Annotated in this window: 38 protein-coding genes; 22 read left to right on the plus strand and 16 right to left on the minus strand. The window is 73.7% G+C overall.

All coding sequences use genetic code 11. The features are described from left to right. Positions 1 to 302: 302 nt before the first annotated feature. Together ACZ6KY_RS24465 and ACZ6KY_RS24470 are read right to left on the minus strand one after the other, a co-directional pair. Positions 303 to 1,091 (minus strand): 4'-phosphopantetheinyl transferase family protein, encoded by a 789-nt coding sequence (locus tag ACZ6KY_RS24465; RefSeq protein ID WP_401336591.1) that lies wholly within the window; start codon positions 1,089 to 1,091, stop codon positions 303 to 305. Next, entirely contained in the window at positions 1,084 to 1,272 is a 189-nt protein-coding gene (locus ACZ6KY_RS24470; RefSeq protein WP_469312472.1) for an MbtH family protein, read from the minus strand. The genes ACZ6KY_RS24465 and ACZ6KY_RS24470 overlap by 8 nt, the downstream gene beginning before the upstream one ends. Before the next feature lie 293 nt (positions 1,273 to 1,565). Here ACZ6KY_RS24470 and ACZ6KY_RS24475 point away from each other — a divergent pair, with 293 nt between their 5' ends. From ACZ6KY_RS24475 to ACZ6KY_RS24495, 5 genes are all read left to right on the plus strand, one after another. Continuing rightward, positions 1,566 to 3,890: a lantibiotic dehydratase gene (locus ACZ6KY_RS24475; RefSeq protein WP_469312411.1), complete on the plus strand. Its 2,325-nt coding sequence runs from the start codon at positions 1,566 to 1,568 to the stop codon at positions 3,888 to 3,890. Next, complete coding sequence (locus ACZ6KY_RS24480) at positions 3,890 to 5,398, plus strand: amino acid adenylation domain-containing protein (RefSeq protein WP_469312412.1); 1,509 nt, start codon at positions 3,890 to 3,892, stop codon at positions 5,396 to 5,398. Before ACZ6KY_RS24475 ends, ACZ6KY_RS24480 begins: the two co-directional genes overlap by 1 nt. A gap of 155 nt (positions 5,399 to 5,553) precedes the next feature. Beyond that, complete coding sequence (locus tag ACZ6KY_RS24485; protein ID WP_469312413.1) at positions 5,554 to 6,630, plus strand: threonine ammonia-lyase; 1,077 nt, start codon at positions 5,554 to 5,556, stop codon at positions 6,628 to 6,630. Beyond that, on the plus strand, positions 6,627 to 6,899 hold the full coding sequence (locus tag ACZ6KY_RS24490; RefSeq protein WP_401336579.1) for an acyl carrier protein: 273 nt from the start codon (positions 6,627 to 6,629) through the stop codon (positions 6,897 to 6,899). The genes ACZ6KY_RS24485 and ACZ6KY_RS24490 overlap by 4 nt, the downstream gene beginning before the upstream one ends. 53 nt (positions 6,900 to 6,952) lie before the next feature. Beyond that, positions 6,953 to 9,241 (plus strand): lantibiotic dehydratase, encoded by a 2,289-nt coding sequence (locus ACZ6KY_RS24495; protein WP_469312414.1) that lies wholly within the window; start codon positions 6,953 to 6,955, stop codon positions 9,239 to 9,241. Positions 9,242 to 9,423: 182 nt separating this feature from the next. Here ACZ6KY_RS24495 and ACZ6KY_RS24500 read toward each other — a convergent pair whose 3' ends face one another. The 9 genes from ACZ6KY_RS24500 to ACZ6KY_RS24540 form a co-directional block, all read right to left on the minus strand. After that, positions 9,424 to 10,200, minus strand: a complete 777-nt coding sequence (locus ACZ6KY_RS24500; protein ID WP_469312415.1) for an ABC transporter permease — start codon at positions 10,198 to 10,200, stop codon at positions 9,424 to 9,426. Continuing rightward, positions 10,197 to 11,147 (minus strand): ABC transporter ATP-binding protein, encoded by a 951-nt coding sequence (locus tag ACZ6KY_RS24505; RefSeq protein ID WP_469312416.1) that lies wholly within the window; start codon positions 11,145 to 11,147, stop codon positions 10,197 to 10,199. Before ACZ6KY_RS24505 ends, ACZ6KY_RS24500 begins: the two co-directional genes overlap by 4 nt. Then, on the minus strand, positions 11,144 to 12,094 hold the full coding sequence (locus ACZ6KY_RS24510) for a thiopeptide-type bacteriocin biosynthesis protein (protein WP_469312417.1): 951 nt from the start codon (positions 12,092 to 12,094) through the stop codon (positions 11,144 to 11,146). The genes ACZ6KY_RS24505 and ACZ6KY_RS24510 overlap by 4 nt, the downstream gene beginning before the upstream one ends. Further along, the gene (locus ACZ6KY_RS24515; protein ID WP_469312418.1) at positions 12,091 to 13,629 is read right to left on the minus strand and encodes a hypothetical protein; all 1,539 of its coding nucleotides are present in this window, start codon (positions 13,627 to 13,629) and stop codon (positions 12,091 to 12,093) included. Before ACZ6KY_RS24515 ends, ACZ6KY_RS24510 begins: the two co-directional genes overlap by 4 nt. Continuing rightward, positions 13,626 to 15,593: a YcaO-like family protein gene (locus ACZ6KY_RS24520; protein ID WP_469312419.1), complete on the minus strand. Its 1,968-nt coding sequence runs from the start codon at positions 15,591 to 15,593 to the stop codon at positions 13,626 to 13,628. Before ACZ6KY_RS24520 ends, ACZ6KY_RS24515 begins: the two co-directional genes overlap by 4 nt. Continuing rightward, positions 15,590 to 17,323 (minus strand): hypothetical protein, encoded by a 1,734-nt coding sequence (locus ACZ6KY_RS24525; RefSeq protein ID WP_469312420.1) that lies wholly within the window; start codon positions 17,321 to 17,323, stop codon positions 15,590 to 15,592. Before ACZ6KY_RS24525 ends, ACZ6KY_RS24520 begins: the two co-directional genes overlap by 4 nt. Next, positions 17,320 to 19,899 (minus strand): lantibiotic dehydratase, encoded by a 2,580-nt coding sequence (locus ACZ6KY_RS24530; RefSeq protein ID WP_469312421.1) that lies wholly within the window; start codon positions 19,897 to 19,899, stop codon positions 17,320 to 17,322. The genes ACZ6KY_RS24525 and ACZ6KY_RS24530 overlap by 4 nt, the downstream gene beginning before the upstream one ends. Beyond that, a complete protein-coding gene (locus tag ACZ6KY_RS24535) occupies positions 19,896 to 20,948 on the minus strand; it encodes a hypothetical protein (RefSeq protein ID WP_469312422.1) in 1,053 nt (350 codons plus the stop codon). Before ACZ6KY_RS24535 ends, ACZ6KY_RS24530 begins: the two co-directional genes overlap by 4 nt. Positions 20,949 to 21,084: 136 nt before the next feature. After that, entirely contained in the window at positions 21,085 to 21,288 is a 204-nt protein-coding gene (locus ACZ6KY_RS24540) for a thiopeptide-type bacteriocin (RefSeq protein WP_469312423.1), read from the minus strand. A 382-nt stretch (positions 21,289 to 21,670) separates the two neighbouring features. Between ACZ6KY_RS24540 and ACZ6KY_RS24545 the strand changes: the two genes are divergently transcribed. The 8 genes from ACZ6KY_RS24545 to ACZ6KY_RS24580 are packed head-to-tail and all read left to right on the plus strand — an operon-like array spanning position 21,671 to position 32,689. Then, positions 21,671 to 22,714, plus strand: a complete 1,044-nt coding sequence (locus tag ACZ6KY_RS24545; protein WP_469312424.1) for an ATP-binding cassette domain-containing protein — start codon at positions 21,671 to 21,673, stop codon at positions 22,712 to 22,714. After that, on the plus strand, positions 22,711 to 23,469 hold the full coding sequence (locus ACZ6KY_RS24550) for an ABC transporter permease (protein WP_469312425.1): 759 nt from the start codon (positions 22,711 to 22,713) through the stop codon (positions 23,467 to 23,469). Before ACZ6KY_RS24545 ends, ACZ6KY_RS24550 begins: the two co-directional genes overlap by 4 nt. Continuing rightward, positions 23,466 to 24,767 (plus strand): M16 family metallopeptidase, encoded by a 1,302-nt coding sequence (locus tag ACZ6KY_RS24555; RefSeq protein WP_469312426.1) that lies wholly within the window; start codon positions 23,466 to 23,468, stop codon positions 24,765 to 24,767. The genes ACZ6KY_RS24550 and ACZ6KY_RS24555 overlap by 4 nt, the downstream gene beginning before the upstream one ends. Next, entirely contained in the window at positions 24,764 to 26,077 is a 1,314-nt protein-coding gene (locus tag ACZ6KY_RS24560) for a M16 family metallopeptidase (protein ID WP_469312427.1), read from the plus strand. Before ACZ6KY_RS24555 ends, ACZ6KY_RS24560 begins: the two co-directional genes overlap by 4 nt. 21 nt (positions 26,078 to 26,098) lie before the next feature. Beyond that, complete coding sequence (locus ACZ6KY_RS24565) at positions 26,099 to 27,178, plus strand: LLM class flavin-dependent oxidoreductase (RefSeq protein WP_469312428.1); 1,080 nt, start codon at positions 26,099 to 26,101, stop codon at positions 27,176 to 27,178. Then, positions 27,175 to 29,484, plus strand: a complete 2,310-nt coding sequence (locus tag ACZ6KY_RS24570) for a hypothetical protein (RefSeq protein ID WP_469312429.1) — start codon at positions 27,175 to 27,177, stop codon at positions 29,482 to 29,484. Before ACZ6KY_RS24565 ends, ACZ6KY_RS24570 begins: the two co-directional genes overlap by 4 nt. After that, the gene (locus ACZ6KY_RS24575) at positions 29,481 to 31,178 is read left to right on the plus strand and encodes a hypothetical protein (protein WP_469312430.1); all 1,698 of its coding nucleotides are present in this window, start codon (positions 29,481 to 29,483) and stop codon (positions 31,176 to 31,178) included. Before ACZ6KY_RS24570 ends, ACZ6KY_RS24575 begins: the two co-directional genes overlap by 4 nt. Then, complete coding sequence (locus ACZ6KY_RS24580; RefSeq protein ID WP_469312431.1) at positions 31,175 to 32,689, plus strand: hypothetical protein; 1,515 nt, start codon at positions 31,175 to 31,177, stop codon at positions 32,687 to 32,689. Before ACZ6KY_RS24575 ends, ACZ6KY_RS24580 begins: the two co-directional genes overlap by 4 nt. 9 nt (positions 32,690 to 32,698) lie before the next feature. Here the strand turns inward: ACZ6KY_RS24580 and ACZ6KY_RS24585 are convergent, their stop codons facing one another. Continuing rightward, positions 32,699 to 35,668, minus strand: coding sequence for a helix-turn-helix transcriptional regulator (locus tag ACZ6KY_RS24585; protein ID WP_469312432.1), 2,970 nt, complete (start codon positions 35,666 to 35,668; stop codon positions 32,699 to 32,701). Between the two features lie 448 nt (positions 35,669 to 36,116). Here ACZ6KY_RS24585 and ACZ6KY_RS24590 point away from each other — a divergent pair, with 448 nt between their 5' ends. Next, positions 36,117 to 36,953: a helix-turn-helix transcriptional regulator gene (locus tag ACZ6KY_RS24590; RefSeq protein ID WP_469312433.1), complete on the plus strand. Its 837-nt coding sequence runs from the start codon at positions 36,117 to 36,119 to the stop codon at positions 36,951 to 36,953. A 134-nt stretch (positions 36,954 to 37,087) separates the two neighbouring features. On the opposite strand, the gene ACZ6KY_RS24595 is transcribed toward ACZ6KY_RS24590, so the two are convergent. Next, a complete protein-coding gene (locus ACZ6KY_RS24595) occupies positions 37,088 to 38,764 on the minus strand; it encodes an FAD-dependent oxidoreductase (protein WP_469312434.1) in 1,677 nt (558 codons plus the stop codon). Between the two features lie 235 nt (positions 38,765 to 38,999). Here ACZ6KY_RS24595 and ACZ6KY_RS24600 point away from each other — a divergent pair, with 235 nt between their 5' ends. The 7 genes from ACZ6KY_RS24600 to ACZ6KY_RS24630 all read left to right on the plus strand — a co-directional run bounded on the left by ACZ6KY_RS24600 (position 39,000) and on the right by ACZ6KY_RS24630 (position 44,315). Then, positions 39,000 to 40,124, plus strand: a complete 1,125-nt coding sequence (locus ACZ6KY_RS24600; protein WP_469312435.1) for a SchA/CurD-like domain-containing protein — start codon at positions 39,000 to 39,002, stop codon at positions 40,122 to 40,124. Positions 40,125 to 40,192: 68 nt separating this feature from the next. Beyond that, positions 40,193 to 40,672: a cupin domain-containing protein gene (locus ACZ6KY_RS24605; protein WP_469312436.1), complete on the plus strand. Its 480-nt coding sequence runs from the start codon at positions 40,193 to 40,195 to the stop codon at positions 40,670 to 40,672. Next, positions 40,669 to 41,937, plus strand: coding sequence for a beta-ketoacyl-[acyl-carrier-protein] synthase family protein (locus ACZ6KY_RS24610; RefSeq protein WP_469312437.1), 1,269 nt, complete (start codon positions 40,669 to 40,671; stop codon positions 41,935 to 41,937). Before ACZ6KY_RS24605 ends, ACZ6KY_RS24610 begins: the two co-directional genes overlap by 4 nt. Then, a complete protein-coding gene (locus tag ACZ6KY_RS24615) occupies positions 41,934 to 43,181 on the plus strand; it encodes a ketosynthase chain-length factor (protein ID WP_469312438.1) in 1,248 nt (415 codons plus the stop codon). The genes ACZ6KY_RS24610 and ACZ6KY_RS24615 overlap by 4 nt, the downstream gene beginning before the upstream one ends. A gap of 29 nt (positions 43,182 to 43,210) precedes the next feature. Further along, positions 43,211 to 43,471, plus strand: a complete 261-nt coding sequence (locus ACZ6KY_RS24620; protein WP_469312439.1) for an acyl carrier protein — start codon at positions 43,211 to 43,213, stop codon at positions 43,469 to 43,471. Between the two features lies 1 nt (position 43,472). Beyond that, positions 43,473 to 43,952, plus strand: a complete 480-nt coding sequence (locus ACZ6KY_RS24625) for an SRPBCC family protein (RefSeq protein WP_469312440.1) — start codon at positions 43,473 to 43,475, stop codon at positions 43,950 to 43,952. Positions 43,953 to 43,982: 30 nt separating this feature from the next. Continuing rightward, entirely contained in the window at positions 43,983 to 44,315 is a 333-nt protein-coding gene (locus ACZ6KY_RS24630; RefSeq protein ID WP_469312441.1) for a TcmI family type II polyketide cyclase, read from the plus strand. Positions 44,316 to 44,409: 94 nt separating this feature from the next. On the opposite strand, the gene ACZ6KY_RS24635 is transcribed toward ACZ6KY_RS24630, so the two are convergent. From ACZ6KY_RS24635 to ACZ6KY_RS24645, 3 genes are all read right to left on the minus strand, one after another. Next, positions 44,410 to 45,438, minus strand: a complete 1,029-nt coding sequence (locus ACZ6KY_RS24635) for a methyltransferase (RefSeq protein ID WP_469312442.1) — start codon at positions 45,436 to 45,438, stop codon at positions 44,410 to 44,412. 133 nt (positions 45,439 to 45,571) lie between these two features. Beyond that, positions 45,572 to 46,630: a right-handed parallel beta-helix repeat-containing protein gene (locus tag ACZ6KY_RS24640; protein ID WP_469312443.1), complete on the minus strand. Its 1,059-nt coding sequence runs from the start codon at positions 46,628 to 46,630 to the stop codon at positions 45,572 to 45,574. Positions 46,631 to 46,807: 177 nt separating this feature from the next. Then, entirely contained in the window at positions 46,808 to 49,027 is a 2,220-nt protein-coding gene (locus tag ACZ6KY_RS24645; protein WP_469312444.1) for an NADP-dependent isocitrate dehydrogenase, read from the minus strand. Positions 49,028 to 49,342: 315 nt separating this feature from the next. On the opposite strand from ACZ6KY_RS24645, the gene ACZ6KY_RS24650 reads away from it, so the two are divergent. Further along, positions 49,343 to 50,896, plus strand: a complete 1,554-nt coding sequence (locus ACZ6KY_RS24650; RefSeq protein ID WP_469312445.1) for a M1 family metallopeptidase — start codon at positions 49,343 to 49,345, stop codon at positions 50,894 to 50,896. Positions 50,897 to 51,060: the final 164 nt, after the last annotated feature.

A 51,060-nucleotide genomic window follows, 5' to 3' on the forward strand; every position in this document is an offset into this window, starting at 1 on the left:
GCACCACCGCAGCGAGCCTGCCCCTACCCCCCCCCCCACCCCCCCCCCCCACCCCCCCCCCCCCCCACCCCCCCCCCCCCCCCACCCCCCCCCCCCCCCCCCCGCCCCCCCCCCCCCCCCCCCCCCCCCCCCCCCCCGCTGGCGCCTTCGCCTCTCTCGCTTGTGCCTCTCTCGTGGGTTTCGCTCTCGTGCGTGCGGTGTTTCCGTGCGGTGTGCTCCCGCGTGCGGTGTTTCCGTGAGGCGTGCCGCTGTGTGGCGTGCTCCCGTGCGCGGTGTTCTGAGCGTGGTGCGGGCGTGCGGCGTCACTCCCTCCGCAGCGCCACCGCCGCCGCGTACCCCGTCGGGACGAGGACGTCCCCCAGGGTCCATTCCGGTGCCGGCGCGGCCGGCCGCGACCCGGTGCCGACGTAGTCGAGGGCCGGATCGCGCACCAGCCCCGTACCGATTCCCTTCAGATACGCCTCCTTTCGCACCCAGGTCCGGGTGAAAGCCGCCTGCCGCTCGTGCACCGGCAGCCGTGCGAGTTCCTCCGCCTCCGCCGCGTGCAGCGCGCGGTGCGCGCTGCGCACCGCCTCCGCGGTGGCCAGCTCCTCCACATCGACACCGACCGGCGCGCCGGCGAGCGCCACCAGCACCAGGTCCCCGCTGTGCGACAGGGAGAAGTGCACCCCCGGCGTGCGCAGCGCGGGCCGGCCGTGCGGACCTCCGCAGCCCGCGCACGGCTCGCGCATCAGCGGCAGCGCCTCGGCCCGGATGCCCAGCAGCCGGCTGAGCACCGTCCGCAGGGCCGCGTGCGCGACCACGTAGGCGTCGCGGTCCCGTGTGCGGCGGAACGCGCCGGCCCGCGCCCGCTCCTCGGCGTCCAGCAACTCCTGGGCCCGTAGCAGCGCGCGGTCGTCCTGCGCCCCCACCTCGGCCAGGTACAGCTCCAACAGCGCCGGCGCCGGCGGCGTGCGCGGGCCCGCCGCGCACGTCCGGTGATGCGGTGCGGACAGATCCAGTACGGCGGGGCACAGCGGTCCGGCGAGCGGAGCCGCCGGCGGGGGGTGGGACGGCCCGACCGCCAGCAGAGCCGGCCCGGCCTCAGGCATCGACCCCGGCCAGTCGGCGGCGCAGGCTGAGCGGGCGCATGTCGGTCCAGATCACGCCGATGTGGTCCAGGCACTCCTGGCTGGTGCCGCTCAGGCCCTCCCGGTACCAGCCGGCGGGCAGCTTGCGGTCCGCCCGCCAGATCGAGTACTGCTCCTCGTCGTTGCGCACGACGAGATACACGTCGTCGGTGCCGGGGCGGGCCTCTGCGCCGCCCGCGCCGGTCGCGGAGTTGGCTTGCGTCACGGTGAACCTCCCGTAGGTGATGGGGCCGGCCACGGTTCGGAGCCGACCCGCCAAGCGTGTCCGCAACCGCCCGGCCGGGTCAGGGAGGAACGCGCCGAACCGGCGGCGCGCGTTGCTGCCGGATCTTCTCTGGTGACGCACGGCCGTGACGCGGGACCGTGCTCTCCGGTCGCGAACCGCCCGGCCGGGCCGAGCGATCACCGAACACCCCCTTCCGGAAGGAGCACGCGATGTCGGACGAGCACGCGACCGTCCTGCTGCCGGGCGGAGGCTGGCGGCTGTGGGAGCAGTTCGCGCTCCGCGGCCCGGGCTTCCCCGCCGACGGCGTGCTGCGGCTCGCCCCGCCCGGACTCGCCCAGGCCGCCGACAAGTTCGGTCCCGGCACCGAGCTGTCCGGACCGCAGTGGCAGGCGTTCGCCGAGGACCTCGCCACGGCCGCCGTGGACACCGCCCGGTACCTCCAGGGCATCGCCGCCCAGCCCCGCTTCCAGGCGGCTCTCGCCTGGCAGAACCCCGCCGTCCTGCGCACCGGCATCGCGCCGTTCCTGCGCTGGACCCCGAGTGCCGACAGCCGCAGCAGCATGCCCCGTCAGCGCGAGGAGCTGGTCGCCCACTACTGGCAGCGGTTCTGCGTGAAGAACGACACGATCGGCTTCTTCGGCCCGGTCGGCTGGGGCCGCTGGGCCCCCTCCGAGCCCGGCGGCATCCTGGTGGACCCCGGCACCGGCCTCCTCGCCGCGCAGGAGGTGTACTTCTCCGGCTGGGCGATCGACGCGCTCGCGAAGGTCCTGGCCGCGGACAGCGCGCTGATGCGCTGGATCCCGCCGCGCCGGGTGTCGTTCGTGCGCTGCGCGGACGGCACGGCACGGGTCCCGGGACGCCCGGCCCAGCAGGTCGCAGCACGGGACCTGGCTGTTCTGGAACGTTGCGACGGCACCAGGCACTTGAACGCCATCGCCGCTGAACTGGCCCTGAGCGAGGACGAAACGGCCGACATCGTCAGGGGCCTGGTCACCCACCGCTGGGTCCAGTGGCGGCTGGAGGTCCCCGCCGACACCCACCCCGACCGCGCCCTGCGCCGTATACTGGAGCGCGTCCCCGATGAGGCCGTGCGCGAACGGGCGCTGGAACGCCTCGCCGTACTGGAACGCGGCCGGGACGCCGTACGCGCCGCCGGCGCCGACGCCACCGCGCTGACCGCCGCGATCGGCGCGCTGGAGGCAGACTTCGCCGCGCTGACCGACAGCGAGGCCCAGCGCGCCAAGGGTGAACGCACCGCGCCCTGCCGGGGGTTGGTGTACTCCGACGCCCGACGTGCCGCCACCGCCACCCTAGGCGCCGGACTGCTGGCCCACCTCGAACCGCTCCAGCTGTGCCTGACGGCCGCCCGCTGGATGACGAACCGCTTCGCCGAGGCCGTCCGCGCCCGCCTGCACACCGTGTACGACCGGCTGCGCGCCACCGGCGAGCCGGTCGACCTGGCCACCCTGTGGCTGCACACGCTGCCCTCCCCGCACCCCGACGCCGGCGACCTCGTCGACGCCGTACAGGCCGAACTCCGCGCCAAGTGGGCTCGGATCCTCGACGTTCCGCCGGGGGGGCGCAGGGTCCGGCTGACCACGGCCGAACTGGCCGAAGGGGTGCGCCGGGAGTTCGACGAGCCCGGCGACGGCTGGTCGCTGGCCCGGTACATCAGCCCCGACGTGCTGGTCGTCGCCGACGACGAGGACGCCCTCGCCCGCGGCGACGTGCGACTCGTCCTCGGCGAGATGCACTGCGCGCTCAACACGATGGGCGCCTCACTGTTCGTGCACCAGCACCCCGACCGGGACGAACTGCTCGCCGAGACCACCCGCGACTTCCCCGGACCGCGCTTGCTTCCCATGCTGCCCAAGGAACTGCCACTGAAGTGGTCCACCCGCAGCCGGCCCTCGCTGGACCGGCCCCAGGACCACTACGTGGCCCTGGTCGACCAGACGGGCGACCCGCACCGCCCGCGCACGGCGGCGAGCGCCGACGTCCGCGTCGAGGACCGGGCCGGCCGGCTCACGGCCGTCCTGCCCGACGGCACCGCGTACGACGTGCTCGACGCCTACGCCAACACCCTCACCCAGCGCGTCATGGACCGCTTCACCCTGCGCCCCGAGGGCGAGCACACCCCGCGCATCACCGTGGACCGCATGACCCTCGCCCGCGAGACTTGGCAACTGCCCGTCTCGGACGTGGACTTCGCCGACGAGAAGACGGAGGCCGCCCGCTTCGTGCGGGCCCGGCACTGGCAGCTTCGGCACGAGCTTCCCCGGTTCGTGTTCGTGGTCTCCCCGACCGAACCCCGGCCGTTCTACGTCGACTTCGACAGCCCGGTGTACGTCACCATCCTCGCCAAGGCGGCGCGCAGGCTCGCCCGCAAGGACCCCGGGGCCCGGCTGAAGGTCAGCGAGATGCTGCCTACCCCCGAACAGGCATGGCTCACCGACGACGAGGGGCGCCGCCACACCTCGGAACTTCGGTTCGTGGCCGTCGACCTGACCGTCACCGAGGCGGGGGAGAAGTGATGCGCACGGTCGCCGACGACATCGCCGCACACGCCGCCCGCCACCCGGAACGCGTCGCGCTCAGCACGCCCTGCGGTGACGTGACGTACGCCCGGCTCGCCACCCGGATCGAGGAGATCGCCCGCCTGCTGCGCGCCCACGCTGTCCGCCCCGAGACCGTCTGCGCCGTGGCCGTCGAACACGGCACCGACGCGGTCGCGGCCATGGCCGCCGTGCTGCACTGCGGTGCCGCCTTCCTCACCCTGGACGTCGGCTTGCCCCACGACCGGCTCACGGCCTTCGTCCGCAGCGCCGGCGCCCGCCTGCTGCTGACCCACTCGGCCCTCGCCCCGGCCCTGGACCTGAGCCTGCCCACGGTCGCCCTCGACCGGCCCGACCGGCCCGGCGCCACGGACGGCCCGCCGCCCACCGGCCCGGTCGACCCCCAGGCTCTCGCCTACGTCAGCCACACCTCCGGCAGCACGGGGGAACCCGGCGCAGTCCTCGTCGAACACGGTTCCCTCGACGCCTATCTCCGCGACACCGCAAGCGAGTTCGGCCTCGGCCCGGACACCGTGGCCCTGCAGACGGCACCCCTCGGATACGACGCCTCGATCCGGGACACCTTCGTACCGCTGCTGGCCGGAGCACGCCTGGTGATCGTGGACCGGGCCCGGCTGCTGCGCCCCGCGGAGTTCGCCCGCACCGTGCGCGAGCACCGGGTGACCGCCCTGCTCAGCGTCACCCCGTCCTTCCTGTCCCACCTGGCCGGCCGGGCCGACGTGCCCGGTCTGCCCGACCCGCTGGCCGGTGTCGCCCTGGTCGCCTCCAGCGGGGAATCGCTGAGGCCCTTCCTCGCCGCGGGAGGCCGCGGCCTCGTACCCGGGCGGCTCGTCAACCAGTACGGTCCGACCGAGTGCACCATGACCACCACCCGGCACAGCGTGCCCGCCCCGCCCGACCCCTCCACCGACCTCGTGGGCCTGCCCCGCGCCGGTACCGTCGTCCGGGTGCTGGACGCGGACCTGACCCCGGTCGCCGACGGCACGGTGGGCGAGGTGTACATCGGGGGAGCCGGCGTGGCCCGCGGCTACGGCGGGCTCCCCGCTCGCACGGCCGCCTGCTTCGTCCCGGACCCCCTCGGTCCGCCGGGCGCCCGCCTCTACCGCACCGGCGACCTCGGCTGGTGGGGACCCGGAGGGCTGCGCTACGCCGGCCGCACCGACCGCCAGGTCAAGATCCGCGGCTACCGTGTCGACCCGGCCGAGGTCGAGGGGGCGCTGCTGGCGTATCCGGGCGTCACGGGGGCGGTGGTGACACCGCACACCGACGAGCAGGGCCGTGCGTACCTGCTCGCCCATGTCACCGGCGACCTGGCCGGCACCAAGGACGCGCGGCTGCGCGCCCACCTCGCCGACTCGCTGCCGCCGCACCTGATGCCGCGCCGCTTCCTGCGCCTGGACACCCTGCCCACCACGCGCGGCGGCAAGGCCGACCGCCGGACGCTGGCCGCTGGGATGACGTCATGACCGCCACCGGTGTGCGCAGGGGAACCACGGCCGCCCCGGTCGGGGCCGGTGACACGGGAGCGGCGGCCGGTCACGTGCGATCCGTAGACGGTGCCGCCCGGGCCGGAGGCGGTGATGTGCGATCCGGAAGGGGTGCCGTCCGAGGAGCCGTTGACGTGGGGACCGTCGGGGGCGATCCCGGGACGGGCCTGCACGAGGCCGGGTTGGACGTGCCCTGCAAGGGGCTCGGTGCCGCGGTCGTAAGTGGGCTCGGCGTCGCCGGGAGTGGGGCGGCCGAGCCGGGACTCGGCGAGGCCGACCTCAGGGCCGCCGCCGCCCGTATCGCACCGTACGTCATCCGCACCCCGCTGATCCCCGGCCCGGGGACCGCGACACACGGCACGGGGCTGCTACTGAAGGCCGAACACCTCCAGCTCGGCGGCTCGTTCAAGATGCGCGGGGCCGCCAACGCCGTCCTCGCCCTGGGCGCCGACCGGGTTGTCACGGGTTCCTCCGGGAACCACGGGATCGCCCTGGCCCGGATCGCTCGCTCGCTCGGCATCCGGCTGACCGTCGTTCTGGCAGCGGGCGCGACGCCGGCGAAGGCCGCCGCCATCCGCGCGCTCGGCGCCGAGACCGTCCAGGTCGGCGGCGGAGTGGCGGAACGGGAGGAGCGCGCCCGGATTCTGGCTGCCGAGCGGGGCGCGGTCCTCGTCCCGTCCTCGGACCATCCCCTGGTCGTCGCCGGACAGGGCACGGTCGGACTCGAACTGCTGGCCGACGCCCCCGACATCGAGACGGTCTACGTCCCCACCGGCGGCGGCGGACTCCTCGCGGGCCTCTGCCTCGCCGCCGGTTCCCGCCCCGTCCGGGTGGTCGGCGTCGAACCCTCCCTCACCCCGCGCTACGCGCGCTCCCTGGCCGCCGGTCGTCCGGTCCGACTGCCCGCCCGCACCACCGTCGCGGACGGGCTGCGCGGCCAGTACCCCGGGCGCGTCCCCTACCCGATCATCCGGGACCGCGTCGACGAACTGATCGCCGTCGGCGACGCCGAGATCCTGGCCGCCACGGCCTTGCTGCACCGCCTCGGCGTCGAAGCCGAACCGAGCGGAGCCGTCGCCCTCGCCGGAGCGCTGCGCGCCGGCCGCCGCGAACGGGCCGTGGCCATCGTCTCGGGCGGCAACACACCCGCCCGTCTGCACGCCTCGTACCTCACCCACACCCGAACGAACGAGAAGGAACACACGTCATGACCTCGAACACCGCCACCCCTGCCGGTCCGGCCACCGCCGTCGACACCGTCGACCTGCTGGTCGGCATCTTCCGGGAGGTGCTCCGCCTGCCCGACCTCACCGCGGAGACCGACTTCTACGAGGCGGGCGGCGACTCGCTCACCGCCTTCCAGATCACCGGCCGCCTCCAGGAGGAACTGGGCGCAGACGTCCCGGTCTCCCTGGTCTTCGCGTACCCGACGCCGCTGGAACTGGCCGAGGTCGTCGAGGCCGACTACGGCGCCGCCTGACCGGCTCTCCCGGCAAGGACCGTCCACCCGTGCTCGCCAAGGAGAGCCGTGCCATGACCGAAGATCTCGTGCCGTCCCTCGGCCGCTGGCGTCTGTGGGAGCAGTTCGCCCTGCGCGGACCGGGCTTCCCCGCCGACGGTGTCCTGCGGCTCGCCCCCGCCGGACTGGCCGAAGCGGCCGACAAGTTCGAGGCCGACGAGCCGCTCGACGGTCCCGCGTGGGCAGGCTTCGCCCGCCTCTTCGCGGAGTCCGCCGTGGAGACCGCGAACAACCTGCAGGACATCGCCCGCATGCCGGCCTTCCGGGAGGCGGTGGCCTGGCAGAACCGGCCGGTGCTCACCTCCGGCATCGCCCCGTTCCTGCGCTGGACCCCGAGTGCCGACAGCCGCAGCAGCATGCCCCGTCAGCGCGAGGAGCTGGTCGCCCACTACTGGCAGCGGTTCTGCGTGAAGAACGACACGATCGGCTTCTTCGGCCCGGTCGGCTGGGGCCGCTGGGACCCCTCCGCGCAGGGCGTCGCCGTCGACCCTGGAGCGGGCATGATCGCCAAATCCACCGTCTACTGGGCAAGTTGGGGCATCGACGCGCTCGCGAAGACCCTGGACGCCGACCCCGACCTGCGGGAGTGGACCGCACCCCGCCGCATGCCGTTCCTGGTGCTGGACGGCGACCGTGTCCGGGTGCCCGGCCGGCGCGCCGTCACCGTGTCCGCGGAGGAAGCGGCCGTCCTCGCCCGCTGCGACGGCGTCCGGCCGGCCCGGCGGATCGCCGCCGAACTGCCGGGCACCGACGTCCCCGCCGTCCTGGCCGACCTTGTCGCCCGCCGCTGGGTGCAGTGGCGGCTGGAGGTTCCCGCCGGCACCCACCCCGACCGGGACCTGCGCGCCTTCCTCGAAACCGTCGGCGCGGCCGGACCACGCCGACGGGGTCTGGAGGCGCTGGACCGGCTGGAGCGAGGGCGCGGCGCGGTAGCGGCGGCCCGTGACGTCGACGCCCTGATCGAGGCGCTGACGGCACTCGAACGCGACTTCACCGAACTCACCGCCACGGCCGCGGTACGGGAGAAGTCCGCGTCGACCGCGCCCTGCCGGTCGCTGGTGTACTCCGACGCGCGCCGGTCCGCCACCGCCCGCCTCGGCCCCGCGGTGCTCGACGCACTTCGCCCGCTGCGGCTGCTGATGGACAGCGCCGCCTGGCTGACCTCTGGGCTGGCGGCGGTGGTGAAGGAGGAGACACGCCGTGTCCACGACCGCCTCGCCGCCGAGGGCCCGGTCGACCTGGCGTCCTTCTGGTTCGCCTCCCTGCCGGTGCTGCACGGCGCCGCCCGCAGCGCCGCCTGCGACGCGCAGCGGGAGTTCGCCGCACGCTGGCAGCGCATCCTGAAGGTTCCCGCGGGCGCTCGGCGCGTGGCCGTGGCGTCGGCCGACGTCGAGGCGGCGGTACGAGAGCGGTTCGCGGCCACCGGCGACGGGTGGACGGCTGCCCGCTATCTGAGCCCGGACGTGCTGATCGCCGCCGACGGCGCCGAGGCCGTCGCGCGCGGCGACTTCACCCTCGTCCTCGGCGAACTCCATCTCGCCGCCAACACCTTGGGAGCCTCCCTCTTCACCCACCAGCACCCGGACGTCACCGAACTGCTCGACCTCACCGACCGCGATCACCCCGGTCCGCGTCTCATGCCCCTGATCCCGAAGGAGCATCGCGCACGCCTGTCAGCCCGGGTCCGCCACACCCTCGTACGCCCCCAGGACCACCTGGTGGCCCTGGCGGACTTCACCGCCGACCCCGCCCGTCCCCGCACGGTCCGCAGCGCCGACGCCACGGTCGAGGACCGCGACGGCGACCTCGTGGTCAGGCTCGCGGACGGCACGGCCTTCCCGGCGGTGGACGTCTTCTCCCACGTTCTGACCACCTTGTCGATGGACCTCTTCCGACTGCTGCCGGAGGCGGACCACACGCCCCGCGTCACCCTCGACCGCCTGGTGGTCGCCCGCGAGACCTGGCGTCTGCCGGCGGCGCACGCCGGGTTCGCCGACGAGAAGGACGAAGCCCGGCGCTTCGTCCGGGCCCGCCGCTGGCGCACCGAACTGGGCCTGCCTCGCTATGCGTTCGCCGTCCTGCCGACCGAGTCGCGCCCCTTCTACGTCGACTTCGACAGCCCCGTCTACGTCACCATTCTCGCCAAGGCCCTGCGCCGCCTGGCCCGCAAGGAACCGGAGGGCACGGTCGCGTTCACCGAGATGCTGCCCACCCCGGAGCAGACCTGGCTCACCGACGACGAAGGCCGTCGTTACACCTCGGAGTTGAGGTTCGTGGCCTTCGACACGGAACCGGACCGGTGATCCCGGCTCGGCAGTGCAGTACACGGATGGGCAATCGGGGACCACGCGGTGTGTACGACAGGCAACGGCCTGGGTGTCGCAGATCAGGGGCACTTCGTCATCACACCGGAAAGGCCGGCGGCCGTGCGGCCGATGGCAGTCGGCGGGCCGGCCCGGCCGCGTCCGACCGTGCCGCCGGTCGGCTACCGGGCCGGGTCGCGACGGTACAGCCAGGCGGCTCCCGCGAGGAAGACCGTCGCCCAGATCGTGAGGTTGGCCAGTGCCACGCCGACCGGGCCGCCGGTGAGGGGGAGGCGGGCGAGTTGGCCGACTCCGTAGCCGGGGGTGAACGGGGCGAAGGAGCGGACCGACTCCGGCAGGAAGGGCAGCGGGACGAACAGGCCGCCGCACAGGGCGAGCAGTGCCAGTGCGGGGCCGACGAACTGCATGACGTTCTCGGAGGGCAGCACGAATCCCGCGAAGAGGCCGAGGGCGGCGAAGACCGAGGAGCCGAGCCAGGCGATCAGGCCGGAGAGCAGCCAGACCCGCAGCGGGGCCCGCACTCCGGAGGCCGCGCCGAGGGTGAACTCCACGGCCACCGACAGCAGTCCGAGCAGCATCGCGGTCAGCACCTTGATCGTGAGGTGGGCGAGCGGGAGCAGCGGCGTGACGCGCAGTTGCCTGGTCCAGCCGAGGCTTCGCTCGATCGCGACGGCGGCGCCGCAGGAGGTGGCGGCGAGCATCGAGCCGTAGACCGCCATGTTGATCATGGTGAGCCGGCGCACCCCCGTCTCTCCCGCGGCCTGGCCGGCCTGCGGCAGGCCGAAGGAGAGGAAGAACAGTGCGGGCATTCCCAGGGCGAAGACCAGGGTGCGCCGGTTGCGCAGCACCCGTCGCGCCTCCAGTCGCAGGGCCACGGTGTTGAATCCGCCGTACGGCGGGCGGGCGGAGGCCTCGGGGTCGGTTGTGGCGGGGGTCATCCGTGCTCCTCGGGGTCGGGCTCGGTGGTGCCGGCGGGCGACCGGGAGGAGCCGCGGCCGGTCAGTGCCACGAAGGCCGACTCCAGGGTGGCGGTGATCTCCAGGTCCCGGGCGGCGGTGTGGTTCAGCAGATGGCGGGCGACCCGGTCGGAGTCGCGGGTGCGCAGCATGACCGAATCGCCGTGCACCTCCGCGGAGTCCACGCCGGGCAGGGCTTGGACGGTCGCCGGCTCGGCTCCGGGCCAGAGCACCCGGATCCGGCGGCCGGTCGCCAGGTTCTTGATCCTCGCTGCCGGGCCGTCGGCCACCACGACGCCTTCCCGTACGACCACGATCCGGTCGGCGTGCGCATCGGCCTCGTCGAGGTAGTGGGTGGCGAACAGCACGGCCCGGCCGCGTTCCGCGTCGCGGCGGACCGCCTTCCAGAAGTCCTGCCGGGCCTCGACGTCCATGCCGGTGGTCGGCTCGTCGAGAACCAGCAACCGCGGTTCCGGCAGCAGGGCCAGCGCGAAGCGGAGCCGTTGCTGCTCGCCGCCGGAGCACTTGCCGACCCGTCGTCCGGCGATCGACGTCAGCCCGGCCACTTCCAGCACCTGGTCGACCGGTCTGGCCTTCGGGTACACGGAGGAGACGTACCGGACGGTCTCGGCGACCGTGAAGTCGCGCAGCAGGCCGCCGCTCTGCAGCGCGGCGGCCACCAGGCCGTGCCGGACCGCGTCCACGGGGAGGCGGCCGCAGACCCGGACGGTGCCCGAGTCGGGCCTGGCCAGGCCCAGCAGCAGGTCGATGGTGGTGGACTTGCCTGCGCCGTTCGGCCCGAGGAAGGCGACCACCTCGCCGGCTTCGACCCGCAGGTTCAGGCCGTCGACCGCCGTGACCTCGCCGAAGTGCTTGTGTACGTCGACGAGTTCGATCACCGCACGCCCACTCGGTCGACGTTGCGTCACGACGCACCGCCGTGCTGTTGGAGGAGGTCCAGCAGGATCGCGGCCATCATGCCCTCGCGGCCCGCGCCGACACCCAGCCGGTTCTGGGTCATGTGGAGTTGGGAGCCGAGGATCCGGCCGGCGCCGGGGGTGCCGTGGGACTCGGTCCACAGTTCGGCGGCCGGCCGGAGCCTGGTCGTCCAGGCACTCCAGCGGGACGGGGCGCCGTCGGCCAGGGCGGCCAGCGCCCCCGCGCTCGCTCGCAGCCGGTCGGCCTGCTCGGCGACGCCGCGGGCGAAGCGTTCGGCGGCTTCTCCCCGGCCCGGCCCGCCGGACCACTCGGCCCAGCCGTCGCGCACCGCGCGCAGCAGTGCCTGCTGGTCGCCGGGCCAGGCCGACAGGGTCGCGGCCATCGCCTCCAACCCGTCCGCGACGCTGCGGCCGTGTCCCGGGCGGGCCCGGCAGGCGCGCAGCGCCACCACGCTGGAGGCATGGAACAACTCCTCGTTGAGCGCCATCTGTCCGGGCCCGCCGTAGCGCCGGATCTCCGGCTCGTACACCGCCGGGTGGACACCCGGCGGCAGCAACTCGCCGAGGCCGAGTGCGTGACCGCCTTCGCCGAGGTCGGCGAGCGGCCGTGCGGCCTGCCGGTACGAGGCGGCGGTGATCCGGTCCTCGGGCGGCAGCTCGGCGGTGACGGCGTCCGTCCGGGCGGTCAGCTCCGCGGTGATCCGGGTGGCCGCCGGATCGCCCAGGTCGGCGATCCGCAGTCGCAGATGCGGACCGCCCTGCCAGTAGCGGAGGAAGAACCAGGGCCGGGGCGGGTCGCCCGGCCCCTGACCGGCCACGTGCTCCTCGACCACCGGAACCACGGCTCGGAGCAGCAGGTTCTCCAGCGCTGCGGGTCGCAGCGAGCCCGCGTGCAGGTGCCAACTACGCCATCGGCCCTGGGCGTCGGGTGTCCTCATGTGCGCAGGTCCAGCATCGGTTCGGTGAAGCGGGACGTCCCGCAGACGGTCATGAACACCGGGGTCTCCTCGCGGCGTAGGCCGAGCAGGGGCTGCACGTGGTACTCGACGAAGGAGCGCGCCGGACGGGCGACCAGCCCGTGCGCGGCCGCCGCCAGGCAGAGGCCGTGCACGCTCCAGCCCAGGCAGAGCTGGAGCAGGCCGAGGGCCGGCGGACCGAAGTCGTCGAGCAGCGCGTCGACGTCGACGGAGTGGACCCAGACCATCGCCGCGTGGCGCATCCCGGAGTCGGTGTTCGGCGAGGGCTGCTGGGCGAATCCGGGCTGGAGCGCGGCCATGATCCTGGGCCGGACCGGACCGGGCGTCAGTTCCCCGCCCTCGACCCGGTGGATGCCGGTCGGCAGACCGCCGACCCGTTGCAGGGCCACGCTCAGTCGGACCCGGTCGGCGACCTCGGCGAGCAGACGGTCCGGCGGGGGCCGGTCGGCCCACGCCAGCAGATCGGCGAGGCAGTCGGCGGAGACCTCGGAGGGCCGCAGCGCGAAGCCGTACAACCGGTCCGGCATCCGACCGGAGGTGCGGTTCCACAGCACCTCCGCCCAGTCGGTGCCGCCGGCCGGGCCGTCCTCGGGCAGCCCGCGGGCCGGTGGCGGCGGCCCTGGCGGCAGGCCGTGACGCAGGGCACTGACGGCGGCCATGTCCCGGACCGACGGATCGTCCGGCTCCAGCAGGGAGTCGCGGTGGTCCGACCCGCCGCCGGCCGGGCTGGGCAGCACCGTGCTCGGCCCGGCCGGGCCGAGGCCACCGAGCCGGACGGCCAGCGGGGCGGACCAGGTGCCGGGACCGGCCGAGCGGACCACGGCCTCGGCCTCGGCGGTGCTCCCGCCGTCCAGCGCGAGCCGGGCCTCCACCCCGAGCAGGTCCGCGGCCACGCACAACGACCGCAGATTGACCCCGAGTTCGACCTCGGTGACGGCGTACCGCATCCGGCCGTAGGCGGCGGGCAGGTCGCTGTAGCGGGCGGCCAGCAGCACCGATGTCCCGTCCCCCGTCAGCGCGGCCGCTCCCTCGGGCGGCGTCACGTCCACCAGCGCGTGCCGGTACACGTCGAGATAGCGGACCGCCGACCCCTGGGCGAGGAAGGCGTGCACCGGGTACTTCGCCCGCCCGGAGGCGACCGAACGGTGGTCGGCGTAGCGGTGCGAGGGCTCGCGGCGCTGGAGGCCGAAGGCGGTGGCCAGCAGGTGCCCGAGCCGGTCGCGCGGGGCCGGCGCCGCGACGGTCCCGGGCTCGCGGGGTCCGGGGTACGAGGTGGCGGCCAGCAGTTCGTGGGTGCCGAGCGGCAGCGGCACGCCGGTGGACGAGCGGGCCCACCGGGGCGGCAGGGCGCTGGTGGTGGGCGCCCCGTCGTCCACCAGGTGCTGTTCGCCGAGGTGCCCCTTGCCGGGGCCCTGCCGGAAGACGAAGCGGCGGACGTCGGCCAGGGTCGGCGCACCGGGTCGGGTGGCTGCGGACGCGGACGCGGACGCGGTCATGGGAAGGGGTGGGGGTCGAGGGGCAGGTCGGCCGGATCCGCGTCGAGCCGCGAGAGCAACCGGTCGAGGCCGGACAGGCGTTGGTGTGCCTGCCCGAAGCACATCGGCAGGATGCCGGGCACCACGCACTTGACCACCGACATGCCGAGCGCGGAGTGATCGGGGGTGGACTGCTCGACAGCCAGCACGGTGCCGAGCCCGGCCGCCCGGTAGAGGTCGAGCACGTATTCCAGCGCGCCGGTCACGTCACCGCGCGCCGCGCGGATCAACGGCCGCGGCCAGCCACCGAAGGCGTCCGCCAGCGGCAGCACCGGGCCGCCGAGGACCCGTTCGACCCGAGGCAGCAGTTCGGGGAACGTGTAGCGGCGCCAGTGCTGCGCCAACTCCTCCACCTGCCAGGGGTCGTCGATCAGCGGCTCCAGCGGCTTCGGATCCCAGTTCAGCCCGCCCGTCACCAACTGGGCCAGCTCCCACAGCGCCGAGCGCACCGCCCGCTCGGGATCCGGGTGGCAGCCGGCCGTGCTGAAGCTGGCCGGCAGACCCCCGTCGCGCCGCACCGCCAGCGCCCAGACCGCGGGCACCGGGATGTCGGCGGTGGCGACCAGCAGGTGGACGTCGTAGCCGTGCTTCTCGGCCGTCCTGAGCAGCAGCCGCGACTGGCGGTCGCGGACGGTGGCCGGATCGACGGCGGGCAGCGGGCGGGCGAGGTGCCAGGCCTGGAGGAAGGCGTCCCGCTCGGCGAGTTCGAGGAGCGAGTGCAAGGCCGCCTCCTCGAAGCCGCCGCCGAGGGCACAGCCGCTGGAGGATTCCAGGAAGGAGCCGCGCCGGCTCTCCCCCTCCGCCGCCCTGATCCGGTAGCCGTACCGGTAGAAGCCGATCTCGGCCGGGACCAGGCGGGGTTCGCCGCCGGTCAGTGGCCGGGCCCACACCCAGTCCAGCGGGGTGTCCTCGGTGTACCGCCGCACCTTGCTCGACGGGGAGGCGAGTTGGCGGTCGGTGTAGCCGCCGAGGGTCGCCGGGTCGAGCGCGAGAGCACCGAGCTCCCGGTGGGGCACGTCGGGGACGACGGTCGCCGCGTGCGGGTAGCCGGCCTGGCGCTCCATCGCCTCGTACATGCCGACGGCCTCGGCCTCGCGGAACCGCATCCCCCGGCCGAGACCGGACGGTGTCCCCGCCAGTACGTCGACCTCGCTCACCGGGAAGCTGCCCGACGCGTAGCGGGTGATCCGCACCACCGGGCCGAAGCGGGGATCCGCGAACGCGGCCCGCATCCGGTCCGGGTCCATACCGAAGGGCGCCGGACTCTGCCGGGTCGGTACCTCGGCCGTGGTCGGACGCCGCACCGGCCGTGGCAGCGCCGGCGGCCCGTCGGCGGCCGAGGCCAGCAGCGGCGGGCCACCCCCGCACAGGCGGCACCGGAAGGTCCGCATCACCCGGTGCCGGGCGACCACGCCGGTCCGCGAGACGGCCACCAGCTCACCGGGCCCGGGCGCGGCCTGGGCCGTGAGCACCGCACCGACCACCGCCTCCAGCCACGGCGACACGGGGACCGCCCGACCGGGGGCGGGGGTGCGCGCGTCGGGTTCGCTCCGGTGGGCGCCCGCCCGCTCGCGTTCGCGCCGGTCGCTCTCGGGGCGCTTCTCGGGGTCCCAGCGGCGGTAGGTGTCGGCGGCGGCGGCGCAGCCCGGGCAGGCCAGGGCGCCGTCCGGGGTCCAGCGTGGTCCGATCTGGATCTCGGTGGCGCCGATCCGGACGGACAGCAGATCCTTGCCCGAGGCACGGGCGGCGGCCATCGCCCGGCGTTCCCAGTCCAGATCGAGCTCGCCATGGGCGGTCAGCACGCAGCCGTCCAGTCGCTCGGCCCAGGTCCGCCAGTCCCAGGAGCCCGGCGCACCGGGGCCGATCAGGGGCCCGGTCGCCGACGGCTGTCCGGGGGTTTCCGCCACCGTGGTGTCCTCGGTCATGAGAGCCGCACCGGCCCGCAGTGGAGCGGGAGTTGTCCGGTGACCGGGTCGTGGGTCAGTCGCCGGGCGCGGACGGTACGGCCCCGGACGGCCGGTTCGGTGCCGAGGCGGCTCAGGGCCGGCCGCACCGCGGTCACCGGGCAGGTCTCCAACACGCTGGTGCCGACCGGCTGTTCGGCGAGCAGCCCGCGCACCTCGGGGTCGGCCTGGGCACGGGCGACGGCGGCGGCGAGGGCCGACCGGGTCGCGGTGGCCGGGGTATCGCCCCATTCGGTCGCGGCCACCGTCCCGTCCTGCTCCGTGACCGTCACCAACGACCAGCCGGACACCGGACACTGACGATGCGTCAGTTCCACCGTGCGGCCGAACCAGGACTCCAGGAGGCCGAACAGCGTCCGGCCTTCGGTGCTGCCGAGTCCGTCCCATCCGAGCCGGTCGCCCGGACGGCCGAGCAGGAGTTCGGCGCCGAGCTGACGCAGCACGCCGTCGAGCAGCCAGCGTCCCTCGGTCGTCCCGGCGGCGCCATCGGGCCCGGCCAGCCGGCGCGCCGCGGCCAGCAGCGCGCCGACGCCGGCGGCAGCGCGGTCCGGCCCCCACCCGGCGGCCCGGGCGGGGGCCGGACCGGTGAGCAGTTCGACGGTCTCCAGGCAGAACGGCAGCTGGTCCAGGTCCAGGTCTCGCCCGCGCCGCACCAGCCCGGTCCAACGGGTCGTCAGCGGAGTCCAGGCCGTCAGCAACTCCTCGGTCCCCGGCGGATCGGCGTCCTCCGTCGGCAGCACCGGGACGCCGAGTCCTTCGCCGTCCCCGGACGTCCCGGGCGACCCTGCGGGCGCCGACGGGGGCCCTGCCGCGGCTGGGACACCGTCACCGGCCGGCCCGTCCTGCGCGGCAGGGCCGTCCGGGAGGGGAACGCGGGTGGTCCGGAGCTGCCGGCCGTGGATCACCGTGGCCGTTCGGGGGGACCGGTCGAGATCGGTGAGGCCGGCCAGGACGGCGCGGGCCGCCAGCGCTCCGGCGAGGACCGCGCTGAGCGGGCGCGGGGCGCCGGCCTCGGGGTCCCCGGCCACCCAGGCCGCCGCGCGGTGGACGGCCGCTTCGAAGGCGGCCGTCCCGGTGGCGTCGTCCAGCTCGGCCACCAGGGCCACGTGCTCCCCGGCGTGCACGGCGACCACCCGGGTGCCGGGCGGCAGTGTCGCGGGCGGGCCGGACGGGTGCTCGTGATCCGCGACCAGCACCGCCCAGCCCGGATCCACCGGTTCGAAGCCGTCGGACAAGGCGACCGTGTCCGCCACCCCGTGGCGCCGCAGCGACCGCGCCGCCGTCTCGGCGGCGGGTCCGCTCCCCAGCACGCGCACCCGCGCGCCCCGGAGCCGCGCGAAGTCCCCGTAGGGGTCCGGGCTGTGGGCTTCCAGGTAGGCGAGTGTCTCGGCGTAGCGGGCCGCGGTGGCCCCGTCGGGTGCCGCGGTGGTCAGCGCGTCCAGGTCGAGCAGGACGTCCCGGTCCACCAGGGTGCGCAGGATCCGGTCGAGGACCGGGCGGGCGGACTCGCTCCCGAAGGCCGCCACGAGGGCGTCGACGTCGGTGCCGTCGCTGAGTTCCGCCAGCCGGCTGTCCAGGACGGTGTACAGCGTCGGCGGCCCCGCGAGGACGAAGGACTCGCCGTCCCGGGCGACGTGCACGCCCTGCCGGACGGGTGCGAAGTGCGTACCGGGGCGCAGTTTGACCCTCACTCGCCCTCCCCGGCGGACGCGGCCTGCGGCTGCTCGGAGCCCGGGCCGTGCGCCATGTCGTACTCCAGCAGCCACTCGCCGGCCGTGACCCCGCCGCGCACTCCGGGCAGGGCCTCCTCGAAGAACCCGGCGCTGCGGCGCTCCAGGAACTTCGGCAGCACCCGCACCATCAGCGCGCTGCCCAGGTCCAGGTACTGGGGCTTCTCCCGGCTGCGTGTCCTGAGGTAGCGGGTGAGCGCCGCGGCGGCGGCGTCGCCGGACAGCCGCTGGCCGGCCGGCATGCCGAGCGGGGTCTTCATGACGATCTCCTCGGGTATGTCGTGAGCGGCCCGCCAGCGCGTCATGGCGATCAGGTGGGCGGCCTCGTCCTCCGGCTCGCCGGCCGTCATGGACGGGAGGTCGTCCCCCGGGTACCAGCGGCGGCGCTGCATCACCACGTCCCCGGCGACCAGCCGGGGGTAGCGGACGGTGCCGCCGTCGAGGTCGCGTCGCTGGGTGTGCAGCTGCCCGACCGGGTCGAAGGCGACCCGGCCCGTGTCGTACAGCCAGACGGCCAGGGTGAGCGGCGTGGGCTGGAGTTCGACCCACTTCATGCCCAGCGACATCACCCGGACCGGCCGCCCGTCCCGGTCGAGCAGATCGAGCCGGTCGGTGGCCGGGTCGTGGGCCAGCGTGACTCCGAGCCAGTCCTCCGGAGTGAAGGTCTCGTCCAGCAGCCGCATCCGGTGGTTGATGTTGGCCCGGTGCAGTCCGCGGTCCTCGACCAGCCGGACGCCGTCGGAGCCGAACCGGTGCTGGATCCGGCGGGTGATCCGGGACGCGACGTCACTGCCGAGCTCGGCCTGAGCGCCGAGGAAGCGGGTGGCCAGCTGGCCGTGCCCGGTGTAGCAGGCGTTCAGCACCAGCCGGCCGTCGGCGGGCTGGACCAGCAGGCCGTACGACGCGGTGGGGAGCCGGAAGCGGTCGGGCAGGCCGTCCGCGAGCGAGGCGAGCAGGCCGGGGTCCACCGAGACCTCGGCGTCCTCGCCGGCCTCGCGGATCCGGGCGGCGAGGACGCCGAGGGCGGCGGCGCGCCGGCGGCGCAGCTCGGACAGCGAACCGTCGGCGGGGCCCCACTGCTCGGCGTCGGCCCGGGTGAGCGAGAGTTCCCGGCCGCGGACCAGGGTGACCAGTTCGTCGGCGTGGTCGAGCAGGTCGACCCGGGCACCGACGCCGAAGCGGTCGGTGAAGGCCCGGGTGAGCAGGGCGCGGATCTCGTGATGCCGGTCGAAGAGGCTCTGGAAGGCGGTCACCCGGCCGAGGTCGACCAGCGCGGCGCGGTAGCCCTCGGGCGAGACGGCGCCGGGTTCCAGCAGGTAGTCCTCGTTGACCTGGAGTTTGGCGGGGCAGGTGCTGAGCTCGTTGAGCGCGGTCTCGGCGGTACGGATCCTGTTGAGGGCGGCCCGGCGTCCGCCGACCGAGTCCCGGGCCATCAGGTCGAGGTCGGCGGCGATCGCGGCGACCGTCGCGGCTGCCTCCGGGTGGTGCTCGGCGAGCAGCTTCTCGGCGGGCGGCAGCGGGTCGGCGGCCTGCTCGTCGAGGACCGGGGCGGCCACCAGGATCTGCGCGTCGACGACGGCGGTGACCAGCCGGGCGGCATCCGGCTCGGGCACCGCGAACCGGCGGGCGAGTTCGGCGGTCAGCAGCTCGACCGGCAGCGGGCCGAGGACGGTGAGCTTCAGGACGGTGGTCAGCTGCTCGTTGAGCTCGGCCGCCAGGGTGCGCCGTCGGCCGTCCGTGACGTGCTGGAAGCGGATGTGGTTGCCCTCCCGCCGGAGCATCGCGTTGCGCTGGACGACGGCGGGGAGTTCACCCGGGCGGGGCGGGGCCGCGATGCCGTTGACCAGGCTGGAGAAGAGCGCCCGGTCGGGGGTGAGTACGGAGTGGGCGCGTCGGCGGTCGAAGGCGGCCTCGTCGAGGCGGCGGCCGTCCTCGGACCAGTCGGCGAAGCCGACGGCGGTGAGCCGGGACAGCGGACTGACCCGCAGCAGGGCGCGCGCGAGGTGCTGGAGCAGTCCGCGCTCGGACTTGCGCTGACGGGCGGTCGGCGCCCCCGGCGAGGCGCGGTAGCGCTGGGCCGCGTCGAGCACCTGGGGGGAGTTGAGGGCCAGCGACAGCTGGAAGGGCTCGGAGCCGACCGCCTGGGCGAGCCGTTCACGCTCCTCGGCGAGGAAGCCCGGCAGACCCGCCTCCAGTGCGGTACGGGCGAGCTGGCCGCGTTCGCTGGCGGCCAGCCAGGCGGTGACGGCCGGCGGGAGCGGCGTCTGCCAGCCGTCCCGCAGGTCGGCGGCGTCCGGGGAACGGTCGTTGAAGACGGCGCGCTTGAGCCGCAGCAGGCGGTGGCGTTCGCGGCCGACGGCGACCCCGGCGAGTTCGTAGAGCTCCTCGCAGACCTCGCCGGCCAGCGACCGGCAGTCCCGATGCGCGGTGAACAGGGCCCGCAGGACGGTACCGAGCCGGTCGCCGCCCAGGCGCACACCCGGGGTGGGATTCACCCGGTACATGGGTGTGTCGGCCAGGTTCCAGGACGTGGTCACGCCAGCTCCCTGCTGAAGGCTCGCACCCGCTCGATGGACGACACACCGGTCAACTCGTCGGCCCCCTCGCCCAGTCCGTAGCAGAGGTAGTACCGCTGCATCGGGGTGATGCCGAAGCAGGTCAGGCCGGCGTAGAGGACGTTCAGCACGATCCGGTGCGCGATGTGACGGTAGGAGGGCTTGCGCAGCATGCCGCCGTCCAGGACCGCGCCGATGAACTCGCTGCGGACCGGGGTGCCGAGCGGGTGCTCCCAGTCCCCGCCGCCGGCCGCGCCCTGAAGGACACGGTCGTCGACGGCCTGGCCGGCGGTGTGGGCCTCGGCCACTCCCCAGGCGTACTGCATGGCCCGCTCCCATGACCGCAGGGTGTCGCTCTGCACCGGTGCCTGAAGGGCGTCGAGGAAGACCTGACGGTCACTCAAGTAGCGTGCGGCGAAGGCGGATCTGAGGTCGGCGTGCTTCCCGGTCACCGAGGCGACGCCCTCGGCGTGCGAGCGGTACGGCAGCGCGCCGGCGCTGATGCCGCGCGGGTGGGTGCGGGCGAGCAGCGCGAGGACCTGGGCGAGGTGCGGCAGCAGGTCGGCCTCGGGGACGGCCAGCGAGCCGAGCGCCGGTTCGAGGAAGCGTCCCATGATCTGGTCGACGGCCTGGGAGAGCGCCGGGGAATCGGTGCGCGGCCGGTGCGGTTCGGCGATCACGGTGCCCTGCGGATGGCGGGGCAGCAACTCGTCCCGGACGTTCTCCCAGCGGGCGAGTTCCCGCGCGCGGCGCAGGTAGGTCTCCTGGTCCGGGGCGCTCGCGCCGCGGGCGGCGGCCAGTGCGGTCGCGGTGGCGACGAACTCGTCGGCGTCGACGGCCCGTTCGCCGTAAGGGCGGAGGGTCAGGAGGAGGTGTGAGCCGTGCAGCCAGCCTCGGCGCACATGGACCACGGGGAGCTGCTGCGAGCTTTTCAGGTGCAGCAGGGGCTCGCTGATTTCTCGCAGCAGCTCCCGCGGATTATCCGAATAGTCGAAAACCCGTATGGCCAGGCCCGGATCGATAGTTCGCATGACGACTCCAGGAAATGCACGATTCGGTCGGTCGGCGTGAAACCGGCGGCACGATCGCTGACGGCCGTTCGGTACGGTGTCACCGGCTCTGCCGGTACCCGACTACGAGAAGTCGGGGATGGTCAGCCGCGGGAGATCAGCAGCAGGAGGAGGAGGTGCTGAGCGAGCCACTCCCGACGTTGTTGAGCGTGTCCTCGGTGAGGATCTCCTCGCCGTCCTCGGTGTAGCCGATGATGATGATGACCGAGGCGCCCATGTCGGGCAGCGCGACGGCGTCGTTGGCGTCCAGGACGGCCAGCTCGTTGACGTCGAACGCGGCGAAGTCCACAGCAGTGCTCATGGGGTTCCTTTCGGATCGACCGGCGGGCTGCCGGTGGCTGGGCATGAGCTAACTGCCTGCCGGGAGACCCGGGCAAGGAATTCGAACGGCAGCAAAGTGCCGCCGCCTGCCTTTCTTGCCGTAGACATGAAATGCCGGCTCGGTCACCCCGTCGCCGAATCCGGGCAATCCGGCAGATCCACCTCGCCGCCTTTGGCACGTTGCTGTCAGACGACATCTCCGCCCCGGCCGGGAGCTGGACTCCGCGGCGCGGAATTGACCAGAGTGGCGCAGTGCCCGGCCACCGCCGGTGCGGCGACGCCGACGGGCCGCCCAAGACTTGGCCGTTGTCCGCCCATCTCATCCCGCGGCGTCCTGTTCGATTCAGGACCGGAGGAACTCTGTGATCAGCGCGCAAGGCCTCAGCTACTCGTACCGGACCCGCTTCGGCACGGTCGAAGCCGTCCGGAACGGGACCGTGGACGCCGTCCGGGGCATCGACCTGGAGGTGGCCGAGGGCGAGATGGTGGGCTTCCTCGGCCCCAACGGCGCCGGCAAGACCACCACGGTACGTATGCTCACCACCCTCCAGACGCCCACCGGCGGCACCGCCTCGGTGGCCGGCCATGACGTGGTCCGCGAGCGGGCCGCGGTGCGGCGGGCGATCGGCTACGTCGGCCAGTCCTCCGGCGGCTCCGAGCACCTGGTCGCTGACGAACTGCGCACCCAGGCTCGGCTACAGGGCATGACGCCCCATCAGTCGACCGCCCGTACCGCCGAGTTGATCGACCAGTTCGAGCTCGACGGCTTCAGCGGACGGCCGGTCGCCAAGCTCTCCGGCGGCCAGCGCCGCCGGGTGGACGTCGCGCTCGGGCTGGTGCACCGCCCCGCCGTACTCTTCCTGGACGAGCCGAGCGCCGGCCTGGATCCGCAGAGCCGGGCCAACCTCTGGGACCACCTGCGCAGACTTCGCAGCGAGCACGGCACCACGGTCTTCCTCACCACGCACTACCTGGAAGAGGCCGACCTGCTCTGCGACCGGATCGTCGTGATCGACGGCGGCCAGGTGATCGCCTCCGACACCGCCGAGGCGCTGAAGGGCCGGATCGGTGGCGACGTGGTCACCCTGGAGACCAGCCGGATCAGCGACGCCGCGACCGTGGTCGCCCGGCTGGTCCCCGGCTGCGACCTGGACACCACGCCGGACGGCGTGCAGTTCCACGTGGCGCACGCCCAGCGACTGCTCCCCGAGCTGCTGCGGGCCCTCGACCTCGCCGACGTCGCCCTGGAGTCGGTCTCCGTCAAGCGCCCCACCCTGGACGACGTCTTCCTGCGTCTGACCGGCCGTTCCCTGCGCGAGGAGGGCCGCCCGGCCCTGCCCGTGCCCTCCGACGGAGACCAGATCCTGTCGGCCACCGAGACGCCGAACACCGAGGTGACCACGTGACCACCGCCGCGACGAGCTGGATCATCTTCCAGCGCTCGATGCGCTTCACCCTCCGCAAGCCCGCCTGGGTGATCTTCGGCCTGATGCAGCCGTTGCTCTACCTGGTCCTGTTCGGCCCACTGCTGAACCGGATCGGCCAGGCGCCGGGTTTCGAGGGGGGCAACACCTGGCGGGTCTTCGTCCCTGGTCTGCTCGTCCAACAGGGCGTCTTCTCCGCCGTGTTCGTCGGCTTCGGCATCATCTCGGAGGTCCGGTCCGGTGCGCTGGACCGGATGAGGATCTCCTCGGCCGGCGAACTCGGCCTGCTGCTGGGCCGGATGCTCCGGGACGCCGTGGTACTCACCCTCCAGGCCGGGCTGCTCACCCTGGGCGCGCTGGTCGCCGGACTGCGGGCGCCGGTCGGCGGGGTGCTGGCGGCGTTCGCCCTGGTCACCGTGGTCGGCCTGGCGATGTCGGGCCTCGCGTACGGGCTCGCGCTGCTGGTGAGGAACGAAGAGGCGTACGGCCAGGTGCTCAACACCCTGATGCTGCCCACCATGCTGCTCTCCGGGGTACTGCTGCCGCTGGCACTGGCGCCCGGCTGGCTCGCCGGACTGGCCGAAGCCAACCCGATCTCGCACATCGTGACAGCCGAACGCGCCCTGTTCGCAGGCGAGTTCAGCGGTAGCGACACCCTGGTCGGAGTGGCCGTCGCGGCCGGCCTGGCGGCACTCGCCACCTGGTTCGCCGCCCGCACGATCCGCAGCGGCTCATGACGGTGCCCACCGCGGCGGCCCCACCCGCCGTCGCCGAGGTGCACCGGCACCGGTTGGCCAACGGTCTGCGGCTGGTGGTGATCCCGGACCCGGGCAGTCCGGCCGTCGGCCTGGCCGTCGCCTACGGGGTCGGCTATCGCTCCGAGTCCCGGTCCGGCTTCGCCCACCTCTTCGAGCACCTGATGTTCCAGGGCAGCGCCAACCTCGCGGCCCAGGAGCACGCCCGGCACATCCAGGCCAACGGCGGCGTCTTCAACGGCACCACCCACCGCGACCACACCAGCTACTTCCAGGCGATGCCGGCCGAGGCCCTGGAGCTCGGCCTCTTCCTGGAGGCCGACCGGATGCGGGCACCCCGGATCACCCCGGAGGCGATCACCACCCAGGCCTCGGTGATCGCCGAGGAGATCCGCCGCACGGTCACCAACCGGCCGTACGGCGGCTTCCCCACCTTCCGGCTGCCGCGCGTGCTCTTCGACTCCTTCGCCAACACCCATGACGGGTACGGCGATCACGCGTCGCTCGGCGCGGCCACGGTCGAGGAGTGCGTGGACTTCTTCGACCACCACTACGCCCCGGCGAACGCCGTACTCGCCATCTGCGGCGGCATCGACCCCGACGAGGCGGTCAAGCTGGCCGAGCGGCACTTCGGGACGATCCCGCCCCGTGCGGCCGCCGCGCCGCCCGAGCTCGCCGAACCGCCGCTCGCCGGGCCTCGCACGGTCGAACGCGAAGACCGTCTCGCTCCCCTCCCCGCGATCGCCGTCGGCCGACGGATGCCGCCGCCGGACTCGCCCGACCACCTGGCGGCCGTGGTCGCCGCCGCCGTCCTCGGCGACGGCGAGTCGAGCCGGCTGCGCCGCTCGCTGATCCGCGAACGCCGGCTGGCCACCCAGGTGATGGCGATGGCCGGCCTCTGTGGCCCCTTCGACTCCCGGGACCCGGACGCCTTCCTTGTCAACGCCGTCTGCCCGCCCGGCGTCTCCGCCCGGCACACGGCGGAGGCCATCGACGAGGTACTCGCCGAACTGGCCGCCGAGGGCCCCGCCGAGCACGAACTCCTGCGCGCGGTGCGGAGGTTGCAGACCGCCTGGTACTCCGACACCGACCCGGTCGGGGTCCGCGCCCGACGACTGGCCGGCTACGAACTGCTGCACGGCGACGGAGAACTGGTCCTCGACGCACCGCGGCGCTTCGCCACCGTCACCACCGAGGACGTGCGGCGGGTGACGGCCGACCTGGCCGAACGCCACCCGGCCGTGCTCCGGCTGGTACCCGAGCGGAAGGCCGACCGATGAACCCCGGCAGTATCGGGGCCACGCTGCCCCCGCTCGCCCCACCGCGGTCCGCGCCACCGCTGGAGGTGGTGGACACCGTCCTGCCCACCGGACTGCGCGTGGTGGCGGCCCGCCGGGCCACCGCCCCGGTGGTCCAACTCCGCCTGGGCGTGCCCTTCGGCGGCTCCACCGCCCGGCACACGGCCGCCGCCGAACTGCTCGCCTGCACCCTGCTGACCGGCGGCTCGGGGGGCGGCCGGACCGCCGTCGACGACGAACTCGCCGCCGTGGGCGGCACTCTGAAAGCCGTGGTCGGGCCCGAGGAACTCCGGATCACCGGTCAGGTACTGACCGAGGGCCTGCCCCGGCTGCTGGCCGTACTCGCGGACCGCCTCACCGGCGCCGGGTACGAGCCGGCCACGCTGGAGGCCGAGCGAGAGCGGCTGCTGCACCGGATCCGGCTCACCGAGTCGGTGCCGGCCCGGACCGCGCGAGCGGCGCTGCTCCGCCGCTGCTTCGGCGATCACCCGGCCACCCGGGAGACCCCCACCACGGACCGGGTCGCAGCCGTCGACCGGGACGAGGTGGCCGAACTGCACCGGACCCGACTGGTGCCACGCGGCTCGGCACTGATCCTGGTCGGAGACGTCCACCCCACCCGGGTCGTCGAGGAGTCGGCGATCACACTGGGCGGCTGGTCGGCCCGGCTCCAGGCGGTGGGGATGGCCCCACTGCCCGCCCCGGCCCACCAGGGGGAGCCGGCCCAGGCCGTCCCGGCCGCCGGGTCCCGGCAGAGCGAGGCCCGGCTGGCCGCGCCCTCCCTGGTCCGGACGGATCCGGGCCACCCCGCGCTGGTGCTCGCGGACCAGGTCTTCGGCGGCTACTTCTCGTCGCGCCTGGTCCAACGGCTGCGCGAACGGGAGGGCCGGATCTACACCGGGCAGTCCGCGATCGAGCAGCGGACCGGTTCGGCGCTCGGCACCGTCCAGTTCGCCAGCGCGCCGCGGCACGCGACCGCGGCCGTCGACGGCACCCTGGCAGAACTGGCCGCGATCTCCGGCGACCGACCGCCGACCGCCGAGGAGATCGCCGCCGCCCGGGGTTACGCACTCGGAATCCAGGCGCTCGTCCGCTCCACCCAGAAGGGTCTGGCCGACAGCCTGTACGGGCCGGTCCTGGCAGGCCTGCCCGCCGACTGGGCCGACCGGATCGCGGACCGGCTGCGCACCGTCCCCGACGACGAGGTCCGCGCGGCCGCCGCCGCCCACCTGCGCCCCGAGGCGTACACCGCGGTGCTGCTCGGCCCGCCCGCCCAGGCCGACACCGACTGAAGCCCAGTTAGGAGCAACACCATGCGCTTCGGCGTCTCCTTCCTCCCCGACTCCTCACCGCGGACCAAGTCTCCGGCCGACTACTACCGGGAGGTCTTCGACCTCTGCCGGCTGGCGGACGAGTCCGGGATGGACTACGTCAAGATGACCGAGCACTACCTGCACGCCTACGGTGGCTACTGCCCGAGCCCGCTGACCTTCCTGGCCGCGGTGGCCGCGCAGACCCGGCAGATCCGGCTGATCACCGGCTGCACCCTGCCGGTCTTCCACCACCCGGTGAAACTCGCCTCCTACATCGCCATGGTCGACGCGATCAGCGACGGGCGCCTGGAGGTCGGCTTCGCCCGTGCCTACCTGCCGCACGAGTTCCAGACCTTCCAGGTGCCGATGGACGGCAGCCGGCAGCGTTTCGAAGCGACGGTCAACGCGGTGCACCGGCTGCTGACCGAGGAGCAGGTCACCGAGGACACCCCGTACTTCTCGTTCCAGAACGCCACCGTGCTTCCCCGGCCGACCCAGAACCCGCGGCCGCCGTTCTGGGTCGCCGCGGTGCAGACCCCGGAGAGCTTCGACCGGATCGGCCGGTTCGGCCACGGTCTGCTGATCACCCCGACCGGCCGCGAGTTCGACACCTCGCTCACCGCCCGCTACCGCGAGGCGTTCGCCGCGCACCACCCGGACGGCACCCCGAGCGTCATGGCCAGCCTGCCGCTGCTGGTCGCCGAGACCGACCAGAAGGCCCGCGAGCTGGCCGACCCGCACCTGAACGAGTACCTGAAGGTCTGGGCCTCCGCCCTGGACACCTGGGACGAGACCGTCTCCACCGACTACCTCCAGTACACCGGTCTGGGCAACGTGGTCCGTACGCTGACCGCGAAGGACCTGCGGGCCACCGGGACGGCGTTCGTCGGCTCGCCCGAGCACGTCGCCGACCAGATCGGCCGCTTCCAGGAGCGGGTCTGCCTGGACGGGATCCTCTGGCAGGCGGACTTCGGCGGCTTCGGCGGGACCGACGCCATGCGCTCGGTGGAACTCTTCGCGGACGAGGTCCGTCCCCGGCTCGCCACCGAGAGCGCCGCACCCGCCGGAGCCACCGTATGACCGCCCCGGCCGCCGGCGGCCCCGCGGACACCCCGGTCCTGCTGCTCGGCCGCGTCCCCGGCCGCCGCCTCACCTCGCCCGGTCTGCGAGCCGCCCTGACCGCGCTGGCCGCCGCCCCGGACCGGGCGGCGGCCGAACGCGAGGTGGCGACCGCCCACGGCGAGGCGCTACGGCAGGAGCGCGCCGCGCTGCGTTCGGCGCTGCTCGGGGACGGTTTCCGGTCGACGCTCGCCGCCGGACGGCCCGGCGGCCCGGTGAGCCGCTACCTCGCCGCCGACCCGCCGGAGCAGCCGACCGCCGCGCGGGACGCCACGGCTTCGGAGCCCGCCGTCCTGGAGCAGTTCACCCGGGCGATGCTCCGGCTCGGGCCGCCGACGGCGCACACAGCGGTCGCCCTGGGCCGCTGGGACGAGCACGGCGCCTCGCTGGACCGACCCGGCCTCGACCCGGCCCGCGGTCGCTCCGTCCTCGCGCTGGACCGGCCGCAGCTGGTGATGGCGGTCGACGCCCTGCTGGCCGGCCCGGGTCCGGCGGCCGGGTCGCTCCCGCCGCTGCTGCGGGCCAACTGGACCCTGCGGCACCGGCACTCCCAGGTCCAGTTCTACCGCCGCGACGGCGAACAGCTCCGGCTGGTCGCCACCGCGACGACCGGGAAGGTCCGGGCCCTGCTCGGCCTGGTCGAGCTCGGTCCGCTGCCCGCCGAGGTGCTGGTCCGGGAGCTGGCCGCCGGGCTCGCGCTGGGACCGGAGGCCGCGGCTGCCCTCGCGGCCGAGGCGGTCGAGCTCCAACTCCTGGTCGGCGCGGCAGAGTTCGACGGTCAGGACGAACGCCCTGCGGCAGCCGCCGCCAAACTCCTGACCGACCGTCACCCCGGAGCGGCCAAGCTGCTTGTCGATGTCCAGGAGCGACTGGACGCCACCGCGAGTCACCAGCAGCGGCCACCGGCCGACGCCCTGGTCGGGCTGGCCGAGGACCAGCGGGCTCTCAACGCCCTGCTCTCGCACCCGATCGGACTACGGGTCACCGAGGAGTACGTGCTGCCGCCGGTCGGGATCGCCGCGTCGCCGCACCGGGAGGCCCTGGACGACCTGGCCCGGGTGCTGGAGTTCGCCGCCCTGTCCGACCGGGTGCACGACGCCCGGGCGCTGCTGGTCGCGGCCTTCACCGAGCGGTTCGGCCCCGGGGGCCGGGTCAGGCTGGCCGACTGCGCCGCCGACCTGGTCGCCGTGGTCGCCCGCCGGGCCCGGTTGCTGACCCCCGTCACCAGTGCGGACTTCGGCCCCACCGACGGCTCCCTCACCGAACTGCTGCGGCTGCGCGCCGCCGCCCGGGCGCTGCTCGGCGAGCGGATCACGACCGGGCCCACCGAGGTCAGGATCGACCCGGCGGAGCTGGCCGCCCTCGCCGACGGACTTCCCGAGCGCTTCCGTCGTCCCCACGCCTCGTACGGAGTGCTGGTGCGGCCGATCGGTGACCGGCTCGCGGTCCGGGGGTACCACCCCGGCGGCGGGAGTTCCGCACTGCGGTACATCGGCACCGATCGCGAGTTCGGCGGCGAGGCCCGCACCAGATTCGCCGAGCGGCTGAACCGCGCCGCGGGCCCCGCCGCCCTGCTGGAGGACCGCGGACTGCACGGCCTCGACGTCAACCACCGCCCACCGCTCCTCCCCGGCCGGATCGACCCGGTCGGCTGGCTCGGCCTCACCCTGGCCCACGACCCCGGCACCGACACCCTGGAGCTGCTCGACCCGGACGGCGCGCCGGTCGCCGTGCACTCCCCGGCCCTGGCCACACCAGGCCGGCTCGCGCCGCCGATGCGGATCGCCCTCTGGCTGCACGGCACCGGCCGCCTCCGGCTCGACCCGCCCGGTGAGGCCGCCGCCGATCCGCACCGCACCACCGGCACGGTCTCGTCGCCCAGGCTGACGGCGGGCCGGGTGGTCCTCCAGGGCCGCCGCTGGTACCCGGGGGAGGACCTGCCCACCGCCACCGGGCCCGGACTGCTCTGCGCGCTCGCCGACTGGCGGGCCGCCCACGACGTCCCCGAGGAACTGCTGCTGGTCGAACCCCGCCCGGCCGACACCGACCCCGACGGCCTCCTCGGCCCGCTGCCGACGGCACCCGGCCGCACCCGCTACGTCGACCTCGGCAGCGCGCTGCTGGCCGAGACCGTCCGGGAACTCCCCGCGGGCGGCTGCCTGGAGGAGGTTCCGGTCGGCGTGCAGGACGGCGCGCACGCCCTGGAATGGGTTCTTGAGTACGACCGCGCGCCCGGCGGGCGCTTCCACGACGGGGCCAGGCCGTGAGGGTGAAGCTGCGCCCCGGCGCGCACTTCGTACCGGTGGCGCGCGGCCTCTACTGCGCGCGGGCCGACCACAACTTCGTGCTGGCCGTCCCGCCGCCCCTCCAGCGGCTCCTCGACGACCGGCTCGGCGAACTCACCGACGGCGCCGACGCGGCGGACCTGCTCGGCTCGGTCGTCGAGCCGACCGAGCGGGTCGCCCTGCGACAGGTCCTGGTGGCGCTGCTCGACCAGGGCGTGCTGTTCGACCTCGACCGGGCCGGCGGGCCCGTTCCCGACCGCGCGACCGCCGAACGGTACGGGGACGCCCTGGCGCATTACGAGGAGCACTGCGCCGAGCCGTACGCCGCCTTCGCCGTCCTGCGCGCGGCCGAGGTGGCCGTCCTGGGCGAAGGTCCCGCTGCCAGGAGCGCCACCCGCGGGCTGCTGAACCTGGGCGTCGGCACGGTCACCGACCGGCCGGGCCCCCGCACCGCGGCGGCCGTCCTCGCCGTCACCGCACCCGTGGAGCTGCCCGAGCTCGCCGCCCTCCTCCCGGCCGGCACCCCGTACATCCCGGTCCCGGCCGGGGACGGTCACCAGATCGTCGGCCCGGTGCTGCGTGGCGTGCCGCAGGCCCGCGCCTTCCGGGCCGCGGCCGAACGCGCCGCCGCCTGGTCCCGCGGCCACCCCGCCGGACGCGCCCCCACGCTGCACGCCGCCACCCTCGCGGGCTCCCTCGCCGCCCGCGGCATCCTCGACCACCTCGGCGCGACCGCCCTCGACACCCCTGACCTCCACCTCATCCACGGCCGCACCCTCCGGACCACCCGCCACCCGTTCACCGTCCGCCCGGCCGGACCCCGTTGGTCGCCCGTCACCCACCAGGCACCGGCGGACGCCGACGACACGCTCTCCCCGGCGGACAGCGCTCCGGACGAGCCGCTCACCACACGGTGGTCCGGGCTCGGACAGTGGCGGGACGACCTCGACCTGCCCCAACTGCCCTTCCGCTTGGCTGCGTTGGAAGCGATCGTGCTGCCGGGACAGCCGGTGCTGCTCGGCTGGGGGACGGAGCCCGAGGACGCCCGGCGGGACGCGCTGCTCCGGCTGCTCCGGGCGACGGCCGAGGACGCGAGGCCGGATCCCGCCCACCCGGGCACGGCCGCCGCCGGTACGACGTCCCGGCGTTGGCTGCTCGACGGCCTGCTCCGGGTCCTGTCCGCGGAGGAGACCGACGACGGCCCGCCGCTGCCGGGGTCCGAACTGGCCACGCCGCTGGCCCGGTCACTCGTCCGGGCCCTCACCCACTACTTCGACCGCCCCGCCCGGCTCAGCCGCCGCACCCTCCCGGGCACCGACTGGACCCTGGTCGCCGTCACCCACGCGGACACCGGTGAACGCCTCGCCCGCCAGTGGGGACCGTCCGCCCAGGCCGCCGCGCAGGCAGCGCTGGCCCGTGCCCTGGCCGGACTCCAGCAGGACAGGGCCGCGTTCGCGGCCGCCACCGTCGGCACCCGGGCCCTGGAGTGGGCCGGCCCGACGGAGCTCACCGCCCTCGAGGCCGCGCTCCGCTCCCCGGAGGTGCTGCGCGGCCGCGCGGTCCACGCCCGCAGGCTCACCACCGACCCGGTGCTCGGCCCCGTACCGCTTCCCTGCGGCCTGATCTGGCTGGCCGCCCCACCCACCGCCCCCACCCGAGCCCCGGAGGAATCGTGACCGGCACGGCCGACGTGCTCCGCTTCGCGCTGCGTCAGGGGCCGCTGCGCGGTCTGCTGCACGATCCGATCAACGTGGACGAGCGGGTGCCGACCACCGCCTGTCTCCCGCCGCGGTCCGCCCGCGGCGACCGGGGCCGTCCGCTGCCCCTCGGTGCGCACGACCTGCTGGCCGCCACCCCGTACCCGGCCGGCCGGGTAGGTGCCGCCGACGAGGGCGGCGGCCGACGGGTGGGTGCCGTGCTGGCAGCGGCCTTCGGGCCACTGCGCCGGGAGCCGTCGAATCCCGCCAACGACCACCGCGTGACGGCCTCCGTCCGCAGCAAGTTTCCGGTGCACGTCTTCACGGTGCCGGCCGAGGGCCCGGCCGGGTATCTCGACCCGTACCGGCACGCCGTGGTCGACCTCGACCCGGCCGACGCCCCGGCTCCGCGTCCTGCCCGGAACGACCTGAACATCGTGCTGGCCGGCCGCCACACCGATCTGCCGACGCCCTACGGTGTGCTGCGCTGCGCCCTGGCGGACCTGGAAGTCGGTATCAACCTGCGCAGCCTGCTGGCGACGGCCGAGCTGTTCGGCCTGCGGGCCTCGGTCCGGATGTCGGGACCCGAGGTGGTCCGGGCCGCCCGGCTGGTGGCCGCGACCGGTCCGGGGAGCTGGTCGGCACCCGTGGTGGTCACGCTGCACGAGGTGGGCGAACTGCCGTCGCCCGGACCGCTGGAGCCGGTCGGCGGCGGGGCACTCGACGCCGAGCTGGACGCCCTGCTCGAAGTGGAGACCGGCCATCCCAGCCTCGCCGAGACCGCCGCCGCCGTGGCCCCCCGGCTGACCGGCCCCGCGACCCCCACCGGCCCCGGTCGCGCGCTCCCGGAGCTGCCCCGGCCCGGATCGCAGAAGGCGGACCAGGACTGGGCCCGGGTGTGGTGGAACAGGTCGGCGGGCCGCGTGCCACGACCGCTGAGCGGGTTCTCCGCCCGGCCGGTCACTCGCGGCGAGGACTGCCTGCGGGACCTGCTGGCCTGGGCGGCGGCCCCGGCGCCCGTCGCGCTGCGCGAGGTGGCTGCCCGGGTCAGGCTCACCGTGGTGCCCCAGCGGCTGGCCGGTCTGCCCACCGGCCGGTACGGGTTCACCGACGGCGGGCTGCGGCTGGCGGAGGCCGACCCGGAGCTGCCGCGCCGGATGGAGGCGCTCTTCGGCTACCCGCTCACCCCGGCCAACGACTGCGGCGTCCGGCACGCCACCGCACTGTGGATCTTCTCGGCCGACCTGCGGACGCTGGTCGAGGATCTCGGGCCGGCCGCTTGGGGTCTGCTCCAGGTCTGGTGCGGCTGGGTCTCGCACGGACTGACCCTGGGCGCGGCGGCGCACGGCCTGTTCGCCCGTCCGGCGCGGTCCTTCGACGAACACCGGCTCGCCGACCTGCTGCGCCTGCCCGAGGCGGAGTCCCCGGTGTTCCTGACGGCCTGTGGCGCGACCCGGTACGCCGAACCCATGCTCGACCTGCGCCCGTGATCCGCCCTGCTAGGGCCTGTCAGGGCCGAGCGCCTGCCGACCGCCCTCGGCGGCCAGCAGCGCGCCGAGCGCCGTTCGGGAGGTCACGCCGAGTTTGCGGTAGATCTTCGCGAGGTGGGCGTCGACGGTGCGCGGGCTGAGGAACAGGCGGTCGGCGATCTCCCGGGTCCGGGTGCCCTCGACCGCGAGCGCGGTGATCTGCCGCTCCCGTGTGGTGAGCAGGGCCAGGCGGGGAGCGGTGTCCGGCGGGGACTGCCCGGCCGTCCCGGACCGCGCGGCCAGGCCCCGGCGGACGGCGGCGGCCTGCCCGGCGATCGAGCCGGCGCCGGTCTCGGCGGCCAGCCGGTCGGCCTCGTCCAGCCAGGCGTCGGCCCGGCGGCGGTCCCCGACGGCGGCCGCGATGGGGGCGCCGATGGCCAGGGTCAGCGCACGCTGGACGGCGAACCCGGCTTCCTGGAACCACTCGGCCGCCGCCGCGAGGCCCTCCACGGCCAGGACGGGCTCGCCGCGGGCGGCGGCCACCAGACCTCCGGCCCGCCGGGCGAAGCCCTGCTGGCCGCGGAGTCCGAGGCGGTTGGCCACGGTGTCCGCGAGCACCGCCCAGGTGTCGGCCTGTGCGACGTCGCCGGTGGCCAGCGCGGCGGCCGACAGCAGGGCGTACCAGAGCGGACGGAAGATCACCTGGGTGAGCGGCAGCTCGGGGCCGCCCCCGGCGTCCAGCAGGACTCGGGCGCAGCGGGCGGCCTGACCGGCCGCCAGCAGCGCCTGTGCGTGGACGGCCACCGTGCTCCGGCTCCACAAGCCCGCGCTCGGGGCGGACCGGACGGCCTCCTCGGTGAGTGCCAGGGCCGCTCCGTCGGCGGGTCGGGCGTTCGAGCCCGTCGCTGCCGCACGGAGGGCCATCGCCAGGCCCCTGAGCTCACGGATGCCGAGTTGCCGGGCGACCTCCTCGGCCCCCTCGGCGGTCCGCTCGGCCTGCCGCAGCTCGCCCGTCCAGAGCTGCCGGAAGCCGATGCCGAGCAGCAGGTGCGGCACCACGTGGTCCTGGCCGTTCCGGCGGGTCAGGCGCAGAGCCCGGTCGTGGTGGCGGGCCGCGTCGGCGTACCGCTCGGCGAACAGCTCGCCCCAGCCCAGCTGGCCGAGTGCCTCCGGCTGCCGGGCGAGGTCGGCGTCGGAGAGCCGGTCGGCCAGCGCGGCACCCGCGGCCAGCTCCCGGCGGGCCTGGTCGACCCGGCCGAGGCAGATGCTGCCGAGTCCGCGTACGGCGAGGGCCGTCGCCTCGGCCGGCGGGTCGCCGAGGTCGCGGGCCATCCGCACCGCCCGTTCGACGAACGGGTCGGCGTCCGCGAAGCCTCCGGTGAGCAGGGCCACCGTGCCGTACTCGGTCATCAGCGCGACCGCCTGGGGCGAGGACCAGCCCGCGATCCTGGGCAGCTCGTCGCGCAGCAGGGCCTCGGCCTCGGAGTAGTGACCGAGCATGCGTTCCGTGCGGGCGCACAGCATCGCGGTCTCGATCCGCCGGTCCAGCGGGTCGGTCGGGACCCGGGCCAGCACCTCGTGCAGCAGGTCGCGGCTCTCCGACAGCTGTCCCGAGGTGGCCAGGGCGAGGGTGCGCGCGAGCTCCAGCCGGAGCCGGCGGTCGCGTTCGGCGGGGGCGTCGGGGATGGCCCGCAGAGCGACGCCCAGCCAGCGTGCGGCGTCGCCCGGGGCGGTCCGCAGCGCGGCCTCGGCGGCCTCCTCCAGGATCTGGACGACCTGCGGGTCGGCGTCGACGAGGCACCGTTCGGCGTGCCGGGCCCGCTCCACCGCGGGGGCGCTGCCCCGGGTCAGCCGGGCGAGCGCGCGGCGGTGTGCGCCGACCCGCCAGACCGGGTCGGCGTGCTGGTGGACCAGCCTGCGCAGGACCGGGTGGCGGAACGTCAGCTGGGGCGTGCCCGGGACCGGGCGCAGGATGTCGCGCCGGGTCAGCGTGGTGGCCGCGTGGTGGGCCCGCTCCGTGGAGAGTTCGGCGACCTCCGCCAGTGCCTCGACCAGGAAGCGTTCGCCGAGCACGGCGGCAGCGGCGGTGAGTAACCGGCCGTCGTCGGGCACCAGGGCGAGCTCGCCGAGCAGCACCGCCGCCGGTTGGCCGAGTGTCCGGCCGCCGGTGCCCGGCGGGCGGACGCCGACCGCTCCGTCGTCCCCCGCCAGGTCGGCGAGGGCGAGCAGGAGGAGCGGGTTGCCGCCACTCTCCCGGTGCATCTCGTCCCAGCAGTGCGACCGGCCGTCGGCCTGCCCGGTGCCGCCCGCCAGGCGGGCGAGGGCGGCGGACTCGGCGGCGGACAGCGGTCCGACCTCGACCCGCTCGGCCGGGCCGCTCTGGTCGGCCCGGCCGAGGACGTCGAGCAGCCGCAGCGGCGTCTGCCGGGGACGATGGGTGATCACCAGCAGCAGTGGCCCGCGCACCCGATGGTGGATCAGATGGTCGGTGAGCTCGATCGATCCCGGGTCGGCCCAGTGGGCGTCGTCCAGGATCAGCAGGGTCGGTGCCTGCTCGGCCCACCGGCCGAGGAGCGAGCGCACCCGCTGGTGCGTCCGCGCCCGCTCGGCGCCGACGGGTGCGGGCTGATCCGACCAGAGTTCGTTCGCGGGGCCGTCGCCGAGCAGCGGCTGGAGCGAGTCGGCCAGACCGGGTGGCAGCAGCGGTCCCGCTGCCTCGGCACGGAACCGGTCGCCCAGCGCGTCCTGGTAGATCCCGAACCCGAGCCCGGTCTCGGCTTCGGTCGCCCGGCCCTCCAGGACCTGGACGCCACGCGAACGGGCGTCGGCGGACAGTTCCCGGAGCAGGCGGGTCTTGCCGATCCCCGGCTCCCCGGTGATCTCCAGGATTCCCCCGAGGCCGCTCAGCAGTTGCCCGACCGCGCGTTCCAGTCGTGCGACTTCGACATCCCGGCCGACCAGCCCGGCCGGCCGCCCCGAGCGAACGTCCGGTACGTCCACAGGCCCCGCCCCGCCCCACCTTGCACCAGCGCCGGTCCAGCAGAGCCCCCGGCGGTCGGGACCGTGCCCGACCAGGGCTCACCTTAGGTGACTGATCTTCAGTACGTATATGAGTTAGGTAGTTCTGCGGATGCCCGGCGAATCCCCTCGCCCATAGATTCGGCGACGTCGCCCCCCACCACCACAAGAACGGGGACTGCGGGCCTCGTTCATCCCTCCTCCAGGAGCAGTCTTGACGCGTATCCGCGCGGCAGCGGCGGACATGGCAGCAACTGCGTTCGCTCCCAGCACCTGCCGATGCCCCACGCCCCACGGACCCACACCTCTTGGCCACGCATCTCCCGGATGCGCCCCGCTCGGATCCGCGCCCGCCGTCACCCCGTCGGTCGTTCGGGCGGCCGCCCGGTGGCCGGCCGCGGCCGAAGCGGCAGCGTCGGGACTCCACGCCGTGCTCGCCAGCGAGAGCAGCTACTGGCGGTCGGTGCTCGACCTGGCGGGGGGCCGGCTGGATTCCCTGCTCATGATGCAGAAGCAGGTCTCCGCCGCCTTCGACGGACCGGTCACCGAGCGCGCCGTGGGCACCGAAGCGCTCTCGACGCTGCTCCGCTCACTGGCCACCGACTGCCGGTCAGGGGTGGACTGGCTGCGGTCCGGCGGCCGACGGCCGTCCGCGCTCGCGCCGCTGTTCGGCCGGGGGCTGGACGGGTTGTCCGGCGAGGTGCGGGTGCGGGCCCTGCTGGACTCGGTGCCCGACGCGGCCCGCGCCGGGCGGCTGCTGGAGGCCCACCCGAGAACCGGGGAGACCGAGGTGCGGAGCAGCCCCGGTCTCCCGCAGGAGATCCTGCTGGTCGACGATCGGATCGCCTTGGTGCCACAGGCCTTACCGGGAGGCGAACCGGCAGTCGCGGTCCTCCGCGAACCGGCCGCCGTCCGGCTCGCCCGGCTCCTCTTCGAGGCCGCCTGGTCCACCGCGGTGCCCGCCGAGCGGTCTACGCGGTCCACGCGGTCCATGCCGCCCGTGCGGGCCGTCGGGGCCGGGGAATCCGTCGACGACTCCTCGACGGACCCGGACAACCTGGCCGACGACCCGCTGAAGCTGCGGATCCTGCAACTGCTGGCGGCCGGCGCCAAGGACGAGTCGATCGCCCGCCGTACCGGCGTCTCCCTGCGCACCTGCCGACGGCACATCGCCGCGATCCTCCTCGCGCTCAACGCCGAAAGCCGGTTCCAGGCCGGGGCCAACGCGTTCCGCCTCGACCTGATCGGCCCGTCTCCGCAGCTCTGACCCGCCCCGCCGACAGGTCGGCCGGAGGCCGTATCGGACATCCGATACGGCCTCCGGCCGTTTCCGCGTACCACGGGGGACGGCCGTCGGCCGCCAGGCCGGGCGGTGTTCCGACAGCGCCCGGAAAGGGCAGGTCAGGCCTGGTCTAGGAGCGCGACCAGGGCCTTGCGCAGGGTCGTCCGGGGGTCCTTGGACGGGCCCTCGGACCGCCAGGCGACGAAGCCGTCGGGGCGGACCAGCACCGCACCGTCCGCGGCGACTCCGTGGACCTGCGCCCAGTCCGTGTCGCCCGCGGGGACCAGGTCCGCCTCGGGACCGCCGCCGATCCGGTACGAGTCGAGCGGGACGGACAGCTGCCGGGCGGTGTCCTTCGCCGCCGCGTGCCACGCGCCGGGGCCGTCCGCCGAGCTCAGCAGCACCATGGAACGCTCGTACAGATCGAGGCTGGAGATCCGGGCGCCGGCGCGGGTCAGCCACAGGTGCGGCGCCCGGCTTCCCGGCTCGCCCGTCAGCCGTACGCCCTCCGGTACGACCGGAGCGGCCGCGTCGGCGCCCAGGACCGCGCCCTTCGGGTAGCGGTAGGCGAGCGCCACATTGAGAATCCCGCCCTTCCTGCCGCCGGGGCCGCCCTGCCCGCCCTGGCCGGCGGCTCCGGGCTCCGGGGTGTAGCCCGGGTGGCTGTGCTCGACCGAACGCGACGAGGCGCGTGCGCTCGTCGCCTCCGCCACCGGCCGGCGCTCGGCGTCGTACGACTTCAGCAGCCCCGGGCCGGCCCAGCCGCCCAGCACCGCGGACAGCTTCCAGGCGAGGTTGTGCGCGTCCTGGATACCGGTGTTGGAGCCGAACGCCCCCGTGGGGGACATCTCGTGGGCCGAGTCGCCGGCCAGGAACACCCGTCCCTGCGCGTACCGTTCGGCGACCCGCTCGGCCGCGTGCCATGCCGCCCGGCCGGTGATCTCCACATCGAGATCCGGCACACCGATGGCCCGGCGGATGTGCTCCACGCAGCGCTCGTCGGTGAACTCCTCCAGGGTTTCCCCGTGTTCGGGGTGCCAGGGAGCGTGGAAGACCCAGTGCTCCTTGTTGTCCACGGGCAGCAGAGCCCCGTCGGCCTCCGGATCGGTCAGATAGCAGACGATGAACCGCCGGTCGCCGACGACGTCCGCGAGCCCGCGGGAGGTGAACGTGAGGCTCACGTTGTGGAACAGGTCGCCCGGCCCCGTCCGCCCGATGCGGAGCGCGTCGCGGACCGGGCTGCGCGGACCGTCCGCCGCCACGAGGTAGTCCGCGCGGATCGTGGTGTGCTCGCCGGTCTCCCGGCTCTTGACCTTCGCCGTCACTCCATCGGAGTCCTGCTCGAACGACATCAGCTCCGTGGAGAACCGCAGGTCGGCGCCCAGCTCCCGGGCGCTCTTCAGCAGCACCGGTTCGAGGTCGTTCTGGCTGCACAGGCACCAGGCGCCCGGGCTGAAACGGGCCAGCCCGCCACCCGGGTCGATCTCCTTGAACAGCCACTCCCCGGCATCGCCCACCAGGGTCGGCGTCTGCAGGATGCCGTGGTTGTCCGCGAGGACCGACGCGGCCTCCTCGATGCGCCGCTGCACCCCGGCCACCCGGAAGATCTCCATGGTGCGCACATTGTTGCCGCGTCCGCGCGGGTGGATCGAGGTACCCGCGTGGCGCTCGACCAGGATGTGCGGCACCCCGAGGCGCCCCAGGAACAGCGAGGTGGACAGGCCCACCAGCGAGCCGCCGACGATGAGGACGGGCGTGTGGTGACCGATGTCTCCGGCGTCTTCGAATCGGTTCATTGACTGCCTCCAGCGTCACCTGCGACGTGAGTGAGGAATGGGTACGCAAATTCCATCCCCCGAAGGGACCGGTTCGCTCGGCGGGGGCACCCGGATGGCGCGCGGTTCACTCGTCCGACCCGTGGGGCTCGCGGACTTCCGGCCTCGCGTCAACGATCAGTTCATGGCGGCCCCGGCGTTTCGGATACCCGCGGTCGTTCCTGACTCCCGTGACGAAGAGGAGAGGTGTGCCGCAATGTCCATCTCGGGACGTATCTCGCAGTCGGCCTTCGACGGCTCGAAGCTTCGGGTGATCCTGCTGCTCGACCTGTACGAAGGCGCTCAGCAGCAGTTCCTCGACGCGTACGAACTCATGCGCAACCAGGTCGCCTCGATCCCCGGCCACATCAGCGACCAGCTCTGCCAGTCGATCGAGAACCCCTCGCAGTGGCTCATCACCAGCGAGTGGGAGAGCGCCCCGCCCTTCCTCGCCTGGGTGAACAGCGAGGAGCACGTCGAAACCGTCCGGCCGATGCACAGCTGCGTCCGGGACACCCGGTCGATGCGCTACAGCATCCTCCGCGAGACCAGCCCCGCCGAACCGCTCACCCCGGAGTCGGCCAGGGCGCCCCGGCAGGTCGAGGCCCGCGTCGGCGACGGCGTGGCGCGCCACGCCCTCACCTTCACCGTCAAGCCCGGATCCGAGTCGAAGGTCGCCGAGATCCTGGCCGGCTACCAGTCGCCCCAGGCCCAGGTGGACGACAAGACCCGGCTGCGCCGCACCTCGCTGTTCATGCACGGCAACCGCGTCGTGCGGGCCGTCGAGGTGGAGGGCGACCTCCTCGCCGCGCTGCGCCACGTATCGCGCCAGCCGGAGGTGAGGGCGGTCGAGGAGGCCATCAACCCCTACCTGGAGCAGGACCGGGACCTCAGCGACGCCGACTCGGCGCGGGTCTTCTTCACCCGCGCGGCCCTCCCGGCCGTGCACCACGTGGTCTCCGGCCGCAAGGAACCCGCGAAGCTGAGCCGGCACGCGCTGTACTACCCGGCCAGGCCCGGCTGCGGGATGGAACTGGCCCGGCTGCTCGCCCACCAGGACGAGTCCGCGGCCGACGACAAGGACAGCCCGGTGTACAGCAGCACCGTCTTCCAGCGCGACGACATCGTGGTGCGGCTCATCGACATCGTGGGCGACCTCGACCTCGACCCCGTCGCCTCCCTCGGTCTCAAGGGCGCCAAGAAGGCCGCCGAGCTGGAGCGCCTCCTCGACGGTGCCGCGATCGGCGTCGAGGGCTCCCTGGGGACGGAACGCAACATCAACCGCCTCCTGTCGCACGCCGACATGCTGCCCGTCACCGACCGAAGCTCGGCGGGCTCCTGACGGACCGCCGCAGCCCGCGTTCCCGGACGTCCCATCCGGCGTCCTCGCCACACCCGGAGGTACCAAGCATGATCAAGCACCATCCACGCATCGTGGACCTGAGCGAGACGGAACCCAACCGCAGGCGCGGAGGAGACATCCGGGCCCTGCTCACGCCCGCCACGGCGGGATCCACCAGCGGCTTCATGGGCCTGGCCATCATCCAGCCCGGCGAGCGCATCGGCGAGCACTACCACCCGTACTCCGAGGAGTTCGTGTACGTGGTGAGCGGCGCCCTCGAAGTGGATCTGGACGGTGAGGCGTTCGCGCTCCGGCCCGACCAGGGCCTGTTGATCCCGATCGACATGAGGCACCGCTTCCGCAACGTCGGCGACGAGGAGGCCCGCATGGTCTTCCACCTGGGCCCGCTCGCCCCGCGTCCGAGCCTCGGCCACGTAGACACGGAGGAGACCGAAGCCGCGCCCGGCCACGAGGTCGTCATCGGCGGGCCCGACCTGTCCGCGCCGGACCACGGACAGCCGTCCGAGCGAAGTGGGGCCATACAGTGACCCGGCGGGTGGCCGTCACCGGAATCGGTGTGGTCGCTCCGGGAGGCACCGGGACGAAGGCGTTCTGGGACCTCCTCGCGGCCGGCCGCACCGCGACCCGCGGCATCACGCTGTTCGACCCGGCGGGACTGCGCTCGCGTATAGCCGCCGAATGCGACTTCGACCCGCTCGAGCACGGACTCGACCCGGAACTGAGCCGCCACGCCGACCGCTACATACAGTTCGCGGTGGTCGCCGCCGGGGAAGCCGTCCGTGACTCAGGACTCGACGCCGGCCGGGAGGACCCCTGGCGCGTCGGAGTCTGCCTGGGCAGCGCCGTCGGCGGCACCACCCGTCTGGAGCACGACTACGTCCTGGTCAGCGAAGGCGGCCGGCGGTGGGACGTGGACCACCGCACCGCCGACCCGCAGCTGCACCTGGCGTTCTCGCCCAGCACGCTCGCCTCGGTCGTCGCCGAGCGGTTCGGGGCGCAGGGACCGGTGCAGACCGTCTCGACCGGCTGCACCTCAGGGCTCGACGCGGTCGGATACGCCTTCCACACCATCGAGGAGGGCCGGGCCGACGTCTGCATAGCCGGGGCGTCCGACTCGCCGATATCCCCGATCACGATGGCCTGCTTCGACGCCATCAAGGCCACGTCGCCCGACAACGACGACCCCGAGCACGCCTCCCGGCCCTTCGACGCCCACCGCAACGGCTTCGTCATGGGCGAGGGCGCGGCCGTGCTGGTCCTGGAGGAGTACGAGCACGCACGGGCCCGCGGCGCGCACATCTACTGCGAGATAGGCGGCTACGCCACCTACGGCAACGCCTATCACATGACCGGTCTGACCAGCGAGGGTCTGGAAATGTCCCGGGCGATCGACAGCACACTCGACCAGGCCCGCATCGACCCCTCGCTGATCGACTACGTCAACGCGCACGGCTCGGGTACCCGGCAGAACGACCGGCACGAGACCGCCGCGGTCAAGCAGTCCCTGGGCGAGCACGCCTACAACACGCCCATGAGCTCCATCAAATCCATGGTGGGCCACTCACTGGGCGCGATCGGCGCCATCGAGGTCGTCGCCTGCGTCCTCGCCCTGAAGCACCAGGTGGTACCGCCCACGGCGAACTACGAAACCCCCGACCCCGAGTGCGACCTGGACTACGTGCCGCGCACCGCACGCCCCCGGAAGCTCAGGAATGTGCTCTCCGTCGGCAGCGGGTTCGGCGGGTTCCAGTCCGCGGTGCTTCTGACCGGGCCGGCTGGGAGGACACGATGAGCACTCAGCGCCCCCGGCGCGCGGCCGTCACCGGCATCGGTGTGATCGCGCCCAACGGACTGCGCGCCGACGCCTACTGGAAGTCCGTCAGGGAAGGCCTCGGCGTTCTGGACCGGATCACCCGCGAGGGCTGTGAGCACCTGCCGCTGCGCGTCGCGGGTGAGGTCCGGGCCTTCGACGCCGCGGACCTCATCGAGGAGCGGTTCCTCGTCCAGACCGACCGCTTCAGCCATTTCGCGATGGCCGCGACCGTCCTCGCCCTCGACGACGCGGGCCTCGGACCGGTCGACCCCGAGGAGGCGTACGACGTCGGCGTGGTCACCGCCGCCGGATCAGGCGGCGGCGAGTTCGGCCAGCGCGAACTGCAGAAACTGTGGGGCCAGGGCTCCCGGTTCGTCGGCCCGTACCAGTCCATCGCCTGGTTCTACGCCGCCAGCACCGGCCAGATCTCCATCCGCGGCGGCTTCAAGGGGCCCTGCGGAGTCGTCGCGAGCGACGAGGCCGGGGGACTGGACGCCATCGCGCACGCCGCCCGGGGCGTACGGCGCGGCACCGCCGCGATGGTCGTCGGCGCCGCGGAGGCGCCGCTGGCCCCGTACTCGATGGTCTGCCAGCTCGCCTACCCCGAGCTCAGCACCGTCGAGGACCCGTCTCGCGCCTACCGCCCCTTCACCAAGGGGGCCTGCGGCTTCGTGCCGGCGGAAGGCGGCGCCATGCTCGTCGTGGAGGACGAGCGGCGTGCGCGCGACCGGGGAGCGGCCGTCCGGGCCGTCGTGGCCGGACACGCGGCCACGTTCACCGGCGCCTCGCAGTGGGAGCGGTCCCGCGAAGGACTCGCGCACGCGATCCGGAGTGCCCTCGCCGAGGCCGACTGCGCCCCGGAGGAGATCGACGTCGTCTTCGCCGACGCGCTGGGCGTCCCGGCGGCCGACCGCGCCGAGGCCCTGGCCATCGCCGACGCCCTCGGGGCGCACGGGACCCGGGTCCCCGTCACGGCACCCAAGACGGGAATCGGCCGTGCCTACTGCGGGGCACCCCTGCTGGACACCGCGGCCGCGGTGCTCGCGATGGAGCACGGCCAGATTCCCCCCACCCCCAACGTGTTCGACATCTGCCACGACCTCGACCTGGTGACGTCGAACGCCCGACCCGCCGAACTGCGCACGGCCCTGATCCTCAGCAGGGGACTCATGGGGTCCAACGCGGCCCTCGTCGTACGCCGGGGCGGGGACCACGCCCGGTAGTCCGGGCCGCACGTGAGGAGAACACCCGCATGATCACCACCGAAGTCACCGTCGACGAACTGGCCGCGCTCATGAAGAAGGCGGCCGGGATCACCGTCGACCCCAAGGAACTCGCGCAGTCCCTGGACTCGCCGTTCGGCACCCTCGGACTCGACTCGCTCGCTCTGCTCGGCATCGTCGGCGAGCTGGAGAACCGGTACAGCCGGCCCCTGCCGCCCGACGCGGAGCGCTGCAAGACCCCCCGCGCGTTCCTCGATCTCGTCAACGACACCCTCAAGGCTGGAGCCTGAAGTGGCCGGACACACCGAGAACAGCATCGTCATCGACGCCCCGCTCGACCTCGTCTGGGACATCACCAACGACATCGAGAACTGGCCACGGCTCTTCAGCGAGTACGCGGCCCTCGAAGTCCTCTCCCGGGACGGCGACACGACGACCTTCCGCCTCACCATGCACCCGGACGAGAACGGCAAGGTGTGGAGCTGGGTCTCGCAGAGAACCGTCGACCGGGCCGGGCGGACCGTCCGGGCGCGCCGCGTCGAGACCGGACCGTTCGCGCACATGAACATCCGCTGGGAGTACGAGGAGACCCCGGCCGGCACCCACATGCGCTGGGTGCAGGACTTCGCGATGAAGCCCGACGCCCCGGTCGACGACGCCTGGATGACGGACAACATCAACCGCAACTCCGTCACGCAGATGGCCCTCATCCGGGACCGGATCGAGCAGGCCGCCCGTGAGCGCCGCAGCCCGGCCGCCGTGCCCCGCTGACCGCCGCCACCCGCACAGGAAGGACACCCGATGCATCACGCCCTGATCGTCGCCCGCATGGCGCCCGGCTCGGCGCCGGCGATCTCCGACGTGTTCGCCGCCTCCGACCGGGGTGAACTCCCGCACCTCATCGGAGTCAACCGGCGCAGCCTCTTCCAGTTCGGTGACGTGTATCTGCACCTCATCGAATCCGAGCGGGACCCGGGACCGGCCATCGCGAAGGTCGTCGGACACCCCGAGTTCCGGAGCGTCAGCGAGGAACTGTCGGCGTACGTGAGCGCGTACGACCCGCAGACCTGGCGCAGCCCCAAGGACGCCATGGCGCACTGCTTCTACCGCTGGGAGCGGGACGCCGCCGGCTGAGCGTGCGTCCGGACACCACCCGAGGCCGCCGGCTCCGCGATGAAGCGGAACCGGCGGCCTCGGGTTTTCCGGCTTTCGTCGGGGACCGGTCCGGTCAGCCGGGGACGGTGCACTCGAAGGCGTGCAGGTAGGCGTTCACCGAGCGGATCTCGCCGATGACCAGGCCCGCGTCGGTGAGCCGTTCGACCATGCTCTGCCGGGTGTGCTTGGCACCGCCGACGTTGAGGAGCAGCAGCAGGTCCATGGCTGTGGTGAACCGCATCGACGGGGTGTCGTCCACGAGGTTCTCGATGACGACGACCCGGGCACCGGGCCGTGCGGCCTTGCGGACGTTGGCGAGCGCCCGGCGGGTGCTCTCGTCGTCCCACTCCAGGATGTTCTTGATGATGTACACGTCCGCCTGGACCGGGATGTCCTCACGGCAGTCCCCGGGCACGATCCGCACCCGGTCGGCCAGCGCTCCGCCGCCGCGCAGGCGCGGATCGGCGTTCTCGACCACGCCCGGCAGGTCGAGCAGGGTGCCGTGCATGCCGGGGTGCTTCTCCAGCAGACTGGCCACGACGTGGCCCTGGCCGCCTCCGATGTCGGCGACCGACTTCACGCCCCGCAGGTCGAGCAGGGCGGCGACGTCCTGCGCGGACTGTGAACTGGACGTCGTCATGGCCCGGTTGAAGACGTGCGCGGATTCGGGGGCGTCCTCGTTGAGGTACTGGAAGAACTCCTTGTCGTACACGTCCTCGAAGACGTTGCGGCCGGAGCGGACCGCCTCGTCGAGCTTCGGCCAGACGTTCCACGTCCACGGCTCGGTGCACCACAGGGCGATGTACCGCAGGCTGTGCGGGTCGTCCTCGCGCAGCAGCCGGGACATCTCCGTGTGCGCGAACGTGCCGTCGGGGCGCTCCACGAAGACACCCTGGCTGGACAGGGCGCGCAGCAGCCGGCGCAGGGTCCCCGGCTGGGTCTTCACCGCGCCGGCCAGGTCCTCCGCGCTCATGGGCGTGTCGTCCAGGGCGTCCGCCACCCCCAGCCGGGCCGCGGCGCGCACGGCGGCGGCGCAGGCCGCCCCGAAGACGAGTTCCCTCAGCCGCATGGACGGCGGGGGACTCTGATCGACAGTCGTCATTCAATGCCTCGTTTCTGGTGTCGTGCCGTACGGGGAGAGCGGACCGGTCCGAATGGGGGGCGGATCGGGTTGCAGGGAGACGGGACCGGGCCGTACGGGGGTGCGGACCCGGTTCTGCGGTCGGGCCGGGACGTCAGCACAGTCCGGCGGGCTCGGAGACCTTGCAGGTGTTGCCCGGGAACGTGTTGCCCTTGCCGGTGTCGCGGTTGGCGAGGTCGGACGGGCCGTTGCGCAGGACCACGTTGTCGCGCACGACGTTGCGCTCGCTGAGCGCGCCCACGAAGCTCTTGAACAGCACGATGCCGCCCGACAGCGGGGACGTGCCCACGTTGTCCTCGACCCTGTTGAGCGTCACGCGCACGTCCTCCGCACCGGTGAGGACGATCCCCGAACCCTGGAGGGCGGGCAGCCGGGCGGTCTTGGGGCAGGACTTGTTGTTGGCGTGGATGTAGTTCCGGCGCACGGACAGGTCCCCGACGCGCGGCTTGTTCTCGTCACCCACGATGAACACGGCGGTGCAGTTGCCGGTGGCGTCGTTGCGGGCGACGGTCAGGTTCCGCAGCCGCCGCACCGTGATGCCGATCCGGTTGCCGCTGAGCTGGTTGTGGGCGACGACCGTTCCCAGGGTGTCGCGGGCTCCCTCCTCGGTGGCGACCGTGTTGGAAAGGAACACTCCGGCGTCGCCGTTGTCCTTCGCGACGTTGCGGACGAACTTCGTGCGAACGGACCTCTCCTCGGCGAGGCCCCACTGGCCGTTCTTCTCGGCGGTCACCCCGCGGACCGTCAGACCGTCGGTCCCCGACGCCCACAGACCCTGCTTGGAGAAGCCCCTGAGGGTCAGTGAGGCGACGGTGACACCCCGGACGGGACTCTTGTCCGTCCCTGTCACACAAATGCCGTTGCCCGCCTTGGCGCACGCGTCGGTGGTGGAGGTACCCGGCACGATGACGGTGGTACGGGCGCTCGCGCCCCGCAGGGTCAGGTCCGGCACCGTGATGGTGACGCTCTCGTGATAGGTGCCGGGGGCGACGACGACGGTGTCGCCCGCGCGCGCCGAGTTCACGGCCTTCTGGATGGATTCACCCGGGCGTACCAGGTGCACCGACGGGTGGTCGGCCGGCAGAGCGGCACCCACGCCGGAGGCCACGACCACCGCGGTGCACGCGAGGTAGGCCATCTGTTGTTTGGTCATAGGCCGAAGTTATGAACGGCCGTTCCGGCCCGCCACCGGTGATCCCCCAGGTGGGCCGCAGCTGTCACCGTGACGCGCCGGGCGGTCCTCACGACGACGCCGCCCCGGCCGGAGGATCCGGCCGGGGCGGCGTGCGCGGAGCTGGGCCCGCGGGGGTGGTGCTGGGTGGTGCGTGGGTCAGGCGAGGATCGCCAGTGTCTCGTTCCAGGTGGCGGACGGGCGCATGACCGTCGCGGCCTTGGCCGGGTCGGGCTGGTAGTAGCCGCCGATGTCGGCCGGGTCGCCCTGGACCGCGTTCAGCTCGGAGACGATCGTCGCCTCCTGCGCGGTGAGCGTCTCGGCGAGCTGGGCGAACGCCTTGGCGAGGTCCGCGTCGTCGCTCTGCCGCGCCAGCTCGTCCGCCCAGTACAGGGAGAGGAAGAAGTGGCTGCCGCGGTTGTCGATGCCACCGACGCGACGGGTCGGCGACTTGTCCTCGTTGAGGAAGGTCGCCGTCGCGCGGTCGAGGGTGTCGGCGAGCACCTGGGCGCGCGCGTTGCCCGTGGTGGTCGCGAGGTGCTCGAAGCTGGAGGCCAGCGCGAGGAACTCACCGAGGCTGTCCCAGCGCAGGTAGTTCTCCTTGACGAGCTGCTGCACGTGCTTCGGCGCGGAGCCGCCCGCGCCCGTCTCGAAGAGGCCGCCGCCCGCCATCAGCGGGACGATCGACAGCATCTTGGCGCTGGTGCCCAGCTCCAGGATCGGGAACAGGTCGGTCAGGTAGTCGCGCAGCACGTTGCCGGTGACCGAGATCGTGTTCTCGCCGCGGCGGATGCGCTCCACGGACAGCTTGGTCGCCTCGACCGGGGACAGGACGCGGATGTCCAGGCCCTCGGTGTCGTGCTCCGGCAGGTACCGCTTGATCTTCTCGATGAGCACGGCGTCGTGCGCGCGGTCCTCGTCCAGCCAGAACACGGTCGGGTCGCCGGTGGCGCGGGCGCGGGTGACGGCCAGCTTCACCCAGTCGCGGATCGGGGCGTCCTTGGTCTGGCAGGCGCGGAAGATGTCGCCGGCGGAGACCGCCTGCTCCAGGACGACGTTTCCGGCCTGGTCGACGAGGCGGACCGTGCCGGTGGCCGGGATCTCGAAGGTCTTGTCGTGGCTGCCGTACTCCTCGGCCTTCTGCGCCATCAGACCGACGTTCGGGACGGTGCCCATGGTCGACGGGTCGAAGGCGCCGTTGGCGCGGCAGTCGTCGATGACGACCTGGTAGACACCCGAGTAGCTGCTGTCCGGCAGGACCGCGAGCGTGTCGGCCTCCTGGCCGTCCGGGCCCCACATGTGGCCGGAGGTGCGGATCATGGCCGGCATCGAGGCGTCGACGATGACGTCGGACGGCACGTGCAGGTTGGTGATGCCCTTGTCGGAGTCGACCATCGCGAGGGCCGGGCCCTCGGCGAGCTCGGCGTCGAAGGACGCCTTGATCTCGGCACCCTCGGGCAGCGCCTCCAGGCCCTTGTAGATGCCGCCGAGACCGTCGTTCGGGGACAGGCCGGCGGCGGCGAGGGCCGCGCCGTGCGCCGCGAACGTCTTCGGGAAGAAGGCGCGCACCACGTGACCGAAGACGATCGGGTCGGAGACCTTCATCATCGTGGCCTTGAGGTGCACCGAGAACAGCACGTCCTCGGCCTTGGCCCGGGCGATCTGCTCCGTGAGGAACTCGCGCAGCGGCGCGACGTGCAGGACGGACGCGTCCACGACCTCGTCCGCGAGGACGGGTACGGACTCGCGCAGCACGGTGGTGGAGCCGTCGTCGCCGACCAGCTCGATCCGCAGCGAGCCGGCCTCGGAGACCACCGCGGACTTCTCGGTGGAGCGGAAGTCGTCGACGCCCATGGTGGCGACGTTCGTCTTCGAGTCGGACGTCCACTTGCCCATGCGGTGCGGGTGGGTCTTGGCGTAGTTCTTGACCGACGCGGGGGCGCGGCGGTCGGAGTTGCCCTCGCGCAGCACCGGGTTCACGGCGCTGCCCTTGACCTTGTCGTAACGGGCGCGGATGTCGCGCTCCTCGTCCGACTTCGGGTCGTCCGGGTAGTCCGGGAGCGCGTAGCCCTGCGCCTGAAGCTCGGCGACGGCCGCCTTGAGCTGGGGGATCGAGGCCGAGATGTTCGGCAGCTTGATGATGTTCGCGCCGGGCGTCTTGGCCAGCTCACCGAGCTCGGACAGGGCGTCCGCGATGCGCTGGTCCTCCTGGAGGAACTCCGGGAAGAGGGCGATGATGCGCCCGGCCAGCGAGATGTCACGGGTCTCCACAGTGACACCCGCCTGCGAGGCGTACGCCTGGACCACCGGCAGGAACGAATACGTCGCCAGGGCCGGGGCCTCGTCAGTGTGCGTGTAGATGATGGTCGAGTCAGTCACCGGGTGCTCCGCTCCACGTCTGCAACATTGCTCGACATCAAGATATCTCGTGAGCGGCCCCGGCTCGACAGGGGTCCGTCCCGGACCCGGCCGGGCGTGGGGGAAATCCGCCGTCCGCGTCGGACCTGGCGGCTCCGAGTGGACACCGCCCGCGTCACGCCGGGCCGGGCGGATGTGAACGCGGGGGCCGGAGTGAACGCCGGAAACGCCGATCGAGGGCAACCGGGCGCCCCGCCCAGGCGTACAGAAGGGTGACCACCCAATCGATCTTGCGGCGGGCCTCCGGGTTCTTTGCCGCCCGAACGAAAGCGAACCATGAGAAATCGCACCAGAGTGACGGCCCCCGCGGCCGCGCTGCTCGGCACGGCCGCCGTGCTCGTCGCCGCACCCACGGCCTCGGCGCGGCCCCTCGCCTTACGGCCTGACCAGGGCACCCCGGGCGCGGAGACCCTCGGCGACTCCGTCTACCCGGCCCTCGGCAACGACGGCTACCGCGTCGAGGCGTACCACCTCGACTTCTCGTACGACGCCACGACCCGGCTGGTCGACGCCAAGGCCGTCCTGATGATCAGGGCGACCCAGGACCTCTCCCGCTTCTCGCTCGACGCGCTCGGCCTGGATGTGCGCGCGGTCCAGGTCGGCGGTGTCGCGGCGGCCTTCGAGCAGGCGGACGAGAAACTGCGGGTCACCCCGGTCCGGACCCTGCCGGAGTCCCGCTCCGTCGCGGTCTGCGTCGAGTACGGCGCCGACCCGGCGAAGGCGCTCGCGCACACCGCCTGGGTTCCCACCCCCGACGGCTTCGCGATCTGTCCGCAGCCGAACTCCGCGCACACCGTTTTCCCGTGCAATGACCACCCGGTGGACAAGGCGGACTTCAGCTTCCGCATCACCGTGCCGAACACCCTGCGCGGTGTCGCGAACGGCAGACTGATCGGCACGGAGAGCCTGGACGGCGACCGGACCGCGTACACGTACCGCTCGGGTTCCCCGATAGCCACCGAGCTGGTGCAGATCACGGTTGGCGACTACACCGTCAAGGAGCGGCAGGGACCGCACGGGCTGGGGCTGCGCGACGTCGTCCCGACCGCGCGCGCCGCCGCGCTGGAGCCGGCCCTCGCGCTCACCCCCGGCCTCCTCGACTGGCTGGAACAGCGGCTCGGCGCCTATCCGTTCGAGACGTACGGGCTGCTGCCCTGCAACTCCGACGACGCGAACGCCTTCGACTTCACGGGCCTGGAGACCCAGACCCTGACGCTCTACAAGCCGAACTTCCTGCTCCAGGAGGAGAAGAAGATCGGCTCGCACATGATGCACGAGCTGGTCCACTCCTGGTTCGGCAACAGCGTCAGCCCGGCCAACTGGGCCGATCTGTGGCTGAACGAGGGCCACGCGGACTTCTACGGCCTCCTCTACCGCTACGAGCGCGGCTGGGCCGACTCACTCGGCCTGACCACCATGGAAGCCCGGATGAAGGACACGTACGCCAGGGGCGACCAGTGGCGCAAGGACTCCGGGCCCGTCGCCGCGCCGAACGAGGCCAACCTCTTCGACAGCCAGCGCTATCTGGGCGGTGTCCTGGTGCTCTACGCGCTGCGTGAGGCCGTCGGCGAGGACGTCTTCGACACCATCGAGCACACCTTCCTCGCGCGCCACCGCGACTCCTCGGCGACCACGGCGGACTACATCGCGGTCGCCTCCGAGATCTCCGGACAGGACCAGTCCGGCTTCCTGAACGACTGGCTGTACGGGACGAGGACACCGCGCATGCCGAACCACCCGGACTGGACGGTCACCCCGGTGGTGTCGAGCCTGGTCGCACCGCGCAACCGCGTGCCCGGCCACTACCCGGACTCGACCGCCACGCTCTGATCGCGTCGGCGACCGGCGACCGGTGAATGGCGGGGGGGGGGGGGGGGGGGGGGGGGGGGGCACCCCCCCCCCCCCCCCCTCCCCCCCCCCCCCCCCCGTTGGGGGGGCAGCACTCCCCACCCCCCCGTGGCCCCCTTGTCCCCCGCCCGCCCCCACCCCCTACA

Source organism: Streptomyces sp. NPDC042002 (assembly GCF_055588305.1).

What these genes read in the sequence shown, in the direction of transcription:
- ACZ6KY_RS24630 (WP_469312441.1), top strand. Translation starts at nt 43,983, where the DNA reads ATGCATCACGCCCTGATCGTCGCCCGCATGGCGCCCGGCTCGGCGCCG.
- ACZ6KY_RS24615 (WP_469312438.1), top strand. Translation starts at nt 41,934, where the DNA reads ATGAGCACTCAGCGCCCCCGGCGCGCGGCCGTCACCGGCATCGGTGTG.
- ACZ6KY_RS24500 (WP_469312415.1), bottom strand. Translation starts at nt 10,200, where the DNA reads ATGACCCCCGCCACAACCGACCCCGAGGCCTCCGCCCGCCCGCCGTAC.
- ACZ6KY_RS24565 (WP_469312428.1), top strand. Translation starts at nt 26,099, where the DNA reads ATGCGCTTCGGCGTCTCCTTCCTCCCCGACTCCTCACCGCGGACCAAG.
- ACZ6KY_RS24510 (WP_469312417.1), bottom strand. Translation starts at nt 12,094, where the DNA reads ATGAGGACACCCGACGCCCAGGGCCGATGGCGTAGTTGGCACCTGCAC.
- ACZ6KY_RS24475 (WP_469312411.1), top strand. Translation starts at nt 1,566, where the DNA reads ATGTCGGACGAGCACGCGACCGTCCTGCTGCCGGGCGGAGGCTGGCGG.
- ACZ6KY_RS24640 (WP_469312443.1), bottom strand. Translation starts at nt 46,630, where the DNA reads ATGACCAAACAACAGATGGCCTACCTCGCGTGCACCGCGGTGGTCGTG.
- ACZ6KY_RS24650 (WP_469312445.1), top strand. Translation starts at nt 49,343, where the DNA reads ATGAGAAATCGCACCAGAGTGACGGCCCCCGCGGCCGCGCTGCTCGGC.
- ACZ6KY_RS24560 (WP_469312427.1), top strand. Translation starts at nt 24,764, where the DNA reads ATGAACCCCGGCAGTATCGGGGCCACGCTGCCCCCGCTCGCCCCACCG.
- ACZ6KY_RS24555 (WP_469312426.1), top strand. Translation starts at nt 23,466, where the DNA reads ATGACGGTGCCCACCGCGGCGGCCCCACCCGCCGTCGCCGAGGTGCAC.
- ACZ6KY_RS24535 (WP_469312422.1), bottom strand. Translation starts at nt 20,948, where the DNA reads ATGCGAACTATCGATCCGGGCCTGGCCATACGGGTTTTCGACTATTCG.
- ACZ6KY_RS24520 (WP_469312419.1), bottom strand. Translation starts at nt 15,593, where the DNA reads ATGACCGAGGACACCACGGTGGCGGAAACCCCCGGACAGCCGTCGGCG.
- ACZ6KY_RS24605 (WP_469312436.1), top strand. Translation starts at nt 40,193, where the DNA reads ATGATCAAGCACCATCCACGCATCGTGGACCTGAGCGAGACGGAACCC.
- ACZ6KY_RS24515 (WP_469312418.1), bottom strand. Translation starts at nt 13,629, where the DNA reads ATGACCGCGTCCGCGTCCGCGTCCGCAGCCACCCGACCCGGTGCGCCG.
- ACZ6KY_RS24490 (WP_401336579.1), top strand. Translation starts at nt 6,627, where the DNA reads ATGACCTCGAACACCGCCACCCCTGCCGGTCCGGCCACCGCCGTCGAC.
- ACZ6KY_RS24600 (WP_469312435.1), top strand. Translation starts at nt 39,000, where the DNA reads ATGTCCATCTCGGGACGTATCTCGCAGTCGGCCTTCGACGGCTCGAAG.
- ACZ6KY_RS24495 (WP_469312414.1), top strand. Translation starts at nt 6,953, where the DNA reads ATGACCGAAGATCTCGTGCCGTCCCTCGGCCGCTGGCGTCTGTGGGAG.
- ACZ6KY_RS24465 (WP_401336591.1), bottom strand. Translation starts at nt 1,091, where the DNA reads ATGCCTGAGGCCGGGCCGGCTCTGCTGGCGGTCGGGCCGTCCCACCCC.
- ACZ6KY_RS24480 (WP_469312412.1), top strand. Translation starts at nt 3,890, where the DNA reads ATGCGCACGGTCGCCGACGACATCGCCGCACACGCCGCCCGCCACCCG.
- ACZ6KY_RS24595 (WP_469312434.1), bottom strand. Translation starts at nt 38,764, where the DNA reads ATGAACCGATTCGAAGACGCCGGAGACATCGGTCACCACACGCCCGTC.
- ACZ6KY_RS24635 (WP_469312442.1), bottom strand. Translation starts at nt 45,438, where the DNA reads ATGACGACTGTCGATCAGAGTCCCCCGCCGTCCATGCGGCTGAGGGAA.
- ACZ6KY_RS24570 (WP_469312429.1), top strand. Translation starts at nt 27,175, where the DNA reads ATGACCGCCCCGGCCGCCGGCGGCCCCGCGGACACCCCGGTCCTGCTG.
- ACZ6KY_RS24540 (WP_469312423.1), bottom strand. Translation starts at nt 21,288, where the DNA reads ATGAGCACTGCTGTGGACTTCGCCGCGTTCGACGTCAACGAGCTGGCC.
- ACZ6KY_RS24620 (WP_469312439.1), top strand. Translation starts at nt 43,211, where the DNA reads ATGATCACCACCGAAGTCACCGTCGACGAACTGGCCGCGCTCATGAAG.